Origin of the sequence: Nonomuraea soli, assembly GCF_013761175.1 — a bacterium.
Taxonomy (GTDB): domain Bacteria; phylum Actinomycetota; class Actinomycetes; order Streptosporangiales; family Streptosporangiaceae; genus Nonomuraea; species Nonomuraea soli.
Window position 1 is genome coordinate 839,206 of record NZ_JACDUR010000005.1, and the last position, 55,999, is coordinate 895,204.

General features: G+C 70.8%; 53 protein-coding genes (2 of these 53 running past the window's edge). 20 read left to right on the plus strand and 33 right to left on the minus strand.

Features of this window, described 5'->3' with window-relative positions:
• Positions 1-189 carry the end of a histidine phosphatase family protein gene (locus HNR30_RS27105; RefSeq protein WP_181612818.1) on the plus strand. It extends 378 nt beyond the left edge of the window, so the window shows 189 of its 567 coding nt (coding positions 379-567); the start codon falls outside the window, past its left edge; it ends in the stop codon at positions 187-189.
• On the opposite strand, the gene HNR30_RS27110 is transcribed toward HNR30_RS27105, so the two are convergent.
• Both HNR30_RS27110 and HNR30_RS27115 read right to left on the minus strand, forming a co-directional pair.
• Complete coding sequence (locus HNR30_RS27110; RefSeq protein WP_181612819.1) at positions 173-841, minus strand: hypothetical protein; 669 nt, start codon at positions 839-841, stop codon at positions 173-175. The genes HNR30_RS27105 and HNR30_RS27110 overlap by 17 nt on opposite strands.
• A 35-nt stretch (positions 842-876) precedes the next feature.
• Positions 877-1,530 (minus strand): dihydrofolate reductase family protein, encoded by a 654-nt coding sequence (locus HNR30_RS27115; protein WP_181612820.1) that lies wholly within the window; start codon positions 1,528-1,530, stop codon positions 877-879.
• Positions 1,531-1,610: 80 nt separating this feature from the next.
• On the opposite strand from HNR30_RS27115, the gene HNR30_RS27120 reads away from it, so the two are divergent.
• Positions 1,611-2,522, plus strand: a complete 912-nt coding sequence (locus HNR30_RS27120) for a LysR family transcriptional regulator (RefSeq protein ID WP_181612821.1) — start codon at positions 1,611-1,613, stop codon at positions 2,520-2,522.
• 45 nt (positions 2,523-2,567) lie between these two features.
• Here HNR30_RS27120 and HNR30_RS27125 read toward each other — a convergent pair whose 3' ends face one another.
• From HNR30_RS27125 to HNR30_RS27135, 3 genes are all read right to left on the minus strand, one after another.
• Positions 2,568-3,779, minus strand: coding sequence for an ROK family transcriptional regulator (locus tag HNR30_RS27125; RefSeq protein WP_181612822.1), 1,212 nt, complete (start codon positions 3,777-3,779; stop codon positions 2,568-2,570).
• A gap of 243 nt (positions 3,780-4,022) precedes the next feature.
• Positions 4,023-4,676, minus strand: a complete 654-nt coding sequence (locus tag HNR30_RS27130; protein WP_181612823.1) for a hypothetical protein — start codon at positions 4,674-4,676, stop codon at positions 4,023-4,025.
• Positions 4,677-5,030: 354 nt separating this feature from the next.
• Positions 5,031-5,840, minus strand: coding sequence for a methyltransferase domain-containing protein (locus HNR30_RS27135; protein WP_181612824.1), 810 nt, complete (start codon positions 5,838-5,840; stop codon positions 5,031-5,033).
• Between the two features lie 165 nt (positions 5,841-6,005).
• On the opposite strand from HNR30_RS27135, the gene HNR30_RS50295 reads away from it, so the two are divergent.
• Together HNR30_RS50295 and HNR30_RS27145 are read left to right on the plus strand one after the other, a co-directional pair.
• Entirely contained in the window at positions 6,006-7,406 is a 1,401-nt protein-coding gene (locus HNR30_RS50295) for an ATP-binding protein (protein WP_181612825.1), read from the plus strand.
• Positions 7,407-7,508: 102 nt separating this feature from the next.
• Positions 7,509-7,808, plus strand: a complete 300-nt coding sequence (locus tag HNR30_RS27145) for a hypothetical protein (RefSeq protein ID WP_181612826.1) — start codon at positions 7,509-7,511, stop codon at positions 7,806-7,808.
• A gap of 433 nt (positions 7,809-8,241) precedes the next feature.
• Here HNR30_RS27145 and gatB read toward each other — a convergent pair whose 3' ends face one another.
• Genes gatB through gatC form a run of 3 tightly spaced genes read right to left on the minus strand, consistent with a single transcriptional unit; the run spans position 8,242 to position 11,506 of the window.
• Entirely contained in the window at positions 8,242-9,723 is a 1,482-nt protein-coding gene (gene gatB, locus HNR30_RS27150) for an Asp-tRNA(Asn)/Glu-tRNA(Gln) amidotransferase subunit GatB (RefSeq protein WP_181612827.1), read from the minus strand.
• Positions 9,720-11,210: an Asp-tRNA(Asn)/Glu-tRNA(Gln) amidotransferase subunit GatA gene (gatA, locus tag HNR30_RS27155; protein WP_181612828.1), complete on the minus strand. Its 1,491-nt coding sequence runs from the start codon at positions 11,208-11,210 to the stop codon at positions 9,720-9,722. Before gatA ends, gatB begins: the two co-directional genes overlap by 4 nt.
• A complete protein-coding gene (gene gatC, locus HNR30_RS27160) occupies positions 11,207-11,506 on the minus strand; it encodes an Asp-tRNA(Asn)/Glu-tRNA(Gln) amidotransferase subunit GatC (RefSeq protein WP_181612829.1) in 300 nt (99 codons plus the stop codon). The genes gatA and gatC overlap by 4 nt, the downstream gene beginning before the upstream one ends.
• Before the next feature lie 118 nt (positions 11,507-11,624).
• Here gatC and HNR30_RS27165 point away from each other — a divergent pair, with 118 nt between their 5' ends.
• Positions 11,625-12,089 carry a GNAT family N-acetyltransferase gene (locus tag HNR30_RS27165; protein ID WP_181612830.1) on the plus strand — a complete coding sequence of 155 codons (465 nt, stop codon included), beginning with the start codon at positions 11,625-11,627 and terminating at the stop codon, positions 12,087-12,089.
• On the opposite strand, the gene HNR30_RS27170 is transcribed toward HNR30_RS27165, so the two are convergent.
• Both HNR30_RS27170 and HNR30_RS27175 read right to left on the minus strand, forming a co-directional pair.
• Complete coding sequence (locus tag HNR30_RS27170) at positions 12,065-12,442, minus strand: VOC family protein (protein WP_181612831.1); 378 nt, start codon at positions 12,440-12,442, stop codon at positions 12,065-12,067. The two genes, HNR30_RS27165 and HNR30_RS27170, sit on opposite strands and share 25 nt — an antisense overlap.
• 17 nt (positions 12,443-12,459) lie before the next feature.
• Entirely contained in the window at positions 12,460-14,487 is a 2,028-nt protein-coding gene (locus HNR30_RS27175; RefSeq protein WP_181612832.1) for a putative bifunctional diguanylate cyclase/phosphodiesterase, read from the minus strand.
• Positions 14,488-14,634: 147 nt separating this feature from the next.
• On the opposite strand from HNR30_RS27175, the gene HNR30_RS27180 reads away from it, so the two are divergent.
• From HNR30_RS27180 to HNR30_RS27200, 5 genes are all read left to right on the plus strand, one after another.
• A complete protein-coding gene (locus HNR30_RS27180) occupies positions 14,635-15,498 on the plus strand; it encodes a DUF4097 family beta strand repeat-containing protein (RefSeq protein WP_181612833.1) in 864 nt (287 codons plus the stop codon).
• Entirely contained in the window at positions 15,491-16,432 is a 942-nt protein-coding gene (locus HNR30_RS27185) for an ATP-binding cassette domain-containing protein (protein ID WP_181612834.1), read from the plus strand. The genes HNR30_RS27180 and HNR30_RS27185 overlap by 8 nt, the downstream gene beginning before the upstream one ends.
• The gene (locus HNR30_RS27190; protein WP_181612835.1) at positions 16,429-17,220 is read left to right on the plus strand and encodes an ABC transporter permease; all 792 of its coding nucleotides are present in this window, start codon (positions 16,429-16,431) and stop codon (positions 17,218-17,220) included. Before HNR30_RS27185 ends, HNR30_RS27190 begins: the two co-directional genes overlap by 4 nt.
• Before the next feature lie 78 nt (positions 17,221-17,298).
• Positions 17,299-18,093, plus strand: a complete 795-nt coding sequence (locus HNR30_RS27195; protein ID WP_181612836.1) for an intradiol ring-cleavage dioxygenase — start codon at positions 17,299-17,301, stop codon at positions 18,091-18,093.
• Positions 18,094-18,106: 13 nt separating this feature from the next.
• Positions 18,107-18,565 (plus strand): GNAT family N-acetyltransferase, encoded by a 459-nt coding sequence (locus HNR30_RS27200; RefSeq protein ID WP_312894662.1) that lies wholly within the window; start codon positions 18,107-18,109, stop codon positions 18,563-18,565.
• Here the strand turns inward: HNR30_RS27200 and HNR30_RS27205 are convergent.
• From HNR30_RS27205 to HNR30_RS48225, 4 genes are read right to left on the minus strand one after another with little or no spacing between them, the layout of a single operon-like run.
• Positions 18,526-18,732, minus strand: a complete 207-nt coding sequence (locus HNR30_RS27205) for an EF-hand domain-containing protein (RefSeq protein ID WP_246379200.1) — start codon at positions 18,730-18,732, stop codon at positions 18,526-18,528. The two genes, HNR30_RS27200 and HNR30_RS27205, sit on opposite strands and share 40 nt — an antisense overlap.
• 2 nt (positions 18,733-18,734) lie before the next feature.
• The gene (ligA, locus tag HNR30_RS27210) at positions 18,735-20,909 is read right to left on the minus strand and encodes an NAD-dependent DNA ligase LigA (protein ID WP_181612837.1); all 2,175 of its coding nucleotides are present in this window, start codon (positions 20,907-20,909) and stop codon (positions 18,735-18,737) included.
• A 52-nt stretch (positions 20,910-20,961) separates the two neighbouring features.
• Positions 20,962-21,927 (minus strand): methionine synthase, encoded by a 966-nt coding sequence (locus tag HNR30_RS27215; protein WP_181612838.1) that lies wholly within the window; start codon positions 21,925-21,927, stop codon positions 20,962-20,964.
• Positions 21,928-21,937: 10 nt separating this feature from the next.
• Positions 21,938-24,652 carry a sensor histidine kinase gene (locus HNR30_RS48225; RefSeq protein ID WP_246379201.1) on the minus strand — a complete coding sequence of 905 codons (2,715 nt, stop codon included), beginning with the start codon at positions 24,650-24,652 and terminating at the stop codon, positions 21,938-21,940.
• A gap of 25 nt (positions 24,653-24,677) precedes the next feature.
• On the opposite strand from HNR30_RS48225, the gene HNR30_RS27225 reads away from it, so the two are divergent.
• A complete protein-coding gene (locus HNR30_RS27225) occupies positions 24,678-25,295 on the plus strand; it encodes an MBL fold metallo-hydrolase (protein WP_181612839.1) in 618 nt (205 codons plus the stop codon).
• Here HNR30_RS27225 and HNR30_RS27230 read toward each other — a convergent pair.
• The 7 genes from HNR30_RS27230 to HNR30_RS27260 form a co-directional block, all read right to left on the minus strand.
• Positions 25,282-26,424, minus strand: coding sequence for a hypothetical protein (locus tag HNR30_RS27230; RefSeq protein ID WP_181612840.1), 1,143 nt, complete (start codon positions 26,422-26,424; stop codon positions 25,282-25,284). The two genes, HNR30_RS27225 and HNR30_RS27230, sit on opposite strands and share 14 nt — an antisense overlap.
• A 12-nt stretch (positions 26,425-26,436) precedes the next feature.
• A complete protein-coding gene (locus HNR30_RS27235; RefSeq protein WP_220134004.1) occupies positions 26,437-27,450 on the minus strand; it encodes a LacI family DNA-binding transcriptional regulator in 1,014 nt (337 codons plus the stop codon).
• 2 nt (positions 27,451-27,452) lie between these two features.
• Positions 27,453-29,168 (minus strand): glycoside hydrolase family 36 protein, encoded by a 1,716-nt coding sequence (locus HNR30_RS27240; RefSeq protein WP_181612841.1) that lies wholly within the window; start codon positions 29,166-29,168, stop codon positions 27,453-27,455.
• A gap of 2 nt (positions 29,169-29,170) precedes the next feature.
• A complete protein-coding gene (locus HNR30_RS27245) occupies positions 29,171-29,992 on the minus strand; it encodes a carbohydrate ABC transporter permease (RefSeq protein ID WP_181612842.1) in 822 nt (273 codons plus the stop codon).
• Positions 29,989-30,846, minus strand: a complete 858-nt coding sequence (locus HNR30_RS27250) for a carbohydrate ABC transporter permease (protein WP_181612843.1) — start codon at positions 30,844-30,846, stop codon at positions 29,989-29,991. The genes HNR30_RS27245 and HNR30_RS27250 overlap by 4 nt, the downstream gene beginning before the upstream one ends.
• The gene (locus HNR30_RS27255; RefSeq protein WP_181612844.1) at positions 30,843-32,147 is read right to left on the minus strand and encodes an ABC transporter substrate-binding protein; all 1,305 of its coding nucleotides are present in this window, start codon (positions 32,145-32,147) and stop codon (positions 30,843-30,845) included. Before HNR30_RS27255 ends, HNR30_RS27250 begins: the two co-directional genes overlap by 4 nt.
• A gap of 98 nt (positions 32,148-32,245) precedes the next feature.
• Entirely contained in the window at positions 32,246-33,160 is a 915-nt protein-coding gene (locus HNR30_RS27260) for a hypothetical protein (protein ID WP_181612845.1), read from the minus strand.
• 186 nt (positions 33,161-33,346) lie between these two features.
• Between HNR30_RS27260 and HNR30_RS27265 the strand changes: the two genes are divergently transcribed.
• Together HNR30_RS27265 and HNR30_RS27270 are read left to right on the plus strand one after the other, a co-directional pair.
• Positions 33,347-34,816 carry an aldehyde dehydrogenase family protein gene (locus HNR30_RS27265; RefSeq protein ID WP_181612846.1) on the plus strand — a complete coding sequence of 490 codons (1,470 nt, stop codon included), beginning with the start codon at positions 33,347-33,349 and terminating at the stop codon, positions 34,814-34,816.
• A gap of 28 nt (positions 34,817-34,844) precedes the next feature.
• Complete coding sequence (locus tag HNR30_RS27270) at positions 34,845-35,408, plus strand: TetR/AcrR family transcriptional regulator (protein ID WP_181612847.1); 564 nt, start codon at positions 34,845-34,847, stop codon at positions 35,406-35,408.
• A 269-nt stretch (positions 35,409-35,677) separates the two neighbouring features.
• On the opposite strand, the gene mnmA is transcribed toward HNR30_RS27270, so the two are convergent.
• Entirely contained in the window at positions 35,678-36,736 is a 1,059-nt protein-coding gene (mnmA, locus tag HNR30_RS27275) for a tRNA 2-thiouridine(34) synthase MnmA (protein ID WP_181612848.1), read from the minus strand.
• Positions 36,737-36,775: 39 nt separating this feature from the next.
• On the opposite strand from mnmA, the gene HNR30_RS27280 reads away from it, so the two are divergent.
• Entirely contained in the window at positions 36,776-37,825 is a 1,050-nt protein-coding gene (locus HNR30_RS27280) for a DUF695 domain-containing protein (protein WP_181612849.1), read from the plus strand.
• Here HNR30_RS27280 and HNR30_RS27285 read toward each other — a convergent pair.
• Positions 37,818-38,972, minus strand: a complete 1,155-nt coding sequence (locus HNR30_RS27285) for a cysteine desulfurase family protein (protein WP_181612850.1) — start codon at positions 38,970-38,972, stop codon at positions 37,818-37,820. The two genes, HNR30_RS27280 and HNR30_RS27285, sit on opposite strands and share 8 nt — an antisense overlap.
• Positions 38,973-39,025: 53 nt before the next feature.
• On the opposite strand from HNR30_RS27285, the gene HNR30_RS27290 reads away from it, so the two are divergent.
• The 5 genes from HNR30_RS27290 to HNR30_RS27305 are packed head-to-tail and all read left to right on the plus strand — an operon-like array spanning position 39,026 to position 42,178.
• Complete coding sequence (locus HNR30_RS27290; RefSeq protein ID WP_181612851.1) at positions 39,026-39,526, plus strand: TetR/AcrR family transcriptional regulator; 501 nt, start codon at positions 39,026-39,028, stop codon at positions 39,524-39,526.
• A 36-nt stretch (positions 39,527-39,562) separates the two neighbouring features.
• The gene (locus HNR30_RS27295; protein WP_181612852.1) at positions 39,563-40,750 is read left to right on the plus strand and encodes an MFS transporter; all 1,188 of its coding nucleotides are present in this window, start codon (positions 39,563-39,565) and stop codon (positions 40,748-40,750) included.
• 44 nt (positions 40,751-40,794) lie between these two features.
• Positions 40,795-41,058: a hypothetical protein gene (locus tag HNR30_RS27300; RefSeq protein WP_220134005.1), complete on the plus strand. Its 264-nt coding sequence runs from the start codon at positions 40,795-40,797 to the stop codon at positions 41,056-41,058.
• Positions 41,059-41,078: 20 nt separating this feature from the next.
• Positions 41,079-41,153, plus strand: coding sequence for a hypothetical protein (locus HNR30_RS50800; protein WP_512699302.1), 75 nt, complete (start codon positions 41,079-41,081; stop codon positions 41,151-41,153).
• Positions 41,154-41,197: 44 nt separating this feature from the next.
• The gene (locus HNR30_RS27305; protein ID WP_181612853.1) at positions 41,198-42,178 is read left to right on the plus strand and encodes a serine hydrolase domain-containing protein; all 981 of its coding nucleotides are present in this window, start codon (positions 41,198-41,200) and stop codon (positions 42,176-42,178) included.
• A 72-nt stretch (positions 42,179-42,250) separates the two neighbouring features.
• On the opposite strand, the gene HNR30_RS27310 is transcribed toward HNR30_RS27305, so the two are convergent.
• The 10 genes from HNR30_RS27310 to HNR30_RS27355 all read right to left on the minus strand — a co-directional run bounded on the left by HNR30_RS27310 (position 42,251) and on the right by HNR30_RS27355 (position 54,398).
• Entirely contained in the window at positions 42,251-43,204 is a 954-nt protein-coding gene (locus HNR30_RS27310; protein WP_181612854.1) for an electron transfer flavoprotein subunit alpha/FixB family protein, read from the minus strand.
• Positions 43,205-43,217: 13 nt separating this feature from the next.
• The gene (locus HNR30_RS27315; protein WP_181612855.1) at positions 43,218-43,997 is read right to left on the minus strand and encodes an electron transfer flavoprotein subunit beta/FixA family protein; all 780 of its coding nucleotides are present in this window, start codon (positions 43,995-43,997) and stop codon (positions 43,218-43,220) included.
• A gap of 181 nt (positions 43,998-44,178) precedes the next feature.
• A complete protein-coding gene (locus tag HNR30_RS27320; RefSeq protein ID WP_181612856.1) occupies positions 44,179-45,462 on the minus strand; it encodes a serine/threonine-protein kinase in 1,284 nt (427 codons plus the stop codon).
• Positions 45,463-45,479: 17 nt separating this feature from the next.
• Positions 45,480-47,279, minus strand: coding sequence for a serine/threonine-protein kinase (locus HNR30_RS27325; RefSeq protein ID WP_181612857.1), 1,800 nt, complete (start codon positions 47,277-47,279; stop codon positions 45,480-45,482).
• Positions 47,276-49,528: a serine/threonine-protein kinase gene (locus HNR30_RS48230; RefSeq protein ID WP_246379204.1), complete on the minus strand. Its 2,253-nt coding sequence runs from the start codon at positions 49,526-49,528 to the stop codon at positions 47,276-47,278. The genes HNR30_RS27325 and HNR30_RS48230 overlap by 4 nt, the downstream gene beginning before the upstream one ends.
• A gap of 176 nt (positions 49,529-49,704) precedes the next feature.
• On the minus strand, positions 49,705-51,261 hold the full coding sequence (locus HNR30_RS27335; protein WP_181612858.1) for a flavin monoamine oxidase family protein: 1,557 nt from the start codon (positions 51,259-51,261) through the stop codon (positions 49,705-49,707).
• Complete coding sequence (locus HNR30_RS27340) at positions 51,254-52,099, minus strand: M55 family metallopeptidase (protein ID WP_181612859.1); 846 nt, start codon at positions 52,097-52,099, stop codon at positions 51,254-51,256. Before HNR30_RS27340 ends, HNR30_RS27335 begins: the two co-directional genes overlap by 8 nt.
• Entirely contained in the window at positions 52,096-53,301 is a 1,206-nt protein-coding gene (locus tag HNR30_RS27345; protein WP_181612860.1) for a DUF6395 domain-containing protein, read from the minus strand. The genes HNR30_RS27340 and HNR30_RS27345 overlap by 4 nt, the downstream gene beginning before the upstream one ends.
• A complete protein-coding gene (locus HNR30_RS27350) occupies positions 53,298-53,534 on the minus strand; it encodes a hypothetical protein (RefSeq protein WP_181612861.1) in 237 nt (78 codons plus the stop codon). Before HNR30_RS27350 ends, HNR30_RS27345 begins: the two co-directional genes overlap by 4 nt.
• Positions 53,535-53,624: 90 nt before the next feature.
• Complete coding sequence (locus tag HNR30_RS27355; RefSeq protein WP_181612862.1) at positions 53,625-54,398, minus strand: enoyl-CoA hydratase/isomerase family protein; 774 nt, start codon at positions 54,396-54,398, stop codon at positions 53,625-53,627.
• 164 nt (positions 54,399-54,562) lie between these two features.
• Between HNR30_RS27355 and HNR30_RS27360 the strand changes: the two genes are divergently transcribed.
• Positions 54,563-55,999 carry the 5' portion of an N-acetylmuramoyl-L-alanine amidase gene (locus tag HNR30_RS27360; protein ID WP_181612863.1) on the plus strand. Its footprint extends 465 nt past the window's final position, so the window shows 1,437 of its 1,902 coding nt (coding positions 1-1,437); it begins with the start codon at positions 54,563-54,565; the stop codon falls past the right edge of the window.

Genomic DNA, 55,999 nt, shown 5'->3' on the forward strand with positions numbered 1-55,999 from the left:
CTCGTGGGCTGGCTCGTCCGGCACGCGCTCGGCGCGCCCGGCTGGCGCTGGCTGACCGTCAACGCCTGCAACGCCGCGCTCACCGTCATCCTCTACGCGCCGGACCGCCCGCCGTCGCTGATGCTGTTCAACGACATGAGCCACCTGCCGGCCGAGCTGCGGTGGACCGGGTTCAGCGTGCGTCCGTGACCAGGTTCGTACGGCCCGCGTACTTCTCCGCCACGACCGCGATCTCCTCCGCGCCGAGATCCAGCGGGGCGACCAGGATCGCCAGCGGCGAGCCGTAGGCGTTCCTGGCCGTCACCGCGGCCAGGCGGGTCAGGCCGCGCATCCGCCGGGTGACCGCCTGGGTGTCCCTCGGCAGGAAGGCGACCACGCTCTCGTCGCCGTTCAGCGCCCGCTGGTGCCTGGCCACCTCCACGAGGCGCACCTCCTTCACCTGGCCCCAGGTCAGGCTCACGCCATGCCGGGGGAAGACGACGCCCGCGGAGTTCATCACCAGGACCGGGCCGGGCGACACCTTGCGGGCCGTGCCGTACCCGAGCCCGAGCAGGACCAGCACGTCGAACGGCAGTCTGCCCCAGGTGGCCGTCCTGGCGTCCTGGAAGACGATCAGGACGGTCACCACCAGGAGCATCAGCAGCGGCAGCCAGACGAAGGCGGCCTTCACCGGCTTGTTGACCACCTCCACCTCGGTGCCCTCGACGTCGACCTCCGCCATGGACTGCCGCAGCAGCGGCAGGTCCTCCCATGACCTGTGGCGCCGCAGCTCGGTGGTCATGCGCAGGAGCAGCGACGCGGCGAGGAGGCCGACCGCGGCAACCGGGATCACATCGCTCATGAGGCGGCATGATGCGCGGTGCCGCTTTCAATCGCTTATCGAACGCCCTCCTGCCCGTCCTCGACCACGAACTCCCCGACTCCCGTGGAGCCGAACCCGGCCTGGCGCAGGGTGAGGGAGATCGCGCCCGATCCCCCCGCCAGCACCTGGGACTCGGTGATCCGGTAGGTGGCCGGCACCGCGCCCTCGGCGAACAGCCGCTTGCCCTCGCCCACGACGACGGGCACCTGGATCAACCGGTAGACGTCGACGAGCCCGGCGTCGTGCAGGCTGCGCACGAGCCGCCAGCTTCCGTGCACCTGCAGCTCGCCGCCCGGCTGCTCCTTGAGCTTGCGCACCTGCTCGATGGCGTCGCCGCGGAGCACCGTCGTGTCGCCCCAGGCCGCGTCGGCGTCGGCCAGGCTGTCGCTGACGACGTACTTCTTCCACGTGTTGAGTGCCGTGGCCACGATGTTGTCCGGGTCGGTGACCTGCGACCAGTAGCCGCGCATCATCTCGAAGGTGGTGCGCCCCAGGAGGATGGCCTCGGCGCGGCCGAACCACTCGCCGATCGGGTCGAGCTGCCCCTCCATGCTGTGCGGCACGAGCCAGCCACCCCGGTCGAACCCGTTGCTGCGGTCCTCCTCGAGTCCCCCCGGACCCTGCATGACCCCGTCAAGGCTGACGAACGTGTGAACACTGATTTCCATGGGGTTCACGCTGCCAGGCAGACTGGAGGAGAAAAACAGCAAAAGTCGCAACAGTGACCACTTCTGGAGTTAACAGTCCATTGGAGCAGCGGGACATCGAGATCTTCCTCGCGGTCGCCGAGGAACTGCACTTCGGGCGGGCCGCCGAGCGCCTGAGGGTGTCCACGGCTCGGGTCAGCCAGACGATCAAGAAGCTGGAGCGCCTCATCGGCACCGCGCTGTTCGAGCGCACCACGCGGCGGGTGCGCCTGACCGCCGTGGGCGAGCAGCTCCACGCCGGCCTGCGCCCCGCCTACGACCTCACCAGGCAGGTGATCGCCGAGGCCGTCGCCGCGGGCCGCGACAGCGAGAGCGTCCTGCGTGTCGGCATGCTGCCCAGCAACTCCTACGATTTGCGCCCGTACTGGGAGGCCTTCCGTTCACGTCACCCGCGATGGCGGCTGCAGATCCGGCACAACCCGTTCATCGACGCCTTCGCCGCCCTGCGCGCAGGCGAGATCGACGTCCTGGTCGCCTGGCTGCCCGTGGAGGAGCCCGACCTCACCGTCGGGCCGGTCCTGTTCGCCGAACCCCGCGTGATCCTGGCCTCCCCCGACCACGAACTCACCCGCCGCGGCGGCCCGGTCTCCATGGAGGTACTGGGGGACTTTCCCGTGCTCGACGGGCGGCTGGACGGCCGGCGCAACATCCCGGCCTACTGGGAGGACTCGCTCACGCCGTTCTACACGCCCCGTGGCAGGGCCGTGGAGCGCAGCGTCTCCACCGTCGCGACGCTGGAGGACATCTTCACGCTGGTGGGCACGGGTCAGGCCGTCCAGCCGCTCACCGCGCACGCCGCGCGTTTCCACTCCCGGCCGGACATCGCCTACCTGCCGGTCTCCGACCCGTCGGTGGTGCGGTGGGGGCTCGTCTGGCGCAGCGCCGCCGAGTCGGCGGCCATCCGCGCCCTGGCCCGCGTGGTCAGGGACCTCGGGCCGCTGGGCGAGGTCTGAGCCGTGCGGTTCTCTGTGGGTCAGCGCCGGGCGGTTTTCTGTGGGTCAGCGCCGGGCGGCCATGTGGTCGAGTGGGTTGGCCAGCAGCTCGGCGAAAGCCAGCTCGGCCGCGCCCGCGAGCGTCGTGTCGTCGCCCAGCCCCGATACGGCCAGCATCACCCTCTCCCGCGCCACGGGCAGCACGTGGGCGTCGATCCTGGCCTGCACCTGCGGCGCCACCCCCGGATACAGATCACGCAACATACCGCCGAAGATCACCAGCGCGGGGTTGAAGAGGTTGATCAGGTTGACCACGCCCACCCCCAGCCAGTCCCCGATCCGCGCCAGAGCGGCCCGGGCCGGCTCGTCACCGGCCCCCGCCAGGGCGACCACCGCCCTGATGCCGTCGCGCCCGACCAGCTCCCCGGCGCGGCCCGCGTAGTCGAGCAGCGCCTCCTCCCCCACCTCGGCCTCCAGGCAGCCGCGCGAGCCGCACAGGCACGGCCGCCCCCGCACCGGGTTGACGACCATGTGGCCCAGCTCGCAGCCGTACCCGCCGTCGCCGTCGAGCAGCTTGCCGCCCGCGATGATGCCGCCGCCCACGCCGACGTCGCCGTGCAGGTAGATGAGGTTGTCGACCGTCGCACCCGCGCCCCTGACGTGCTCGGCGACCGCTCCCAGATGCGCCTCGTTGCCCACCGACACGGTCAGGCCCAGGCCCAGCTCGGCTGCCAGCTCGGAGCCGAAGGCCTGGTCGACCCAGCCCAGCTGCGGGCCGTACCTGACCATGCCGTCTGCCCGCCTGATCAGGCCGCAGTAGGAGGCGCCCACGCCGACGCACGTCGTGCCGGAACCGGCCTCGGCGACCAGCTCGCGGCCGAACGCGGCCAGCACGCCGACCACGTCCTGGAGGTCCACGCCCGCCCTGGTCCGCACGGACTCACGCCGGGCCAGGATCGTCCCGCCCAGGCCCACCCTGGCCGCCACCAGGCGGTCGACAGCCACATCGAACGCCAAGCCGTACAACTTCTCCGGCTCGGGCATCACCATGATCGACGGGCGGCCGGCGCGCCCCCAGTCGGTGGGCACCGCCTCACGCACCAGGCCCGCCGAGACGAGCTCGGCGGTCAGGTCCATGATCGTGCTGCGGTTGAGCCCCATGCGGGTGCTCAGCGCGGCGCGGGACAGCGGGCCGCCTTCGTGCACCCTGCGCAGCACCTCGCCGAGGTTGCGCCGCCGTAGTTGCTCCTGGGTGCGTGTGGCTCCGCCCGTCCTCACGCGTCCACGGTATGCCAGTCACGCGCCAGGACGCGAGGCGGCTTTGCCGTAGGGGGTACTCAGGCAGGGCCGCCCGAGGGCCCGCCGCTCATCGCCCTCGGCTACAAGCATCTCCAGAACAGACACAGCGGCATGTGCCTGGGGTGAGCATGGGCAGCGCGGCCGACCGCGCGTGGGCCGTCGTCGACCTGCGGAACGGCTATGCCCGGCTCATCGTGAAGCACAGCGGGCAGTGCCTGGAGGTCAACCCTGCCACTTCGAGAGCACGTGCCTGACCCACTCCGAGTCATCGACCTGCAGAACGCCGGGTATGTCAGCGCCCGGCTGACTGTAGACGTCGGAGGTGAAGTACGCCGTACCGGGGTTCCGCAGCTTCACCTTCGCGTTCATCGGCGGCCCGATGGCCTCGGCCCCACGGTAGGCCGCGTAGTCCGGCCAGGCGAACTTGGAGACCTTCAGCTTGAGGGTGTCCAGGTACTTCTCGGTATCCGGGTCCAGGTTGCCCAGCTTGAAGGCGACGGTGAGCGTCTTCTCCGGGCCGACGGTGACCCGCTTTTCCGCCGAGCTGTGCTGGCCCTGGCGGTCGCGCCTTGACGACAGCCCACACAACTCGATGTACACCTCCTTCAGATGCGGCCCCCAGGTGTCCAGCTCGTCCGGCTCCTGTGGCACGAGGTATCGGTATCCGGCATCGACGAACATGTCCACTAGCAGGCTGAGCATGGTCTCGCGGTCGCCGGCGCGGCCGAAGCTCGCGAACACCTGGGCGACAGAGCCGACCGTGCGCCACCAGGCCAAGGAGCCTTTCCCCTCGATCTCGCGAAACGACACCCTGAACTCGGTCCATGGCCCGCTGTTCCCCATCGCGGTTTGCTCCGGCCCGAGCAGCTTGGTCACCTGTTTGTACGAGTGCACGATCGGCGGTGCCTCCGGCTCGGGTGACGGACCCGGCCGGGATAACGCGGCCGTGCTCAGTGCCGCGGTCGGGGTGGCGTCCTGATGGAGGACTCCCCTCTGGGTGTCCGACAGAACGCTGTCGATGTCGCCCCAGTCGTCGTCCTTGTGGCCGAGTCCTTGTCTGTACGGCGAGCCCCCAAGGGCACGATAACCGCCGCTCCGCAGGAATTCGACGCGCCGACCGAACCTTGCCAGGGAACGCCCCCGCCCAGGATCAGGACGCTCCACACGTCGTCGGGAGTGGTCTCCGTCCCCCCGGCCGGCAGGGCCTGTGCCGCCCGTCGCGAGGCGACGTCAGGTCAGCCTGGCCCACGCGCCGACGAGCGTCGGGAAGACGGTGACGGCGTCGACCTCGCGCATGGCGGCCTCGATGCGGCCCGGCAGCGTGTCCAGGTCCACCTCGGCGGCCGAGGCCACGCCCGTCTTCTCGATCAACGGCATCAGCGCCGAGACGATCCCGGCGAGCGATCGCGCGCCGTCCTCGGGCGAGACGTAGACCTGCAGGCCCAGGATCTCGGGGTCGAGCCCGGCCTTCCGCAGCACCCTGTCGAGGCGGGTGCCCAGCGCCGGGTCCATGCCTCCGCGACGGAACGCCTCCACCATCCAGGCCAGTGCCGTACCCACCAGCGGGATGGCCGGCTCCGCGCGGGCGGCCACCATGTCGTACTCCATGGCGACGTAGATCCCACCGGGCGCCAGCGCCCGCAGGTGGTGCTCGATGACGGCGGGCGCGTCCGCGCAGTACAGGAGGATGAGCCTGCCGACCACCGCGTCGAACCGCCCGCCGCTCCACTCGCGCACGTCGCCCCGCTCGAACGTCGTGTTGCCGAGCCCCCGCTCGGCCGCCCTGCGCCTGGCCAGCGCCAGCGCCCTGTCCTCCAGGTCCACGCCCACGACCTGGCCGCTCTCGCCGACGATCTCGGCGGCGGTCAGCGCCACGTCGCCCGCGCCCGTGCCGAGGTCGAGCACCCGCATACCGGGCCGCAACCCGGCCAGGCCGAGGATGGCCCCGGTGGCGGGGGCGAGCATGCGCGCCTGGTGTTCCAGGCGGTCGAGCTCGGGGTCGTCGTGGCCCAGGACGTAGGCCCGCTTGCTTGTCGTCATTTCCCTGCCTCCTCTGGGCCCCTCGGCCGGAGCCGACGGTAGGCGGGGAGGCGGTCGGGTTCCACGTATTCCTACGCACAGCGCGGTTTGCGGGGCCCGACTGCCGGGAGCATAGACTTCCAAGCGAGATAGTATCGCTGTTGGAACTATCTCAAGGGAGCCCAAGTGAGCGACTTCGTCGGTAGAGCACACGAGCTCAGCGCCCTCACCGGCCTCCTTGAACGAGTGGCGGCCGGCATCGGCACGGCCCGCCCCGGACGTTGCCTGCTCATGCGCGGCCGCCGCCGCATCGGCAAGTCCGCCCTCGCCGAGGAATTCATCAGACGAAGCGGCGTCCCGTCGCTCTTCTACACCTCCGCACGCGAGTCGCCGGAAGCGGAACTGTCACAGCTGCTGGAGGCCGTGGCCGCCTCCGACCTGCCGGAGCGCGAGGCGTTCACGCAGGTCGCCCCCGCCAGCTGGTCCGGGGCCCTCCAGCACCTCGCGTCGGCGCTGCCCGACGACAGGCCCTCCATCGTGGTCATGGACGAGATCCCGTACCTGATGGAACGCGTCGACGCCTTCGAAGGGGTGCTCCAGCGAGCCTGGGACCGGGCGCTGTCACGCAAGCCCGTCCTGCTCCTGCTGATCGGCTCGGACCTGTCCATGATGGAGGCGCTGAACAGCTACGAACGCCCCTTCCACCAGCGGGGCACGCAGATGGTGGTGGGACCGCTCAACCCGGCCGAGATCCAGCACATGCTCGGCCTGGGAGCAGCGGAGGCATTCGACGCCGCCCTGGTGACGGGTGGCCTACCGCTGATCTGCGGCGAATGGCGCAGAGGTCAGGGCCTGTGGGAGTTCCTCCACGACTCGCTGACGGACCCCATCTCCGCCCTCCGGGTCTCCGCCGAACTGTCACTGTCGGCGGAGTTCCCACCGGAGGCGCAGGCACGGGAGGTGCTGCACGCGATCGGCGCGGGAGAACGATCCTTCGTCAACATCGCCAGAGCGTCCGGAGGAATCGCTCACAGCACCCTCACCCGCGCGACCGCCGTACTGACCGCCAAGGGCATCGTCTCAGCGGACCTCCCCGTCTCCCTGCGGCCCTCCAAAGAACGCCGTTACCGGATCACCGATGCCTACCTGCGCTTCTGGCTGCACTTCCTCCGGCCGCACCTGGCCGAGATCGAGCGCCGACGCGGAGACCTGACGCTCCGGCGCATCGCCTCCCAGTGGAGCAGTTGGCGTGGCCGAGCGGTCGAACCGTTGATCAGGGAGGCCGTGGCGCGCCTGGCTCCCGATGCCGGTGTCGTCGGCTCGTACTGGACGCGGAGCAACGAGGTGGAGATCGACATCGTGGGCGCCGATCGCGGGCCCATCGCGAAGGAGCTGACGTTCGTCGGGTCGATCAAGTGGCTGGAGAGCGCCTTCGACCGCCATGACTTCGCCGCACTCGCGGCACATCGGGCGGCGTTGACCGATCAGGCGGTGCCTCTCATGGGAGTGTCGCGTGGGGGGTTCTCCTGTGACGGCCTGGACGTCGTCTACGGAGCCGAGGAACTGCTGCGGGCGTGGGAGCGCTAGGTTGCGCTGTTGCGCTCCCAGGCACCTTCCGCCCTGGGACGGCGCTGCCGTCTCGTTGCCTAAACTGCTGGCTCGTTCCCCGTTCGACCAAAGGACTGAGCCGTGCCTGATCGACCTGAGATCGTCTGCATCTGCGGCTCTACCCGATTCGTGGACGAGATGCGTGCGGCGAACCGTGATCTGACCTTCGCCGGAGTCATCGTCGTCGCGCCGGGCGAAGCGGACGAGCCGATCACCAGCGAGCAGAAGGCCGCGCTGGATGCCCTCCACCTGCGCAAGATCGACCTGGCTGACCGGGTCCTGGTCGTCAACCCCGGCGGGTATGTCGGCGAGTCCACGAGCAGGGAGATCGCATACGCCCGCGCCACGGGCAAGCCGATCTCGTTCACCGATCCCGTCTGACCGGTAGACGCTTCGAAGCGTGCGTTGGAGGGGCCCTCGGAGTCGGCGGCGCAGCTCCGTGAGATTGGGCTTGGGGCCAGCCTGCACCCATCGCGCCTACTTCCCAACCGGGCCAACCACCCCTCGACGGACGGGCCCGCACGCCCGAGCACCCCGGACGGGTTGTCGATGGCCCCCAGGCCATCGACCTCGGGGGTGTGGGGGTGGGCCGTAGGACCACCCCCACTGGACACTGCCCGAGCCCGACGCGCCGAAGGCGCCCGACCGGCGAGGCCCAAGCCGTGGAAGGGGGCAGCCTCGGGAACCACGAGCGGGGTGTCGATGGCCCCCAGGCCATCGACCTCGGGGGTGTGGGGGTGGGCCGAAGGACCACCCCCACTGGACACAGCCCGAGCCCGACGCGCCGAAGGCGCCCGACCGGCGAGGCCCAAGCCTAGGAGAGCTTCTCCAGGATGATCTCCCGAGCCCGCCCGGCGTCGGCCTTGCCCCGGGAGGCCTTCATCACCGCGCCCACGAGCGCCCCGACCGCCGCGACCTTCCCGCTGCGCACCTTCTCGGCCGCGTCGGTGTTGTCGGCGAGCACCTGGTCGATGATCGCCAGCAGTTCCCCTTCGTCGGCGATCTGCAGCCCGCGCTTGGCGATGACCTCGTCCGCCGAGCCCTCGCCGGCGAGGATGCCTTCGAGGGCGGCCCGGGCCAGCTTGTCGTTCAGCGATCCGGAGGCGACCAGCTCGGAGACGCGTGCCACGTCGCCCGGGGTGATGGGCAGGTCGGCGAGTGCGGTGCCCGACTCGTTGGCGCGGCGGGCCAGCTCGCCCATCCACCACTTGCGCGCGTCGGCGGCCGGGGCGCCGGCGGCGATGGTCGCCTCGACGAGGTCGATGGCGCCCGCGTTGTACATGGACTCCATGTCGTGGTCGCTGACGCTCCACTCCGACTGCAGGCGCTTGCGCTTGACGCTCGGCAGCTCGGGCAGGGTGTCGCGGAGGGTGGCGACCCAGGTGGGGTCGGGGGCGATGGGCACCAGGTCGGGGTCGGGGAAGTAGCGGTAGTCCTGCGCTTCTTCCTTGGAGCGGCCGGAGGTGGTGGTGCCGGTGTCCTCGTGGAAGTGCCTGGTCTCCTGGATGATCTTCTCGCCGGAGGTCAGCAGGAAGGCCTGGCGCTCGATCTCGCCGCGTACGGAGCGCTCGACCGAGCGGAAGGAGTTGACGTTCTTGGTCTCGGTGCGGGTGCCCCAGGGCGCGCCGGGCTCGTTGAGCGAGACGTTGACGTCGAAGCGCATCGAGCCCTGGTCCATGCGCACGTCGGAGACGCCGAGCGAGCGCATGATCTCGCGAAGTTCGACGCCGTAGGCGCGGGCGACCTCGGGGGCCATCGCGCCGGTGCCGGTGATGGGCTTGGTGACGATCTCGACCAGCGGGATGCCCGCGCGGTTGTAGTCGACGATGGAGTAGTCGGCGCCGTGGATGCGGCCGGTGGCGCCGCCCACGTGGGTGGACTTGCCGGTGTCCTCTTCGAGGTGCACGCGCTCGATCTCGACGCGGTAGGTCTGGCCGCCCACTTCGACGTCGAGGTAGCCGTCGAAGCACAGCGGCTCGTCGTACTGCGAGATCTGGTAGTTCTTCGGCATGTCCGGATAGAAGTAGTTCTTCCGGGCGAAGCGGCACCATTCGGCGATGGAGCAGTTCAGCGCCAGGCCGATGCGGATGGTCGCCTCGATGGCGGCCTCGTTGGCCACCGGCAGCGAGCCGGGGAAGGCCAGGCAGGTCGGGCAGACCTGGGTGTTGGGCTCGGCGCCGAAGCCGGTCGCGCAGCCGCAGAACATCTTCGACGCGGTGCCGAGCTCGACGTGGGTCTCCAGGCCCAGGACGGGCTCGAAGCGCTCAAGCGCCTTGTCAAAAGCGATCACGCTCATAGCGCGGGAGCCTCCTTGAGCAGCGGGCCGCCCCAGCGGGCCTCGAAAGCCTTCTCCAGCACGGCGCCGACGCGGTAGCAGCGGTCGTCACCGAGCACCGGAGCCATGATCTGCAGGCCGACCGGCAGGTTGTCCTCGTCGGCCAGGCCGCACGGGATGGAGATCGCCGCGTTGCCCGCCAGGTTGGACGGAATGGTGCACAGGTCGGCGAGGTACATCGCCATCGGGTCGTCGGCGCGCTCGCCGATCGGGAAGGCGGTGGTCGGCGTGGTCGGCGAGATGAGCACGTCGACCTGGCCGAAGGCGGCCTCGAAGTCGCGCGCGATGAGGGTGCGGACCTTCTGGGCCTGGCCGTAGTAGGCGTCGTAGTAGCCCGACGACAGCGCGTAGGTGCCGAGCATGATGCGCCGCTTGACCTCGGGCCCGAAGCCGGCGGCGCGGGTGAGCGCCATGACCTCCTCGGCGCTGTGGGTGCCGTCGTCGCCGACGCGCAGGCCGTAGCGCATGGCGTCGAACCTGGCCAGGTTCGAGGAGCACTCGGACGGCGCGATCAGGTAGTAGGCCGGGAGCGCGGTGTCGAAGGACGGGCAGGAGACCTCGACGATCTCGGCGCCCAGCGACTCGAGCATCTTGACGGCGTCGTTGAAGCGGGCGATCACGCCGGGCTGGTAGCCGTCGCCGGCGAACTCGCGCACGATGCCGACCCGCATGCCCGAGATGTCGCCGGCCTGGGCCGCGGCGACCACGGAGGGCACGGGGGCGTCGATGGAGGTGGAGTCCATCGGGTCGTAGCCGGAGAAGGCCTCGTGGAGCAGCGCGGCGTCGTGGACGTTGCGGGCGAAGGGCCCGGGGGTGTCGAGCGAGGAGGCGAAGGCGATGAGGCCGTAGCGCGAGGAGCCGCCGTAGGTCGGCTTCATGCCCACGATGCCGGTGACGGCGGCGGGCTGGCGGATCGAGCCGCCCGTGTCGGTGCCGGTCGACAGCGGCGCCTGGTAGCCGGAGACCGCGGCGGAGGAGCCGCCGGAGGAACCGCCGGGGATGCGCGACAGGTCCCACGGGTTGCGCGTGACGCCGTACGCGGAGTTCTCCGTGGAGGAGCCCATGGCGAACTCGTCGAGGTTCGTCTTGCCCAGGATGACCAGGCCGGCCGCGCGCAGGCGCGCGGTGACGGTGGCGTCGTACGGCGGGCGCCAGCCTTCGAGGATCTTCGAGGCGGCGGTGGTGGGCATGTCGCGCGTGGCGAAGATGTCCTTGTGCGCGATCGGCACGCCGGCCAGCGGCCCGAGCTGCTCGCCCGAGGCGATGCGCGAGTCGACCTCGCGGGCCTGCGACAGCGTCACCTCACGGTCGACGTGCAGGAAGGCGTGGAGCTTGGGCTCGGTGGCCTCGATGCGGTCGAGGTGGGCGGTGGCGACCTCGACGGCGGAGACCTCGCCGGAGGCGACCAGCGCGCCCAGCTCGGCGGCGGTCTTGTGGATCAAGCTCATGCCTCCTCCCCGAGGATGCGCGGCACCCGGAAGCGGTCGTCCTCGACGGCGGGCGCGCCGGAGAGCGCCTGCTGGGGCGTGAGGGACTGTCGCACCTCGTCGGCGCGGAAGACGTTGGTCAGGGGCAGCGCGTGCGACGACGGCGGCACATCCTCGGCGGCGATCTCGGCGACCTTCGCGACCGACCCGATGATCACATCGAGCTGGGTGGCGAAATGGCCGAGTTCGTCGTCCGTGAGCGCCAATCTGGACAGCTTGGCCAGGTGGGCGACCTCGTCGCGGGTTATGGCGGACATGAGTCGGTGAACCCGTTTCGTGGTTGGGCGGGGCTTGTTTGTGACCTCGACAAGCTCGGTCACACGGTCACCTGTCATCCTAGAGGGCATGACGGAGAGCGACCGAACCGTTAACACGGTGGAAATCCGCGACGAGCTCCTGGAGGACCGCGAGGCGGTCTGGCAGGTGGAGGCCGAGGCCTTCGAGCGTCCGGACGAGGCCGACCTGCTCGCCAGGCTGGACCCGGACAAGGCCTTCTCGCTGGTCGCGACCGTCGACGGGGAGATCGTGGGCCACGTGCTGTTCACCTGGCTGCCGGTCGGCGAGCACCGGGCGCTCGCCCTGGCTCCGCTGGCCGTACGGCCGGGCGTGCAGGGCAAGGGCGTCGGCGGGGAGCTGGTACGGCAGGGCCTGGCCAGGGCCCGCGCGCTGGGAGCGCCCGCCGTGGTGGTGCTGGGCGATCCCGCCTACTACGGGCGTTTCGGGTTCGCCCCCGATCCCAAGATCACCCAAAGCTACGGATGGCCGGAGGAGGCCTTCCAGGTCGTAAAATTTCGAGAGATCGTGGGTGAGGCGAGCTATCCCCAGGCGTTCTTCCTGTAGAGCAGGCAGAACTCGTTGCCCTCGGGGTCGGCCATGACCACGAAGCCCTCGTCACCCGTCTGCCCGACGTCGGCCCGCGTGGCCCCGAGCGCGATCAGCCGCTCGACCTCGGCCTCCACATCACCGCCGTCGAGCACGTAGAGGTCGGGATGGCTGCGGTTCTTGCCGCGTTTGGACTCGTGGGTGGGCTGGAGCCAGACCGTGGGCGTCTCCGGCGGCGCGTCGTCGGGCGGCCACAGGTGCGGCCCCTCACCACCGTGTTCGATCCGGTAGCCGAGTGCGGCCGACGAGAAGGCGGCCATCTTCCCGCTGTCGGCGACGTCGAGGGTCCACTGCGCGATACGGCTCGTCATGGCCGGTCCGCTACCCGTCAGACGAACACGGAATCGGCGTGCGAGCGCAACCACACGGTGGCGTCGGCCGCCGACATGGGTTGTGAGAACAGCCAGCCCTGCCCCATGTCACACCCCATGGCGATGAGGCGCTTGGCGACGTCGTCGGACTCGACTCCCTCGGCGACGGAGCGCAGCCCGAGCGAGCGCACCAGGTCGACGATGGAGCGCACGATGCGCTCGTCGTCCTGGGAGTCGACGATGCGGCTGACGAACGACGCGTCGATCTTGACCTCGGAGACGGCCAGCCGCTGCAGCCTGATCAGGGAGGAGTACCCGGTGCCGAAGTCGTCGAGCGAGAGCGGAACGCCGAGCGCGGCCAGCGCCTTGATGGTGTCGTGCGCCTGCTCGCCGGTCAGCACGCGCTCGGTGACCTCCAGCTGGATGGCGTCGGGCGGCAGCCGGTAGCGGGCCAGCCCCACGTCGAGCTGGTCGGGCAGCGCGGAGTCGAGCAGGTCGCGCGCGGAGACGTTGACGGCGATCTGCACGCGCAGCCCGGTGTGCCACCAGCGTGCGGCCTGCTCCAGCGCTCCCTCGATGACGTATTCGGTCAGCTGCCGCATCAGGTACGACTGCTCGGCCAGCGGGATGAACTCCGAGGGCGCGACCTGCCCGCGCACGGGGTGGCGCCATCGCAGCAGCACCTCCATGCCGCGCACCCGCCCGTCTTCGAGGTCGACCTTGGGCTGGTAGTGCAGGCGCAGCTGGCGGTTCTCCAGCGCCCTGCGCAGGTCGCCGAAGAGCGAGAGCCGTTCGGGCGAGTTGCGGTCCTTGTCGGCCTGGTAGAACTCGACGCCGGTGCGTGCCTGCTTGGCCTGGTACATGGCGACGTCGGAGCGCTGCAGCAGCAGCTCGAAGTCGGGCGCGTGGTCGGGGTAGAGGGCGATGCCCACGGAGCCGTCGAGGTCGAACGACATGCCCTCCAGCCGGATCGGCTCGGTCAGGGCGACCCTCAGCCTGGCGGCCACCTCGCGGGCGGCCTGGATGTCGCGCACCTTGGGCAGCAGCACCGCGAACTCGTCGCCGCCGAGCCGGGCGACCACGTCGCCGGGCCGTACGGTGTGGGTCAGCCGGTGGGCGATGGTCTGCAGCAGCCGGTCGCCGACGGGGTGGCCGAGCGTGTCGTTGATCTGCTTGAGCCCGTGGGTGTCCATGAGGAAGAAGCCGACCTTCTCCCCTTCGCGCGCCTCGGCCAGGGCCTCCTCGGTGGCGACGGCGAGCAGCTTGCGGTTGGGCAGGCCGGTGAGCTCGTCGTGCATGGCCTGGTGGTCGCGGCGCATGGAGAGCGTGGCGGTGAAGTAGACGGCGACGAGGGGCGCCACGAACAGCGGCACGAGCGTGGGCGACGACTCCATGACGACGACGACCAGGGGCGCCAGTCCCAGGAGCCCGGAGTAGACGAGTGCCTGCGGTCCGATGGAGGCGCGCAGCACCCGCACGATCGATCGCCGTTCGTGCAGCGCGACGGCGCCGCTGACGAGCAGGCCGCGGGTGGTGAAGTAGGCGGTTCCCGCCACCGCGATGGCCACCAGCGACGAGCCGCCGGGCACCCAGGGGTCGTCCGGGGTGGGCACGATGCCGAACAGGCCGAGCACCACCGCGGCGGCGGTCAGGGCGAGCGTGGACTGGGCGGTGTTGAAGGTCACGCGGTGCCAGGCCTTGCGGGTGGCCATCCCGTTGACGATCACCGCCACGGCCTGCATGAGCGCGGCCACCGGCAGTCCGAAGTGGAGCAGGACGGCGAAGGTGAACATGGTGGAGGGGTAGGTGCCGCCGACCATCGTCTGCGACGACAGCATGACCGGGCGCAGTTCGCCCAGGACGACCAGGACGCCGAGCACCCAGAACAGCGGTGAGCGCGCCAGCTCCGCCAGCTCGGCGGAGCCCAGGCGCACCTGGCCCACCGCGAGCGCGGTGAGACCGATCACGGTCACCGCGGCCAGGTAGCCCCACAGGGGCGTGCCTGCGCGTGGTCCCGTGTCGCGGGTGTCATTCGGGTCGGTCATCGAAAACTTCAACCCCCATGAGTTCTCTAAGGGAGAGTACGGCCTTTGCTCCACTTCGCGAAACCAGTCGGGTACGTTCCGTCACTTCTTGCCAGTTGGCACCAATGTGGAGTTGACATGGCACCATTGTGACTCCATAGTGGAGCCATGCCCGCTTACGAGACTCCGGATCCGATCCACGTGATCGTCGAGCTCGCGCTGGGAGACCTGAGAGTCCGCGCGAGCGACCGCACCGACACCGTGGTGCGACTGCAACCGAAGAACCCCGGCAGCACGATCGACCGCGACGCGGCCGCGGGGGCCCGCGTCGAGTTCGCCGGTGGCACGCTCGGCGTCAAGACCTTCACGCCGGGTCTCATCGACTCCCTGTTCGGCAGGATCGGCACCGTCGACGTGCTGGTCGAACTGCCGGCCGGCTCCAGCGTCGACGCCGTCATCCACGGCCTGCTGCGCTGCGAGGGCAGGCTCGGCGACTGCCGCCTGGAATCCGGTTACGGCGACATCGCCGCCGACGAGACCGGGCGGCTGTGCGCCCGCGCCGGCTACGGCGACATCGCCGTCGGCCGGATCTCCGGCAAGGCCGACCTCGACGCCGGCTATGGCACCATCCACGCCGGCTCGATCGCCGGACCGGCTGTGATCAAGAACACCAGCGGCGAGACCGCGGTCGACCTCGTCGAGGACGACCTGCGGGTCAACACCGCCAGCGGCGGCATCACCATCGGACGGGCGCTCAGCAACGTCACCGTCAAGACCGCCAACGGCCACGTGCGCGTCGACGAGGTCGTCAGCGGCGTGGTCCAGCTGGAGACGGCCAACGGCTCCATCGACGTCGGGGTGCGGCAGGGCAGCGCCACCTGGCTCGACATCGACTCCACCTACGGAGCCGTGCGCATGGAGATGGACCCCCGCACCCTCACGCAGGCAGAAGACGCCGTCGAGGTGCGCGCCCGCACCGGCTACGGCGACATCCACATCCACCGTTCCACCAAGGAGCTCCCCCATGGCTAACGCCATCGAAGCGACCGGCCTGGTCAAGACCTACGGCAAGCACACCGCGCTCGACGGCATGGACCTGGTCGTGCCGGAGGGCACCGTGCTGGGCCTGCTCGGACCCAACGGCGCGGGCAAGACCACCACCGTCCGCATCCTGACGACCCTGATCAGACCGGACTCCGGCCAGGCCAGGGTCGCCGGATACGACGTCGTGCGCGAGGCCCCCAAGCTGCGCAAGGTCATCGGCGCCTCCGGGCAGTACGCCGCGGTCGACGACCACCTGACCGGCGCCGAGAACCTGGAGATGGTCGGCAGGCTCTACCACCTGGGCGCCAGGCGCAGCAGGCAACGGGCCAGGGAGCTCCTGGACCGCTTCGACCTGGCCGAGGCGGGCGACCGTCCGGTCAAGGGCTACTCGGGAGGCATGCGCAGGCGCCTGGACCTGGCCGCCACGCTGGTCGCCCAGCCGCCGGTGCTCTTCCTCGACGAGCCCACCACCGGCCTCGACCCCCGCGCCCGCATCGCCCTCTGGGACGTCATCGCCGAGCTGGTGCGCGGTGGCACCACCCTGCTGCTCACCACGCAGTACCTGGAGGAGGCCGACCGGCTGGCCGACTCCATCGCCGTGGTCGACCACGGCAAGGTCATCGCCCGGGGCACCGCCGACCAGCTCAAGGACCAGGTGGGCGGCGACCGCATCGAGCTCTCGGTGACCAGCGGGAGCGACTTCGAGCAGGCCCTGCGCCTCCTGGCTCCGCTCTCGGCGGGCGAGCCCAGCCTCGACCGCGAGGCCCTTCGCATGACCATGCCCGTCACGCAGGGCGCCGCCTCGCTGACGACCGCTCTCGGCAAGCTCGCCGCCGACGGCATCGCCGTACGGGACGCCGGTCTGCGCCGCCCCACCCTCGACGACGTCTTCCTCACCCTGACTGGAGAAGTGACCACGTGAGCACCGCCCTGGCCGACGGCCTGACCATCGCCAAGCGCAACGTCATCAAGATCAAGCGCACCCCCGACCTGCTCGGCAGCGTGGTGACCTTCCCGATCGTGTTCGTGCTGATGCTCGTCTACGTCTTCGGCGCCATGATCGAGATTCCCGGCATGTCCTACGCGGAGTACATGATCCCCGGCATCTTCGTGCAGACGGTGGTCATGAGCTCCCAGATCACCGGTTACACGCTCGTGCTCGATCTGCAGAAGGGCATCTTCGACAGGTTCCGCACCCTGCCGATGGCGCCGTCGGCGGTGCTGACCGGGCAGACCCTGGGCGACGTGCTGATGAACGCCGCCAGCATCCTCGTCATGTCGCTGATGGGCCTGCTGGTCGGCTGGCGCATCAACGGCTCGCCACTGGAGGCGATCACCGCCTTCGCCGTCCTGCTGTTCTTCGCCTACGCCTTCTCGTGGGTGACCGCCACCGTGGCGCTGGCGCTGCGCACCCCCGAGGTGTTCAACAACATCGCCACCATCGTGACGTTCCCGATCATGTTCCTGTCGAACATCTTCATCGACAGCAGCCGCCTGGCCGGTCCCCTGCAGGCCATCGCCGAGTGGAACCCGGTCTCCGCGGTCACCCAGGCGCTGCGGGAGCTGTTCGGCAACACCAGCTCGGCGCTGCCCGTGCCGGACGTCTGGCCGCTGCAGAACCCGCTCCTTGCCACGCTGGGCTGGTCGGTCGTGCTCCTGCTGGTGTTCGTGCCCCTGGCCACGCGCCTTTACAAGCGCTCGGTCAGCTAGACGATTCTCAGGAAGGCCACAGCTGCGCGAGCTGTGGCCTTCACCCGTTTCTCAGCCGCGGTTCCTAGCCTCGAAGGCATGACAGCCGACCATCACGAAGGCCAGCGCGTCAGCCGCAGGCGCATCATCGCCGGCATCGGCTCGATCGGCCTGGGCGCGATCCTGACCGCCTGCTCCGGCGAGGCGGGCACGCCCTCGGCCGTGGCGACCACCGAGGGCACCGCCTCCATCACCCCGCAGACGGCGCCGGCCACCGGCCTTGACGCCCTGTTCGCCCGGGCGGGCACCTGCACGCTCACGGAGGCCACCACGCAGGGCCCCTACTACTTCGACGCCGACAAGGTGCGCAGCGACATCCGCGAGGACCGCCAGGGGGTACGGCTGGCGGTCGCGATCAAGGTCCAGGACGGCGAGGCGTGCACGCCGATCCCCGACGCGGTGGTCGAGATCTGGCACTGCGACGCGGCGGGGCTCTACTCGGGCGCGGAGGCGATGTCGCGCGGCGAAGGCGGCGGCGGCATGGGAGGCGGCGACCTGGAGCCTCAGGACGACAAGCGCTACCTGCGCGGCGCCCAGGTCACCGACAAGGAGGGCATCGTCCGGTTCACGACGATCTGGCCCGGTTGGTACCGAGGCCGCACGGTCCACATCCACGCCATGGTCCACGTCGGCGGCCGGCGCACGCTCACCACCCAGGTGATCTTCCCCGAGGACCTCAACACCGAGGTGTTCAAGCAGCAGCCCTATGCCGCGCAGGGCGAGCGCGACACGTTCAACGACGACGACGGCATCGCCGGCGAGAGCACGATGACGGTCGTGGCCGAGGACGGCGACGGCTACCAGGCCGTGGCGATTTTCGGCGTCAGCCCTTGAAATAATCGGTCAGGTGACCTGGAACCTCCGCAAAGCCCACCAAACCGATGTCGACTTCCTGGCCGAGCTGCGCGCCGAGGTCCTCCGCCCCGACCTGGAACGCCTGGGCAGATACGACGGCCAGAGGGTACGGCGGCGCATGCACGACACGTTCTCGCCCGAGCACACCTCGATCATCGTCGTCGACGGCGAGCCCGCGGGCTCCGTCACCCTGCGCCCCGGTGAGGACGGCTGGTGGCTGGAGCACTTCTACCTCTCCCCCGCCCTGCAGGGCAGGGGCATCGGCTCCGCCGTACTCGACAGCCTGCTCGCGCGGCTGGACGGGCACCGGATCCGGCTCAACGTGCTGCAGGGCAGTGCCGCTCGCCGGTTGTACGAGCGGCACGGCTTCGTCGTCGACTCCCAGGACCCGGTCGACGTCTACATGAGCCTTCAGCCCAGCAGCCGGACGAACTCCTCGAAGGAGATCTGACCGTCGCCGTCGGCGTCGGCGGAACCCGACAGCGCGGCCAGTCCTTCCGGGCCGATCTGCGGGAACTTCCGCAGGAACTCCGCCTGGCTGATCTGCCCGTCGCCGCTCTGGTCGATCTCCTCGAAGAGCTGCTTCAGCTCAGCCAGGCGCTCCGCCGTCACTTCCATGGTCAGGCCTCTTCCTTGATCGCGACTTCGGCGGCAGCCTCCGGTCCCTGCTCCAGCAGGACGCCGAACCCCGCCTCATCGAGGATCGGCACGCCCAGGGAGACCGCCTTGTCATACTTCGACCCGGCATTCTCCCCCATCACGAGGAACGAGGTCTTCTTCGACACCGAACCGGAGACCTTCCCGCCCCGGCTCGTCAGCGCGTCGGCGGCGGAGTCGCGGGTGTAGCCCTCCAGCGACCCCGTGACGACGAAGGTCAGGCCTTCGAGCGTCTGCGGGCCCTTGACGGGGGCGGGACCGTCGTCCTCCATGCGCACCCCCGAGGCCCGCCACCGCTCGACGATCTCGCGGTGCCAGTCGACCTCGAACCACTCCTTGACGGTGGCGGCGACGCGCGGCCCGATGCCCTCGACCGCCGCCAGCTCCTCCTCCGAAGCGTTCATGATGGCGTCGACGGAGCGGAAGTGGCCGGCCAGGTCGACGGCGGTGGGCGGACCGACGTGCCGGATCGAGAACGCGACCAGCACCCGCCACAACTCCTTGTCCTTGGCCTTCTCCAGCTCGTCGATCAGGCGCAGGGCGCCCTGCGACGGCTCACCGTTGAGGTTGGAGAACAGCGAGACCACCTTCACCTCACCCGTCTTGGGGTCGGGCTTGGGCAGGCCGGTCTCCTGGTCGCGGACGATGGAGCGGATCGGGACGAGCTTGTCGAGCGTGAGCTCGAACAGGTCGGCTTCGGTGCGCACGACCGGCTCCTGACCCTCGACGGGCTGGGTCAGCGCGGTCGCCGCGACATAACCCAGGCCCTCGATGTCGAGAGCCTTGCGCGCGGCGGCGAAGAAGACCCGCTCGCGCAGCTGCGCGGGGCAGCTGCGGGCGTTGGGGCAGCGCAGGTCGGCGTCGCCCTCCCGCTCGTAGGCCAGGGTCGTGCCGCAGGCCGGGCACTCGGTCGGCATCACGAACGCCCGCTCCGAGCCGTTGCGCAGCTCCGCGACCGGCCCCACGATCTCGGGGATCACATCGCCCGCCTTGCGCAGCACGACCGTGTCGCCGATCAGCACGCCCTTCTTCTCGACGATCGCCGCGTTGTGCAGCGTCGCCCGCTCGACCGTCGATCCGGCGACCACGATCGGCTCCATCACCGCGAACGGCGTCACCCGGCCGGTGCGCCCGACGCCCACCTGGATGTCGAGGAGCTTGGTGTTGACCTCCTCCGGCGGGTACTTGAACGCGATCGCCCAGCGCGGCGCCCGCGAGGTCGAGCCCAGCTCGCGCTGCACGCGGAACCGGTCGGCCTTGACCACCACGCCGTCGATCTCGTAGGCCGGGTCGTGGCGATGCTCGGCGTAGTAGTCGATGTAGGAGACGATCTCCGTCAGCCCCGGGACGACCTTGTACAGGTCGCTCACCGGCAGGCCCCACTCGCGCAGCCTGTCGTAGATCGCCGACTGCGACTGCGGCGGCTGCCCGCCGTCCTCCCAGACGCCGATGCCGTGGACCAGCATGGCCAGCGGCCGCTGGGCGGTGACGCGCGGGTCCTTCTGGCGCAGCGTGCCCGCCGCGGCGTTGCGCGGGTTGGCGAAGGGCGGCTTGCCCTCGGCGACGAGCTGCTCGTTGAGCCTCCTGAAATCGTCGACCGGGATGTAGACCTCGCCGCGGATCTCCACCAGCGACGGCACGCCGTCGCCCTTGAGGCGGTGCGGGATGCCCTTGATCGTGCGCACGTTGGCGGTCACGTCGTCGCCGACCCGCCCGTCGCCGCGCGTGGCGCCGCGCTCCAGCCTGCCGTCGCGGTAGACGAGCGCGACGGCCAGGCCGTCGATCTTCAGCTCGCAGAGGTACGGCCCGGCGTCGCCCTCCGCCAGCCGCTCCGCCCTGGTCAGCCAGGCGCCCATGTCGTCGGCGCTGAAGGCGTTGTCGAGGCTCTCCATCTTCTGGAGGTGCTCGACCTTGGCGAAGTCCGTCGAGACCGGCGCGACCTTCTGGGTCGGGGAGTCGGGGGTCTGGAGGGAGGGGTGGTCCTCCTCCAGCTTCACCAGCTCGCGGTACCACGTGTCGAACGTCGCGTCCGTCACGACGGGGGCGTCGAGCACGAAGTACTTCCAGCGCGCGTCGTCGATCAGCTCGCTCAGCTCGGCGTGGCGCTTCCTCGCCTCGATGGGGACCTCACTCGTCATGAGGCCAAACTATCTCGGCGCACCGACACGTACAGCGTGCTCGACCTCGGCTTTAATCGCGGTCCGCGAGGACCTCCGCCGCCTTGCGCACCGCGATCAGCGCCTGCCTGGCATATCCCGGCGTGGCGCCCGCCAGCCCGCACGAGGGCGTCAGCACGACCTGCTCGGCCAGCCGTACCGGATCGAAGGCCAGCCGGTCCCACAGGCGCAACGCCGGCTCTGCCACCTTGGCGGGCTTGGGCAGCACGGTGTCGACGCCCGGCACCACGCCCAGGAAGAACAGCACCCCCGCCTCGACCGCCTCGCCGATCGCGTCCTCGTCGCGCCTGCTCATGACGAAGGTGTCCATCGAGATGCCGCGCACCCCCGCCACACGAAGCGCCCTGATCGGCACGTTCGGCGCGCAGCAGTGCACCACGGGCCGGTCGAATCCCTTGAGGGACTCGACCACCACGTGCTCCTCGATCGCCCGAAGCCGCCCGAAGCCGGAGGCCGTCGGCACGGTGCCGCGCAGCGCCGCCGGCAACGACGGCTCGTCGAGCTGCAGGACCACCTCGGTCACCCCGGGCAGGCGCCGGCGCACCGCGGCCACGTGGTCGGCCACGCCCTGGGCCAGCGACGCGGTCATGTCTCGCACGGCGCCCGGGTCGGACAGCACCTTGTCGCCGTGGGGCAGCTCGATCGAGGCCGCCAGGGTCCATGGCCCGGCCACCTGGAGCTTCAGCGGCCCCTGGTAGGCGTGGCCGATCTCCTCCAGCCCGTCGAGGTCACGCGAGAGGTGGTCGAGCGCCCGCCGGTGGTCGCGCCCCGGCCGCCCGGTCAGCCGCCACCCGGACGGCTGCACCTCGACCGGCAGCTCCACCAGCAGGCCCGCGGTCCGCCCGATCATGTCAGCGCCCACGCCCCGGGCGGGCAGCTCGGGAAGGTACGGCAGGCCGGGGACCTCGCCGAAGACGACACGCAGCGCTTCGAGGTGATCTTCGCCGGGATGCGACCCGATGCCGGTGGAGGAGAACATGGCCCCCAGCCTAGAGCGGCAGCCGGGCCTCCACGGACGTGCCTCCGCCCGGCCGCGGCTCCACCGCGCACGAGCCGCCCACCTCCGTGGCACGCTCCAGCATCGAGGTGAGGCCGACGCCCGGCACCGCCGACGAGGGCAGGCCGGCGCCGTCGTCGTCGACGCGGACGCGCAGCACGCCGTCCTCGCCGCTGAGCCGTACGACAGCGCGGGTGGCACCGGCGTGGCGCCGCACGTTGGTCAGAGCCTCCAGCACGATCCGGTAGGCGGCCAGCTCCACCTCCGGCGGCAGCTCGCCCGCCGAGACCACGAGATCCACCTCCACTCCGGGGACGTCCGCCGCCTCACGCAGCGCGCACTCCAGCCCCAGATCGTCCAGGACGGGCGGGCGCAGCCCCGCCACCAGCGACCGCACCGACACCACCGTCGCGCGCAGCTCGTCCTGGGTACGTTCCAGCAGGGCCGGGTCGGGCGCCCGGCGTGCCGCGTCGAGCATCATGACCACCCCGGTCAGCGCCGGGCCCAGGCCGTCGTGCAGTTCCCTGGCCAGGCGGCGCCGCTCCTGGTCGCGGGTGGCCCTGATGCGTTCACGCGAACGCCGTAGATCCTCCGCCAGCCGTACGGCGTGAGCCAGCTCGGCCAGGTGCTTGGCCATCACCGTGAGCTGCTCCCTGCCGGTCCCGACGCCGCCGGACACCAGCAGCGTGCCCGCCGACTCGCCCTGCCACGACAGCGGCAGGCTGCGCGGCCGGGCGCCCAGGCGGCCGTCGGAGTAGCGCTCCTCCCCCGCCTCGACGGCCACGCCACGGGCGTTGGTGGACCAGCGCAGCAGCCTGATCGCGCTGGCCAGCGCCTCGGCCGGGCTCTCGGCCTGCTGGCTGGTACGGCTCAGCCGGTCGGCCGCCCTGTAGGGGTCACGCTCGACACCGAAGGCCCGGTCGACCATCCCCTCCAGCCGTACACGCAGCGGATGCGACACCGCGCCCACCGCCAGCGTGGCCGCCAGGCCGGCGACGGGCCCGTAACCGCCCGCCAGCCGGTCGCCCGCCCAGATCATGATGGTGTAGGCGCCCGCCAGCAGGGCGGCGAGCGCCACGTAGACCAGGGTTCTGTTGAGGGCGACGCGGATGCCGTAGAACCCGTGCCGCACCACCGACGCGACGATCGAGATCGGCGCCCCGGCGAGCAGCAGCAACTGGATGGCGACCAGCACCACGTCGCCCGAGTCGTCGGCGAACACCACCCTGGCCACCCAGAACGCCATGTAGGCCGCCATCGTCCCGACGAACCAGACGATCCGGCCGCGGACCTCCCGGCCCGCCGCCCGGTAGCGGAAGGCCAGGGAGAGCACCGCGAGCGAGTACAGCGGCACCATGACCCAGCCGATGTGCGTCTCCACCAGCCACGGCAGCCCGCCCAGCGCCTCGACGCCGACGGGGTTGTCGAGCGGCAGCTTGATCTCCAGCTCCGGGTTGGGCATCAGCGCCATGAGCGTCGAGTGGCCGGCGCACAGGACGACGAGGCCCCACCACACCGGCCGCCATCGGGCGGAGGGCAGCCGCCCGTCGGGGAACAGCATCGGCAGGAAACCGCTGAAGGTGGTGACCGGGAACACCCAGGCCCAGACCGAGAACCACGCGAGCGGGACGTAGGCCGGGTTGCCCTGATCGGCCAGGTGCATCCAGTGGGAGGCGCACAACGCCAGGGAGTACAACGCCCAGACCAGGCCGCCGCTCCACATGAGCCACGCGACGACCAGGCGCGGGCGGTAGGTGATGAGGAAGGCGCCGGCCGGCGGGAACAGGGTGCCGATGGGATCGATGGGCTGCATGAGGACCGCCCAGTCGGTGCGCCAGGCGAACCAGGCCGCCGCCGCGACCGCCAGGTTGGAGCAGAGCGCTCCCGCCCAGGCCGTGACGACGACCGCGCGGCGACGGGGCGACCAGGAGGACTCGGCGTCGTGGACTCTCGCCGCCGCCTGCTGGCCGGGGCGCCGGGGCGCGGGCGGCCGGGGGTCGGGCAGATGCATGCCGTAGACCAGGTCGCGCACGCGCTCGACGGCATCGGCCAGCCTGGTCCGCGCGGTCAGCAGCAGCTCACCGGCATCGGCACTGCCCCGTGCCCGGCCGAGCAGATCGACCAGGCCCGTGAGCGTCACCCCCAGCCCGTCCTGCAGGACGCGCAACAACCGCCCGCGCTCCTCCTCACGGGCGGCCAGCAACCGCTCGTGGGCGCCCCGCAGGTCCTCGGTGAGCCGGACGGCGTGCGCCACCTCGGCCAGGTGCCTGGCCAGGCTGTCGACCAGCGCGGGATCCGGACGCTCGCCCACGACGGTCAGGCGTCCGACCGCGAGCCCGTGCCAGACCAGCTTCGTCTCGTGCGCCTCCCCCTCCAGGGAGCCGTCGGCGACAGCCGCCGACCCGTCGACCTCGACGAGCACGCCGGCGGCGCCCAGCGTCTGCCTGATCGCCACCGCGCCGGAGGCCAGCGCCTCCCCCGGCCCGCTCGCCGCCTGAACGCTGCGCGAGAGCCGATCGGCCAGCCGGTAGGGATCCCGCTCGACGCCGAACAGAGGCCGCAGGCGCTGCCGTACCGGATGGAACAGGGCCCCGGCCGCCAGAGCGGCCACCAGCCCGTCCACGGAGACGGCGAGCAGCCCGAAATAGACGGCCGCGACCACACCAGCCACCATCCCGTAGACGGCCGCCCGTCGTAACCCGCGCATGAGGTCGGAGACTATCGTCAGCAGGATGAAGCTCACCAAATACGGTCACGCCTGCTGGCGGGTGGAGAAAGACGGCAAGGTCCTCGTCATCGACCCCGGTGTGTTCACCCCCGAGCCGGAGGCTCTGGCCGGAGCCGACGCCGTGCTGATCACGCACGCCCACTTCGACCACGTCGACGTCGACAGGCTCTCCGGTCTCGACATCCCCATCTGGACCTGCGCGGGGGTGATCGACGAGGGCGTCAAGGGCCAGGCCGTACGGCACGGCGACACCTTCGAGGCCGCCGGGTTCGGCGTCAGGGTGTTCGGCGAGTGGCACGCCGCCAACCACCCCGACCAGCCCGTCATCGACAACGTCGGCTTCCTGGTCGACGACGAGCTGTTCTACCCCGGCGACGCGCTCACCGTCCCGGACGCCTCCGTCGGCACCCTGCTGGTGCCGACGGGCGCGCCGTGGATGAAGCTGGCCGAGATGGTGGAGTATCTGCGCACGGTCAGGCCCGCCCGCGCCTACTCCACCCATGACGCCCTCTACAGCGAGGCCGGCCTGGGGCTGGTCGACCGGTGGCTGCAGCTGGAGGCCGACAAGCAGGGCGCCGACATGCGCAGGATCAAGCCCGGGGAGTCGGTCACGCTGAGCTGACCTTGCTCACGGTGATCTCCTTGCCGCCGACCGGGATGCCCGAGACCTCCAGCCAGTCGATCCCCTCGGGCAGGCCTGACCGTACGGTGCCGTCGGGTCTGAGGCCGAGCAGGCCCTCCACGACCTGGCTGACCAGGGTGAACGAGACCTCCGGGTAGTCGCCGTTGCGCCCGCCGGCCACGTGCGGCAGGTCGCGCACGGCGAAGATCTCCCGCATCCAGGCCCAGCCCTGGTCGAGGCGCCCGTGGCGGAAGAAGGTGTCGGGCAGGTAGGTGAGCGCCTCGACGTTCGCCGGCCGTCCCGGTCCCCATGCCTGCTCGTCGATGTAGTCGAGGTAGGCATGGGGCTCGGCCATGATGCCCTTGAGCGGCATGAACCAGCTGTTCTCCCGCCCCCAGCCGGTCACCGGCCGCCCGTCGGGGGTGAAGCCCCTGATCTGGCTCGCCCCGCTGCCGGTCCATTCGCGGGCGAAGCGCTCGCGCAACGCCAGGGCGCGCTCGACCCGGCCGGTGGCCAGGCAGGCGGCGTACTCCGACGCGATCATGTCACCCGCCTCGGCCAGCACCTCGCCGGGCAGCTCGTTGTAGGAGGCCACGCCGTCGAAGATGCTCGCGCCGCCGACCCGTGGCTTCGTCTCCATGGCGTCGCGGTAGAAGCCGCGCAGCACCGGGTCGTCGAGGAAGGCGCGCTCGCCGCTCCACCGGTAGGCGAGCACGCCCGCCTCGACCAGCTCGTAGACGGCGGGCGCCTCCCGCACGAAGGCGTCGGGCCCGCGGTAGTCGATGGCCAGGTAGGAGCCGTCGAAGTTGAAGGCCCAGACCGGGTGGTGGCCGTGCTCCTCGGTGGCCGAGGCGGCGAAGCAGCGCAGCATGGCCAGGTTGGCCTCCTGCAGGCCGAGCAGGTGCGCGCCGACCAGCTGGTGGGCGAAGTCGCGTGCGTAGAAGCCGCTGCGGTGGGCGTATCCGGCCCAGTAGGAGGCCAGGTAGACGCCGGTGCCGCGGCCCTCCGGGTGGTGCTCGTCGGCGTCGACGACACCGATGCGGCCGGCGGGGTGGGCCCAGCGCAGGGCGCGCTCACAGGCCCATTCGAACAGTTCCACGACCTCGTGAGAGGACGAGGCGATGCGCATGGGATGGTCCAATCACGGCAGGCTGGCCCGCACGACGATCTCTCCGGGCAGCAGGAGACCGGTTTCTGGGGTCACGCCGTCGTCGATGATGGTCAGCAGGCGGCCGACCAGAGCGTCGGCTATGCGGCGCAGCGGCAGCCGCAAGGTGGTCAGCGGCGGCTGGAGCAGCGCCGCGTAGGGCATGTCGTTGAAGCCCGCCACGGCCAGATCGGCGCCCACGACCAGGCCCTCGGCCTGGGCGGCGGCGTAGGCGGCCGGAGCCAGCCAGTCGTCGATCACGACCAGGGCTGTCGGGGCGGGCCGCCCGCCCAGCAGCTCGCGGCCGGCGGCCACGGCGCTCTCGGGGTCGTCGGCGGTCGCCTCGACGCAGGTCAGGCCGTGGCCGCGCACCCCGGCGCGGAAACCCTCGGCGCGGTGGCGCAGCCAGGGCTGGTCCAGGCTCATGGTCAGCAGCCCCACGTGGCGGTGCCCGCGCCCGGCCAGCAGCCCGACCAGGTCGGCCATGGCCCGCGCGGAGTCGAGGTCGACCCACGACTGCGGCAGGCCCGCCCCGGTGCGGCCGAAGACCGCGAACGGGAAGCCCCCGGCCGCCAGGTGCTCGACGCGGGTGTCGCCGTCGAGCACGTCCGACAGCAGGAAGGCGTCGGCGCCTCCCCCGGCGATCACCTCGTCGATCGCCTTCTCCTGCGGCTGGCCCGGACGCGGGCGCACCAGCAGGATCCGGTAGCCCACCTCCCCCGAAGCCGCGACCAGCGCTTCCAGGAAGCCGCTCATCAGGGCGTTGGGGTTGGCCGGGTCGGTCTCGGGAGTGGTGTAGGCGATGATGCGGCGGGTGCCGGAACGCAGGCTGCGCGCCGACTGGTCGGGGCTGTAGCCCATCTCCCTGATCAGCTCCGTGACCCGGTCGAGGGTCTCGGGCCGCAGGCGCTGCGGGGCGTTGATCGCGTTGGAGACGGTCTGCCGGGAGACACCGGCCGCGCGGGCGACGTCCTCGATGCTGACCCCGCGGGCCCGGCGTGCCGGCATGCTCAGCTTCCTCCCCCAACGCGGCGCAGCCGCAGCAGGCCGCCCATCGGCACCGACACCGTGGCGGGCAGGCTCACCTTCGCCTCCTGGACCACCCGGCCCCGGCAGTCGTGGACGACCGCCTCGGCCTCGGCCTCGCCGTACACCGTGACCCTGGGGTCGGTGTCGGCGTTGGCCACCAGCACCTCGCTCCAGTCTCCTGACGGCAGGTCGACGGGCAGCGCGGCGTAGCGCGCGACGACCACGGTGTGCTCATCGTAGGCCCGCACCAGGGGGTAGCCGTGCTCGGGCTGCTCGGGCCGGAAGGCGCCCAGTTGCAGGGTGCGCAGGTGCTCGCGGCTGATCCCGAGCCAGAAGCCGACCGCGTCGAGCTGGTCCTGGCGCTGCGTGGTCAGGTCGACCGAGATCTGCGGCACCGAGAAGAGCGCGTTGATCAGGTGCACCGCGACCTGCTCGGCGCTCTCGTCCGGATGCCACATGATCATGTCGGCGTGCACGGCCTGAGGACCGGCGATCAGGCGCAGGTCGACCGTGCGCTGCCGGTTCTCCTGCGAGCTCAGCGGGCAGTCGGCCGCGCGGACCATGTTCCCGAAGCGCCACAACCCCGGGCTGGTGTACGGCTGGCGGTACTCGATGAGCAGCTCCGGCTGGGCCCCGCGCAGCCGTACGTCGAGCTCGTCGAGCAGCAGCCGCACGCCCTCGTCGACGCTCGCGCAGTCGGCGCCCTCGGAAGGCGCCGGGTCGCCGCCCGGCGTCGCGAAGCGGTCCACGAAGTCGACCTTCAGCCCGTCCATGCCCCACTCCTCGACCGCGCGGGCCAGCCGGTCGGTCAGGAAGGCGCGCACGTCGGGGTGGCGCGGGTCGAGCACCGCGGCGTCCATCAGATCGAGGTAGCGCAGCGTCTTGCCCGCGAACCGTTCGAAGGCCTCGTTGTCCTTGCCGACGAACGGGATGGCGTACCACAACATGTAGGCCAGGCCGAGCTCGTGCACGCGGGCGACGTGCGCCGCCGGGTCGGGGAAGGCGACCGGGTTGGGCGCCCAGTCGCCGCAGAAGGCGTAGCCGCGCGCCCGGTCGGCGGTCTGCCAGCCGTCGTCGACGATGATCGTGGCGCAGCCCAGCCCGGCCGCCAGCCTCGCCTGCCGCTCCACACCTTCCTCGTCGAGCTCCTGGTGCATGCTGTACCAGGTCGAATAGACCGGCAGCCTGGCCCGGTACGGCGTGGCGGGCGGCTCCTGCGCCGCGGCCCACCAACCCGCCACGTCGTCCAGCACCTCGGCGAAGTGGCGGCCCGACAGGTCCAGCAGGATGGTCAGGCCCTCGCCCTGCGCGGTGAAGGCGAACTCCCCGGTCTCCTCCACCAGCCCGCCGGTGATGCCGGTCGGGCCGTGCACGTCGGCGAGCGCCACCGTGCAGACGTTGGCGCCCTTCGCGCCGACCAGCGAGGCGACGGGCGAGCCCGAGGTCAGCCGGGAGGCGCGCGGGCCGGTCCAGATGGGCGGGATCCAGCGGGTGCCGCTGTTCGGGGTCCAGTAGGCGGCGGCCGAGACGCAGGGGACGCGCCACTGGGCCGCCCCCGCGCCGGGGGCCTCCACCAGCCAGACGTCCCCGCCCAGCGGGGTCACCATGGCCGCCGTGCCGTTGTCGAGCGAGAGCGCCACGTCGCCGACAGGCACCGTGACCACCTCGGGCAGGGCATGGGGCTGCCAGATCTGCATGTCTATCCTTTCGTGGCCCCGGCCAGCAGGCCGGAGATGAACTGCTTCTGCAGGATGAGGAAGAGGGCCATCATCGGCAGCGCGGAAAGGGCGGTGCCGACCATGACCTGACCGAAGTCGGTCCTGGTCGTGGCCTGGAGGGAGGCCAGGGCGACGGGCAGGGTGTGCATCTCGGGGGTGCGCAGGGCGATCAGCGGCCACAGGAAGTCGTTCCAGGCGCCCAGGAAGAGGAAGACCGCCAGCGCGGCCAGCACCGGGCGCATGACCGGCACCACGACCTGCACCAGCACCCGCAGCTCGCCGGCGCCGTCGACGCGTGCCGCGTCGAGCAGGTCGTCGGGTACGGCCAGCAGCGACTGACGCATGAGGAAGATGCCGAACGGCACCGACAGGCTGGGCAGGATCAGCGCGGGAAAGCTGTCGATCAGCCCGATGTCGTTCATCATCTCGAAGATGGGGATGATGGTGACGCCGCCCGGGATGACCAGCGTCGACAGCAGCAGGACGAAGAAGGCGTCACGGCCCTTGAAGGTGAACTTGGCGAAGGCGTAGCCGGCCAGCAGTGACACGACCAGGGCGCCCGCCGTCTGCACGACGGCCACGAACAGCGTGTTGCCCAGGACGTTCAGCAGGCCGATCGACTCCTCCAGCTTCCTGGTGTTCTCCAGCAGCTGGTCACCGGGGTAGAACTTGGGCGGGTAGGAGAAGATCTCGGAGTTGGCGTGGGTGGCCGCCATGGCCAGCCAGTAGAAGGGGCCCACGGACAGCCCGAAGACCGCCGCCAGCACGATCGTCAGCGGCCAGCCCCTGATCAGCCTGGTCATTTGCGACCTCCGGTGAGCTTGATCTGCAGCAGCCCGAATCCCGCGACGATGAGGGTCAGCGCGTAGGCGATGGCCGCCGCGTAGCCGAAGTCGAAGTAGCGGAAGCCGTTCTGGTACAGGTAGAGCGAGATCGTCAGCGTGGTGTTGTCGGGCCCGCCGCCGGTGAGCACGAACGGCTCGTCGAACAGCTGGAGCGTGCCGATCGTCGACAACACGATCGTGAGCAGCAGGATCGGGCGCAGTTGCGGCACGGTGATCGACCAGAAGCGGCGGATCGACCCCGCGCCGTCGACCATCGACGCCTCGTAGAGCTCCTTGGGGATGCTCTGCAGTCCTGCCAGGTAGATGACGGCGTTGTAGCCGGTGTAGTGCCAGGTCAGGGCGATCACGATGGCGATGCGGGCCCAGAAGGGGCTGCCCAGCCAGTCGATAGGGTCGACTCCGAGGAAGCCGAGCATCCAGTTGAGCAGCCCGGACTCCTTGCTGAGGATCACCGAGAACATCACGCCGTAGGCGACCAGGCCGGTCAGCGAAGGCATGAACACGCCGAGCCGCCAGGTGGCGCGCAGCCGTACGAACGGCGAGTTGAGGCCCAGCGCCAGCACCAGTGCGAGCAGGAGCATGATCGGCACCTGGACCACGAGGATCAGCCCGGTGTTCCACAACGAGGTCCAGAAGAGCGGATCGTTGACCAGGCGCACGTAGTTGTCCAGGCCCACGAAGCTCCTGGCCGCCCCCGCGCCGGTGGTGAGGCTGATGTAGGCGGCGGCCAGGATCGGGTAGGCCTTGAAGACGAGGAAGCCCGCGAGCGCCGGCAGGATCAGTACATAGGGGACGTTGCGCCGGGTGATCATCCGGAGGCGAGCTTCCGGTTGGTCTGCTGGGCCAGCAGCTCGGCGGCCTGGGTCAGCGCGGCGGCGGGGTCGGCGCCCTTGGTGAGCACCTGCGTCTGGGCGTCGCTGGCGATCTTCAGGGCGCGGGCGTAGTCGCTGGAGTAGTAGGTGGCGTCGGCGCCCTCGGCCAGGGAGTCGGTGAAGGTCTTCAGCGCGGGCTGGCCGCCGTAGTAGTCGTCGGGCCGGTCGAAGATCGGGTCGGTGTAGGCGGCCGACAGCGCGGGGAAGACGCCGCCCTCCTTGAAGATCTTGTTGATCACCTCGGGGCGGGTCAGCGCGTACTCCACGAACGCGTAGGCCTCCTTGCGGTGAGGGCTGTTGCCCGAGACCGACAGGTAGGTGGAGTTGACGATCGCGGCGCGCTTGCCCCCCGAGCTGATCGCGGGCGGCTGCATGGAGCGCCACAGGCCCTTCTGCTCGGGGCGCATCTCGGGGATGTAGCTGACCGCCCAGGCCGGCCAGGGCAGGACGGCGAGCTTGCCGTTGCTGACGAGCTGCTTGAAGGTGCCCTCGCCGGAGATGTCGGCCAGGATGCCGGCGTCGTTCATGCGCTTGAGCAGGGTCATCGCCCGCACCGCCGCGTCGCCGCCGAGGGTGACCTCGCCCTGCTGGTTGAAGTAGAAGGCGCCCTGCTGCTGCAGGAGCATCTGGTAGAAGTCCATGTCGGCGCCCCCGGCGGCCGGCTTGTTGACCCCGACCAGGTAGGCGCCGGTCGCCTCCTTGATCTTCTTGCCCGCCTCGATCGCCTCGTCCCAGGTGGTGACCGTGGCGGGGTCGACGCCGGCCTTCTCGAAGAGGTCCTGGCGGTAGAAGACGCCCGCCGGGTTGACCTCCCACGGCAGCGCGTAGACGCCGCCGTCCTTGCCGAGGACCGTGGGCCACAGGCCCTTGGCGAAGGCGTCCTTGTGCTTGTCGGCGCCGAATTCGCGCAGGTCTGCCAGGCCGCCGGGGAACTTCTCGGTGTAGCCGGGCAGGTAGTCGACGCCGATGTGCAGCACGTCGCCCAGGCCCTTGCCGCCCGCGGCCATGCCGATGGTGATCTTCTCCCAGATGGCCGGGTTGCCGACCGCCTGCACGTCGACCTTGATGCTGGGGTTGGCCTTCTCGAAGTCCCTGGCCACAGCGGCCAGACCTGCCGACGCGGGCTTCCAGGTCCATACGGTGATCTTCACCGGACCGGCCTGCGCCTCGGGCTGGGCGCCGCCGCAGGCGGTGATCGGGAGGAGGAGCAGCAGGGCGAGCGCCCCACGACGGTTGATCATGGCCGACTCCTTGACGGGGGGTTTGAACGTTCAAACGTTCATTTGAACGTTCATATTGGCGGCCAGTAACATGTCACACAAGACACGGTTGGATAACGTCAGGCGGTGAACCCGTCGTAGAGGGACCTGGGGGTGTCGCTGGCGGCGTTGTGGCGCCTGACCCACTCCCAGGACTCGTGCGTCAGACCCACCTCCCAGGCCTCGGGGATGCGATGCGACGATCTGGCCGCCGCCCCGGACTCGGCGCCATGCGGGAGGCACCGGGCATCCAGCCGGGCGAACCCGCGCTGCACGTCGAGCTCCGACCGCAACCGCGCGTTGGCCTCGTCGGCGGACCTCAGCCTGCTCTCCAGCAGCCGCATCCGCCCTTCGGCCTCCGCCGCACGCGCCTCCGCCTCGGCCAGCCGTTCGCCCATCCCGAGAGAGGCCGCACGTACGGCTGCCGCCTCCCGCGCCCGCCTTCTCAGCGAGGCCAGTTCCGCCTCCAGCTCGGCCACCCACTCCCGGCAACCCGCCCTGGCCGCCTGGACCCGCTCCATCTGGCACCGCACGTCGCGGACTCCGGCCTCGGCTCGCTCCATCTGACCTCGTACGTCGCCGACCCCCGCCTCGGACCCCTCCGCCTCACCCGCCCGCGCCTGGTCCTCCACACCGCCCCCTACGGCGAGCAACTCGCGCTTGACCAGGTCGTCGTGCAACAGATCGAGCTGCGCCTGGAGGGCCGCCAGTCGACCCTCCGCCGCCCTGAGCCGGTCGGCGGCGACCAGGACCGCGTAGGCATGCCTGTCACGTGCCTGCAGGGCCTGACGATGCAGGGGACGCAGATCGCGACCGTCGGGGAGGCAGTCGAGAAACTCCTCCGGTGGGTGCCGCTCGCCGTTGAGATAGCGGGAGATCAGCGTCTCGTCCCAGTGGGTCTGCGCGTGGGGGTGCCGGCGGTTGAATCGGGCGCGTATCGCCACGACGAAGGCGGCGACGCGCGGATCGAAATCATCGGGAAGCTCTTGAGCCACTTTCAGTCCTCTCCGTTGAGGCCTTAGGGACATGGTGGCTCATGAGAGGCGCCTGCGGGTTGCCGAACGGGCGCAACCTCATTGCGAGGCGCTCCCCGAGAGACAGGACCGAGTTGACTAACCGGGTGGTTATCCATAGTTTTTGGCGCATCGGATATTTGGATAACCAGTTAGTTAGGACCTGTGATGGCCGACCGTTTGTTCATCGACGACCAGTGGGTGCCGGCCCAGGAGACGATGCCCGTCATCAACCCCGCGACCGGCCGGCCCTTCGACACCGCCCCGTCAGCCTCACGGAGCGACGCAGCAAGAGCGGTGGCCGCCGCTCGCCAGGCCTTCGACCATGGCTCGTGGGCGCACACCACTCCCCGCCACCGCGCGGATCTGCTTCGCCGCCTGGGCCAGGCCATGCACAAGCGCCGGGAGGAACTGGTCGAGCTGGTCGTGCGCGAAAGCGGCTTCCCACGGCCCCTGGCCGAGGCCGTCCACGTGCAGAGCGCGATCGACTTCCTGTACGACGTGGCCGACCGGCTGTTGCCCTCGATGGCCTTCACCACGCCACTCAACCCGCACGCGGCCCCATCGATGACCGGGCAGATGCAGACCACTCAGGGCGTGGTAACCAGGGAGGCGGCCGGAGTGGCGGCGCTGCTCACGCCGTTCAACGCCGCGATCCCGTTGACCGTGCACAAACTCGCCTCGGCGCTGGCCGCCGGATGCACCACCGTGATCAAGCCGTCCCCGCACACGAGCCTGCAGGTTCTGCTGCTCGCCGAACTCGTCCAGGAGGCCGGATTCCCGCCCGGCGTGGTCAACATCATTACCGGCGACGTGGCCGCAGGGGTGGAGCTGACCAGCAACCCCGGCGTCGACATCGTCAGCTTCACCGGCTCCGACGCGGTCGGCCGCACCATCGCGGCGCAAGCCTCGGCCACCTTCAAGAAGGTGATCCTGGAACTCGGCGGCAAGTCCGCAAACATCATCTTCGCCGACGCCGACCTGGACCGGGCGGCGCTGGAGGTAGTGGGTAACACCGTCACCAACGCGGGACAGGGCTGCCTGCTGCTGACGCGGACCCTGGTGGACGCACGCGTGCACGACGAACTGGTCGCGAAGGTGATCCCGATGCTGGCCGCCGTCACCATCGGTGACCCGGCGGACCCGGCGACGGCGATGGGTCCGCTCATCAGCGCCGCCGAGCGCGACCGTGTCGAGGCGATGATCCGCCGAGGCCAGGCCGAAGGCGCCGTCCTCGCCCATGGCGGCAACCGCCCGCACGGCCTCGGCCCGGGCTTCTACCTGGAGCCGACCCTGTTCACCGGTGTCAAGAACTCCATGTCCATCGCCCAGCGGGAGTTCTTCGGCCCCGTCAACGTGGTCATTCCCTTCTCCGGCGAAGACGAGGCCATACAGATCGCCAACGACAGCGACTACGGCCTCAACGCCGGCGTCTTCACCCGCGACTTCGCGCGCGCCCACGCCGTCGCCCGCCGGATTCGCAGCGGCACCGTCAACATCAACGCCTCCTGGGGAATCAACCCCGACGCGCCCTTCGGCGGGCTCAAGCACAGTGGCCTCGGCCGCGAAGGCGGCGCCTACGGCATCGCCGAGTTCCTGGAGCACAAGTACATCTCCTGGCCGGTCGGCGTCATCTAACCGGTTAGTCACTGTCACACTAGAGGCCATGTCACGCGCCGAAGCCACCAAGAGCCGCATCCTCCAGGCCGCCACGGCGGAGTTCGCCGCCTACGGCTTCGCCGGTGCCCGGGTGGACCGCATCGCCAAGGCGGCTTCGGTGAACAAGAACCTCATCTACGTCTACTTCACGAGCAAGGACACCCTGTTCGAGACGGTCTTCGACGCCGAGGTCGCCAGAGGCCTGGATGCCGTCCCGTTCACGGTCGATGACCTGCCCGGCTACGCCAGGCGTGTCCACGAGCACTGCCGTCGGCACCCCTCGGTCATCCGGCTGGTCGCCTGGCACCGGCTGGAACGAGCAGACCGGCCCGACCTCACCGCGGCCTCGCCCTCCCACGCCGCCAAGCTGAGCGCGATCGAGACCGCCCAGCGCGAAGGACGCCTCAGCGACACCTTCAGCCCGGACATCCTCCTGGCACTCATCGTCGCCCTGGCCACCTCCGACGGCCCCGTCGCAGCCGCCCCCCTTCCCCACCGCCCCGGCCACACCGAGGAGATCAGCGAGGCGATCGCCGAGGCGGTACGCAAACTCACCACCGGCCACCCGTGACGCCAGAACTCCGTCCGAACATGGCAGGAGTGGGGCCTGTTGTGGTCCGTTGACAGGTGACGCGCCAGAAGCAAGGTGATCCGGCCCCAGGTCTCGGCGACGGTCACCGCCGACCCGCACCGCCTATCGCACCCGGGCGCGGAGGGGACGCGCAGCAAGGCCCAGCGCGCCACCGATCGCCGGAGCAGTCGTTCACCGACAGGACATGCCTGCGCCCGGAGAGCCTCTGGCCTCTCGGACTCCGCACGCAGGGAGGAGCCGCTGAGCCGTCAGGAGGCGCCCGCGATGGTGGCGGACCCGATGACGGTGTCGCCGGAGTACAGCACCGCCGCCTGACCGGCCGCCACGCCCTTGGCCGGGGCGTCGAGCTCGATCACGATCGAGTCGCCCCCGTCCACGATGCGGCAGCCGTACACCTCGCCGTGCGCCCTGAGCTGCACGGTAAGCCCGGAACGGTCGGCGGGGCCGTTCCAGACGGGCCGGGTGGCGGTGATCGTGGTGACTTCAAGCGACGAGCGCGGCCCCACGGTCACGGTGTTGGACACCGGCTCGATCGACAGCACGTAGCGGGGCTTGCCGTCGGCGGAGGGCCGGTCGAGGTGGAGGCCCTTGCGCTGGCCGACGGTGTAGGCGTAGGCACCCGAGTGGGAGCCGAGCACGGTGCCGTCCTCGTCGCGGATCTCGCCCTGAGCGGTGCCGAGGCGCTTGGCCAGGAAGCCGCGTGTGTCGCCGTCGGCGATGAAGCAGATGTCGTGGCTGTCGGGCTTGTCGGCGACGGTGAGCCCGCGGCGGGCGGCCTCCTCGCGGACCTCGGCCTTCGTCGAGTCGCCGAGCGGGAACATGGCGTGGCTGAGCTGCTCGCGGGTGAGCACGCCCAGGACGTAGGACTGGTCCTTGGCCGGGTCGGGACTGCGGCTGAGGACGCCGTCGGCGAGGCGGGCGTGGTGGCCGGTGGCGACGGCGTCGAAGCCGAGCGCCAGCGCCCGGTCGAGCACCGCCTCGAACTTGATCTTCTCGTTGCAGCGCAGGCACGGGTTGGGGGTGCGCCCGGCGGCGTATTCGGCGACGAAGTCCTCGATGACGTCGCGCTGGAAGCGCTCGGCCATGTCCCAGATGTAGAAGGGGATGCCGATGACGTCGGCGGCGCGGCGGGCGTCGCGCGAGTCTTCGATCGTGCAGCAGCCCCGGGCGCCCGTGCGGTGCGATTGCGGGTTGGCCGACAGTGCGAGGTGCACGCCGGTGACGTCGTGGCCCTGCTCGGCGATGCGAGCAGCGGCTACGGCGGAGTCGACGCCGCCCGACATGGCGGCAAGTACGCGAAGTCCCATGACCCTTCCAGGGTATCGGGTCTGAGATGATGAAGGATTATGCGACTGTTCGGGCGCAAGGACGAAGAAACAGAAGAACAGCCGGGCGACCACATCGCCGAGTTCTGGGCGTGGTGGGAGGAGACCAGGCCCCGGCTCGACTCCCTGGTGGCCGCAGGCGAGGCCGAAGGGCTGTCGGAGGTGCTCGCGCCCGCCGTGGCGGCGATCGACCCGGGCCTCGTGTACGAGATCGCGCCCGGCCGTAGTGCCGCGCACGCCCTGGTGGTGACCGCGGCCGGCGATGCCGAGCTGCGCTCGCTGGCCCACCGGTGGGCCAAGGCGGCGCCGCCCTCCGATTTCCTGTGGGAGTTCTTCCCGTCGCGGCAGGCCAACCCCAGGGCGCTGGAGACGACGCTCGACGTGGGCGGGCAGGAGTTCGGGTTCGACAAGCTGATGTTCGGGCTGCGGGTGCCGCGTGGCGCATCGCGGGTCGACATCGCCGCCTACCATCCGCTCTTCGCCGAGCTCGACGAGGAGAGCCGGATGGACACCGCACTGCTGGCCCTCGACTGGATCCTGGGCGAGGACGAGGTGGCGCGCTGGGTGGGCGACATCACTCCGGCGACCTTCCAGCCGATCGACGCGGTGCCCGCCGTCCACCTGCCCGCGGTCGTGAACGATGTGGCCTCGGAGTGGTCGGAGGAGCAGTGGGCGCTGCTTGAAGGCCAGGCCGCGAGCGGCGCGCCGCTGATCGCGACGACGCGCTATCCGCTGCGGCCGGTCGACTATCCGCTCTTCGACCAGCACATCGAGATCACGCTGCCGTACTCCCACCGCGACGAGAACGGCCTGCCGGTCGGCGACTCGCTGGAGGCGCTGCGCGACTTCGAGGAGCGCCTGGCGACCCGGCTGACGAAGGCGCACGCCGACGCGGTGCTGGCGGTCCACGTGAGCGCCGAGGGGCATCGGGTGATCCACCTGTACGCCGACCCGACGGGCGACGCGGCGATCCACGCCAAGGAGCTCATCGTGAGCTGGGAGGAGGGCGAGCCGCGCGTCGAGGTGGCGGCCGACCCCGGCTGGATCTCGGTCTCGCCGTTCCTCAGCTGACCCCCGCGCGACGGGCGCGCTCCACCACCGCGGGCAGCACCTCGACGAGCCGGTCGATGTCGTCCTTCGTCGAGGTGTGGCCCAGGGTGAACCTCAGCGAGCCGCGGGCGCGCAGCGAGTCGGCGCCCATGGCGAGCAGCACGTGGGAGGGCTGGGCCACCCCGGCGGAGCAGGCCGAGCCGGTGGAGCACTCCACGCCCTTGGCGTCGAGGAGCATGAGCAGCGCGTCGCCCTCGCATCCGGGGAAGGAGAAGTGCGCGTTGCCCGGCAGCCGGTCGGCGGGGTCGCCGTTGAGTATCACATCGGGTACGGCCAGCCGTACTCTCTCGATCAGCTCGTCGCGCAGCTTCGTGAGGTGCTCGCGCTGCTCCTCCTGATCGCGGACGGCCACCTGGACCGCGGCGGCCAGCCCGGCGATGGCCGGGGTGTCGAGGGTGCCGGAGCGCACGTCACGTTCCTGGCCCCCGCCGTGGAGCACCGGCGCCGGGGTCATGCTGCGTCCGAGGAGCAGCGCCCCCACGCCCATCGGGCCGCCGATCTTGTGGCCGCTGACGGTGAGCGCGTCGGCTCCGGAGGCGGCGAAGGAGACGGGCACCTGGCCGAGCGCCTGGACGGCGTCGGTGTGGAAGGGGATGCCGTGGTCGTGGGCGATCGCCGCGAGCACGCGGACCGGCTGGATCGTGCCGACCTCGTTGTTGGCCCACATCACGCTGACCATCGCCACGCTGTCGGGGTCGCGCTCGATGGCGGCGCGCAACGTGTCGGGGTGCAGCTTGCCGTGCTCGTCGACGGCGAGCAGCTCCAGCTCGGCGCCCTGCCGGTCGGCCAGCCACTGGGCGGGGTCGAGGGCGGCGTGGTGCTCGACGGAGCTGAGCAGCAGGCGGCGGCGCGGCGCGCGTGACCAGTACAGGCCCTTGACGGCGAGGTTGTCGGCCTCGGTGCCGCCGCTGGTGAAGACCACCTCGCTCGGGCGGGCGCCGAGGGCCTCGGCGATGCTCTCGCGGGACTCCTCGACGACGCGGCGGGCATGGCGGCCCGCCGCGTGCAGGGACGAGGCGTTGCCGACCTGCCCGAGCTGCTCGGTCATCGCGGCGATCGCCTCGGGGAGCATCGGCGTCGTCGCCGCGTGATCAAGGTACGCGCTCACCGAATCAGGTTATCTTGTTTGCCACTGTACCGTCCGGACGGTACAGTGGAGATATGCGTAGAGACGAGTTGCTGGATGCCGCCGAGCAGTTGCTCTGCGACCAGGGCTCTGACGCGCTGACCCTGGCGGCCGTCGCCGACCGCGCCGGTGTGAGCAAGGGCGGGCTGCTCTACCACTTCAACACCAAAGAAGCCCTCATCAAAGGCATGGCCGAACGGCTGATCGACGACTTCGACCAGCTCATGGCCGAGCAGGGCGAGACCACCTACACCAGGCGCTACCTGGCCGCCACCATGGCCGCCATCCGCAGCGGACGCCTGCGACGCTGGGCCGTCGTGACGGGCGCCTCGGGCAACATGTTCCTGCTCGGCCCGCTTCGCGAGGCCATGACCCGCTGGCACACCTCGGAGCTCGAGAACGAGCCCGACCCGGTGGCCGCCCAGATCGTCCGGCTGGCCTGCGAGGGACTGTGGGACGTCGCGTCCCACGACCCCGGCCTCTACCCGGACGACGAGCTCGACGCCCTCGAGCGTCGCCTCATCTCCCTTCTCTGATCCACCCTTCCTTTCACGTCCTTTCAGGAGTTCGCGATGACCCGCGCCCTGAGGACGGCCCGTTACGGCGCCATCCTCACTTTCGTCCTTGCCGGCCTCATGGTGGGCACCATGACCGTCCGCATCCCCGCGATGACCGACAAGCTCGGCTTGTCCGACTCCGCCGTGGGCACGATCCTGCTCGCCTGGGGCCTGGGCGCCCTGGTCACCATGCAGGCGATGCGCGGCGTCATGGCCCGCATGGGCAGCAAGGCGGTGCTGCGCATCGGCGGCCCCCTGACCGCGGTGTCGATGCTCGGCATCGCCTACGCGCCCACCCTGCCGTGGCTGCTGGCCGCCGCCGCGCTGTTCGGCATGTCGTTCGGCATCGTCGACGTCGCCATGAACGCCCAGGGCTCCACCGTCGAGCGGGCCGCCGGCCGTCCCCTCATGAACGGCATGCACGCCGGCTGGTGCGTCGGCGCCATGAGCGCCGGCCTGTTCGGCTCGCTGTCCATCGCGCTCGGCCTGTCCATGACCGCCAACCTGACGATCATGGCCGTGATCTGCCTCCCGCTGATCGTGCTCATCGGGCGCACCTACCTGCCGGACGCACCCGCCTCGGCGTCGGCCGAGACCCGCGTACGGCACCGCATGCCGCCGATCGTCTACCTGCTCGGCGCCATCATGTTCCTGGCCTTCATGGTCGAGGGTGTCGTGGCCGACTGGAACGGCCTGTTCATGCGTGACACGCTCGGCGCTCCCGAGGCCGTGGCCGCGCTCGGCTACCCGGTGTTCGAGCTGGGCATGCTGCTCGCCCGCGTGACCGGTGACCGGCTGCGCGCCCGCTTCGGGGTCAAGGGCATGATGACCGCGTCAGGGCTGGCCACGGCCGGGTTCTTCCTGGTCGTGCTCACCGCCCCGACGCCCGTGGTCGCCCTGGCCGCCATGTTCTTCGTGGGCATGGGCGTGGCGACGATCGCCCCGATGACCATGTCGCTCGCGGGCACCTCCACCGCGCAGTCGGGCCCGGCCATCGCCCAGGCGGGCGCCATGGGGTACGCCGGGCTGCTGCTCGGACCCGTGGTGATCGGCTTCCTGTCGGACGCCACCTCGCTGCACACGGCGCTCGGGCTGGCCGTGGTGCTCGGCGCGATGATCGCGCTGCTGGCCCGGTTCCTGCCGCGGCCCCGCGCGTTCGGCGCCTCCCGCGAGGAGGAGCGGGAGCTGGCCCACGCGGCCTGATCCACCGCTGGCCGAAGGGCATGTCGGATGGGATCCTGTCCGGCATGCCCCCCATCGTCTCCACCGTCGCGGCCTGGCTCGGCCTGCTGGCCCACCTCGGCACGCTGATGTTCTACCTGTCCAGCGGCCTGGTCGCCCCGCTGTGGGCGATCATCGCGCTGCTGATGCTGTGGGCGACCCTGCTGCTCCTGGCGGTTCTCGCGGTACGGCGAAGGCAGGCGTGGGGCCTGCTGGTGCCGATCGTCGCGGTCGCCCTGTGGCTGGGCGCGATCTCGGCCGGTGAGGCGATCCTGGGCTGGCAGGCCTAGGGCCTTGTCTCCAGATATGGCTGGTCACCGCGCTCATGACCTGGGTCGTGATGCCCCGGCTGACCAGGCTGCCGTGGCCCTGGCTCGTGCGCTGAAAAACGGGTACGGCATCGGCCGGAGACTGGGTTAGTCTGCGCCAATGCCTCACGCGGACATCGACAAGATCGCCGAAGAGACCGGCTTCTCCGGCGTGGTCTCGATCGACCGCGCCGGACAGGTCGAGTTCGCCCAGGCGTACGGCCTGGCCAACCGCACCTACCGCGTGCCCAACACGGTCGGCACCAGGTTCGGCATCGCCAGCGGCAGCAAGGGCTTCACCGCCCTGGCCGTGCTCTCACTGGTCCAGGACGGCCTGATCACGCTCGACACCACCGCCAGGTCGCTGCTCGGCGACGACCTGCCGCTGATCGCCGACGACGTCACCGTCGAGCACCTGCTCACCCACACCTCGGGCATCGGCGACTACCTCGACGAGGAGGGCGACTTCTCCGTCACCGACTACCTCATCGGCGCCGCCCACGAACTGACCACCACCGAGGCGTTCCTGCCCCTGCTCGACGGGCACCCCGCCAAGTTCCGCGCCGGCGAACGCTTCGCCTACTGCAACGGCGGATTCGTCGTCCTCGCCCTGCTCGCCGAGCGGGCAAGCGGCGCCGGCTACCACGACCTGGTGCGCGAGCGCGTGCTCCGCCCGGCCGGGATGACCGGGACCGACTTCCTGCGTTCCGACGAACTGCCCGCCGACGCCGCCGTGGGCTACCTGCCGCTGGAGGGGGTCGACCGGTCCAACGTCTTCCACCTGCCCGTGCTCGCCACCGGCGACGGCGGCATCCACACGACCGCCGCCGACATGTCGGCCTTCTGGCGCGCCCTGTACGCCGGGCAGATCGTGACGTCGCCGGAGGAGGCGGTGCGGCCCCGTCGCGACGTGCCGGAGGAGGGCATGCGCTACGGGCGCGGGTTCTGGCTGCACGCGAGCAGCGACGCGGCGATCCTGGTGGGGTACGACGCGGGGGCCTCGTTCAAGTCGAGCCACGACCCGGGCACGGGCGTGACGCGCACGGTGCTGTCGAACACGTCACCGGGAGCGTGGCCACTGGCACGGGCACTGGAGATCTGAGCTTCAAGACAAGAAAAGCGCCGGGAAGGGCCCGATGGCTCTTCCCGGCGCCTGAATCTCACGCGGGAACCGCTACTTGCGCTTGGTGACCTCGTCCGTCAGCTGCGGCACGACCTGGTGGAGGTCGCCCACCACGCCGTAGTCCGCCAGCTCGAAGATCGGCGCCTCGGGGTCCTTGTTGACCGCCACGATCGTCTTGGCCGTCTGCATGCCCGCCCGGTGCTGGATGGCTCCCGAGATGCCGGCCGCGATGTACAGCTGCGGCGACACGGTCTTGCCCGTCTGTCCCACCTGGAACTGGTGCGGGTACCAGCCGGCGTCGGTGGCCGCGCGGGAGGCGCCGACGGCGGCGCCGAGCGAGTCGGCCAGGCCCTCGATGACCGAGAAGTTCTCGGCCGATCCCACGCCGCGACCGCCGGAGACGACGATGGCCGCCTCGGTGAGTTCGGGGCGGGCGCCCTTCTCCTGCTTGACGCGGTCGACGATCTTCGCGGCGCGAGCGGCGTCGGACAGCGAGACGGAGACCTGCTCCTCCGTGCCGGCGCCGGCGGAGGCGACGGGGGCGGTGGAGTTGGGGCGGACAGCGACGATCGGGGTGCCCTTGGTCACGCGCGAGTGCACGTTGACGCCGCCGCCGAAGATGGACTGGTCGGCGATGAAACCCTCGCCGAGGCCGACGGCGTCGGTGATGACGCCGGAGTCGGTCTTGACGGCCAGGCGACCGGCGATCTCCTTGCCCTCGGCGGTCGCGGCGACCAGCACGGCGGCGGGAGAGGCCGACGACACGAGCTGGGCGAGCAGTTCGGCCTTGGGGGCGACGACGTAGTCGACGATGTCGGCGGAGTCGGCGACGTAGATCTTGTCGGCGCCGTACTCGGCCAGCTTCGCGGAGGCGGCCGCGGAGTGCCCGGGACCGGCCCAGACGGCGGCGGGGGTGCCGAGCGAGCGGGCCAGGGTCAGCAGCTCGAGGGTGACCTTCTTGACCTCGCCGTCGACGTGCTCAACGAGTACGAGAATCTCAGACATTCTCTCAAGCTCCTCAGATGAACTTCTTCGACGCGAGGAAGTCGGCCAGCTTGGCGCCGCCGTCCCCCTCGTCCTTGACGATGGTGCCCGCGGCGCGCGGCGGCGCGGCGGCGAAGTCGACGACCTCGGTCCACGCGGCGCCGAGGCCGACCTGGGCGCCGTCGATCTCGGCGTCGCCGATGGCGAGCGTCTCGACGGGCTTCTTCTTGGCCGCCATGATGCCCTTGAAGGACGGGTAGCGCGGCTCGTTGATCTTCTCGACGACGGAGACGACGGCGGGCAGCGTGGCCTCCACCTTGTCGAAGCCGTAGTCGGTGATGCGCTGCACGGCGATCGAGGAGCCGGAGACGTCGACCTTGTTGGCCAGCGTCAGCTGCGGCACGCCGAGGCGCTCGGCCAGCATCGCGGCCAGCACACCTGTGCGGGCGTCGGTGGACTCCGCGCCGAGGACGACCAGGTCGAACCCGATCTTCTTCAGCGTCTGGGCCATCGCGTAGGAGGTGGACAGCGCGTCGGAGCCGTGCAGGGCGTCGTCGGACAGGTGCACGGCCTTGTCGGCGCCCATGGCCAGGGCCTTGCGGATGGTGTCGGTGGCCTTGCCCGGGCCCATGGTGAGGACGGTCACCTCACCGCCGTGTGCCTCTTTGAGCTTGAGCGCCTCCTCGACGGCGTACTCACATAGCTCGTTGACCACGCCGTCGGCGGCGTCGCGGTCGAGCGTCTTGTCATCCGACCGGAGCTTGCGCTCGGTCGCCGTGTCGGGGACCTGCTTCACGCAGACGACGATGTTCATGGCCGGTAGCCGACCTCCCGTTATCGCATGCTCGGATTCATTGCTGTCCAGACTGCCAGGCGACCCGGATGATCCATAACTCCGGGGCCCCTCGCGGTCATGTTACCCGCGGGTAGCTTTCACGCAAACCCGCACCCCCCACCATACCGAACTTTATTCCGGAGCCCGCTCGCGGCCCCGCTCACGCGCTGAGCAGGAAGACCACCCCGACCACCAGAGCCGTGATCGCGAACAGCGCCAGCGTCCACGGCTCGAAGATGGCACTCATGATCAGCCCGAGCGCCGCCGTACCGAACACCGCCGCCAGATCGACCGCGATGCGCGGCCGTTTGAGCGGCGCCCGCGAGACCACCGCGACCGCGGCGTCGGCGAGCACGGCCAGCGAGTAGCCCGCGAACAGGAAGAGCGCGACCTCGCGCAGCGGGGTCCACGCCGCCGCCGCCATCAGCGAGATGAACAGGCCCGAGCCGATCACCCAGATCCTGCGCACCTTCTCGCGGTGCCGCAGCCGCGCGTCGCCCAGGCTCCTGCCCAGCCGCCGGCGCGAGCTGGCCTGCGTGGGTTCGTGCTGCACCGGCCCGCCTTCGTGCAAGGCGTACGGCACAGCGGGCCCCACAGCGGTCGCCGAGATGCCGGACGCGTCATCGGCGAAGCCCGCCGCGTGGGGTCCGGACGTGGCCTCGGCCGGCGACCCCGCGCTCAACGGGACGCCCAGCCGCAGGCACAACTCCGCCGCCGTGGGCCTGGTCGCAGGGTCGCGGCGCAGGCACTCCAGCACCAGCGGCTCCAGCCATCCCGGCACCCCGTCGAGATCGGGCTCCTGGTGCACGACCCGGTAGGCGACGGCCGACAGCGGCCCGTCGCCGAAGGGCTGACGCCCGGTCGCCGCGTACGCCAGCGTCGCCCCGAACGAGAAGACGTCGGCCGCCGCCGCGGCGGGACGCCCCTCGATGACCTCGGGCGCGAGGTAGCCGGGCGTGCCGATCACCGCGCCGGGAGCGGTGGCCGACAGCGAGTCGAAGGCACGCGCGATGCCGAAGTCGATGACGACCGGATCCCCGTCGGAGATCATCACGTTGGCCGGCTTGAGGTCGCGGTGCACCACCCCGGCCTGGTGCATCGCCAGCAGCGCCGCCGCCAGCCCGCGCGCGAGCCTGGCCAGGTCGGGCACCGGCTTGGGGGCGGCCGACAGCGGCTTGCCCTGCACGTACCGGGTCACCAGGTACGGCCTGGCGCCGTCGAGCGAGACGTCGAGCACCTCGGCGATGTACGGCCCGCGCACCAGCCGCATGGTCTCGACCTCGCGCGCCAGCCTGGCCAGCGCGCTGGCGTCGGCGGCCACCTGCGGATGCAGGAGCTTGACCGCCACGGTGTGGCCCTCGGGATCGAGAGCCAGATGGACCTGGCCGAAACCGCCCGCCCCCAGCTCCGACAGTAACCGGTAGGGGCCCAGAGTCTGACTCACGTCCTCCTCCTGCCCCGTCAGGACCAGGGCGAAAGGAAACCGAGGCCGAGATTCTTCATGAGATCGTCGACCAGCCCCGTGAAGAGCCCGACGGTGCTGTCGCGCGCGCTGCGGGTGAGCTCACGGATCACCTGGTCAGGCGCTCGCCACGGCTCCCAGGAGGGCTCCTGGCCGAGCGCGAACATGATGGCCAGCAGCGCCGCCGTACCCGCGATCAGGGTGGCCACCAGGGCGGCTCCCGGACTGCGCAGCGCCGAGCTGAGCGTGCGGGTGACGGCCTGGCGCGGCGCCTTGGCCCCGGGCAGGATGAACAGCCCGGCCGCGAAGGCCCCGGCGGCGAAGGCGATCGAGTGGTTGGTGTCGAAGCCGCCGCCCCATCGGGCCACGCCGTACGCGCACGCCCCGAACAGGACGGCGAGCAAGGCGTGCAGGCCGGTCACCAGCACCGCCTTGACCAGCGCCCACGGCGCGCCCACCACGACCAGCAGCGGGTCGGCGGCGCTGCCGCCACCGCGCATCTGGCGCCGCTTGACCAGGTCGCCGAAGAGGTATTCGCCCATGCGCAGCACCAGCGCCAGCGACGCCGCCACGATGCTGAAGACCACCGGCAGCATGACGGTCAGCCCGACCAGGGTCGCCAGCAGCAACGCGCCCACCAGCTGGCTGCCGACGATCTGCTTCTTGCGCTCGCGCGGCGGCGTGTAGGGAGGCGGGCGGAACTGCGGCTGCGGCGCGGGATAACCCGCCACGCGCTGGTCGGCGTAGGGCGCCGGAGCCGGACGCGCGTTCATCGGCGCGACGACGCCGGGACGGCCCTGCACGGGGGCGGGCACGTAGGGCGGCGGCTTCTCCTGGTGCTGGGGCTTGTCCTGCCGCGGCTTCTTCTGGCGCGGCGGCGGCGCGGGCGCCTTGCTGTACTCCACCGGCGGCAGCACGTCGGAGTAGGTGCCCTTGCCCGGCAGCACCTTGGTGCCGCCGCGCGCGGGAGGGGTCTCGTTGAAGGTGGTCACCCTCGGGTCGAGCTGGCGAGCCATGCGCAGCAGCTCCTGCGAGGAGAGCCGGTCGGCCACGTCGACCGCCAGCGCCCTGCTGAGCCAGCCGCGCAGCCACACCGGCGCCTTGTCGAGCTGCGGCCGCCCTTCCATGATGTTGTAGCAGACCGTCTCGAAGGCGCCCGTGCCGAAAGGCGGCACGCCCGTCGCGGCGAAGAACACCGTCGAGGCCAGCGCGTGCACGTCGGCCTTCTGGGTGATCTCGTCGTCGCGGATGATCTCCGGGGCGAGGTAGCCGGGAGTGCCGACGAACATGCCTGTCTGGGTCAGCCTCGTCGCGTTGACCAGGTGCGCGATGCCGAAGTCGATGACCAGCGGCTCGCCGTTGACCAGCATCACGTTCGAGGGCTTGAAGTCGCGGTGGATGACGTCGGCCGCGTGGATCGACACCAGCGCCTGGCACAGGCCCTGGGCCAGGCGGATGAGGTCGCGGCCCTCCAGCGGCCCTTCGGCCAGGACCGTCTCCTCCAGCGTGCGGCCGGGCGCGAAGCGGGTGACCACGTACGGCTGGCCGCCGACGAGTTCGGCGTCGAGCACCGAGGCGACGAACGGGCTGCGCACCCGCCTCATCGTCTCGACCTCGCGGATCAGCCGGTCACGAGCCTTCAGATCGGCGGCCACATGGGGGTGCAGGACCTTGATGGCGACCTCGCGGCCTACCTCGTCAAGACCGAGGTGGACAACTCCCATGCCACCTTCGCCGATCTTCCTGACCAACCGGTACGGGCCGAGTCGTTCGGGTGCTTGGGTGCTGCCTGCGCTCATTTACCTGCCGTCCCCCCTTGCAGTTCCTTGAGCTTGCCTTCGACGAATCCCACATCGACGGGCGTCCAGTTGGCCTCCGTCGGGTCGGTGCGGCCCGCTGTGCCGTACGCCACCCACAACGAGCCGGCGGCGACGACGGCCAGGACGCCCGCGAGCGTCATGGCTACTGTCTTAGAGGGTACGAGCGACGAAAGAGTTCTGCGCATCTGTCGGCTGGGTCCCTCGACACCGGGTCCGGCGCAGACGGTCCACAAGGCCACCGCCGCACCCCAGGCCAGGGCATTCCCGGCGTCCATCTTCACGATGACGGTCAGCAGCAGGGTGACGGGCAGGCCCAGAATGGCGGCGTAGAGCACCAGCGCGAGCGTGACGCCCACCGACTTGGCCAGCGCCTTGGGGTAGGTGACGACCCACAGCCAGTCGAAGGCGGCCGGGCCGGGACGGCGGCCGGTGAGCTGCGGCTGGGCCAGGTCGGCCGCGCGCAGCAGGATCGCGAAGGGGATCGCGACCACGGCTACGAGCACCGGCGCGAGCGCCGCCGCCACGATCATGATGACCAGCAGCATCGCGCCGGCCACGCCGTAGGCCTTGGAACGCTTGAGCGGGTTGCCCAGGGCCGCGCCGGGGAAGTCGGGCGCCCTCCTCGTGGGAGGGTCGGGCGGGTAGTGCTGCTGGACCGCCGGGTTGGCCTGCGAGCCTGCCGGCGGCACGTACGGGGGCGGCTGGTGGCCGCCGCTCGCGCGCAGCTGCTCGGCCACGGCCGGGGGGACCCTGCGCGTGGCCACGTCGGCCTCACGACGGCCGGGCTGCCAGGACTGCGCCTCCTCGCGCATGCGGCGCAGCTCCTCCGGGCTGACCCGGCGGGTGGGCGAGTTGTCGGCGGGCGCGCCTGCCTGCTGGGGACCGGAGCCGTAGCCCTGCTGGGAGCCGGGGTAGCCGGGGGCCTGCTGCGGGCCCGAGCCGTAGCCGGCGGCCTGCTGGGGACCGGAGCCGTGACCGGGTGCCTGCTGGGGGCCGGAGCCGTAGCCGGACGGATAGCCGGAGCCCTGGTGGGAACCGGAGCCCTGGTGGGCCTGGTGGGAACCGGAGCCCTGGTGGGACCCGGAGCCCTGGTGCGCGCCCGAGCCGAAGCCCGGCGCCTGCTGGATGTCGGACCCGAAGCCCGGCTGGATGTCGGAGCCGAAACCCTGCTGGACCCCCGAGCCGAAGCCCGGACGGTCGGCGGTGGGCTGGCGGTCGGGACGCCTGGGGACCGTGCTCGGCTCGTGCCCGGCAGGAGTGCCGCCCTGGCCGCCCTGGCCGCCCGTCTGCGACACCGGCTGGCTGCCGGTGCCGCTGGACGGCTGATGCGGCAGCAGCGAGACGAAGGGCCCGGACGGCGGGGGCGTGGGGTCGGGCCGCTCGTTGCGGTCGGCCCGCGGCACGGTCGAGATCTCGTCGGGCACCCGCCCTGCCGCCTTGGGCAGCATGCGCGCGGTCTGCTCGGCGAGCTCGGCCGCCTTCGGCCGCTTGCTCGGGTTGCGCTGGAAGGCCGCCTTGAGGAACGGCTGCAGCTGCCCGGGAGCCGCCGAGATGTCGGCCTTGCCCGCGGTGATGTTGTAGAAGATCATCTCCAGCGTGCCCTTGCCGAAGGGCGGCTGGCCGGTGGCGCCGTAGAGCAGCGTGCCCGCCCAGGCGTGCACGTCGACCTCGGGACCCGCCTCGTGGCCCTCGATGATCTCGGGCGCGAGGTACTGGGGCGTGCCGATGAACATGCCGGTCTGGGTGAGCCGCGTGGCGTCGACCGCCTGGGCGATGCCGAAGTCGATGAGCACGGGCTCGCCGTCGAGGATGAGCACGTTGCCCGGCTTGAGGTCGCGGTGGATCACGCCGACGGAGTGCACGGCCGCGAGCGCGGCGGCCACGCCGTGGGCGACGCGGATGAGGGCCGGCAGGTCGAGCGGGCCGTCTTCCTTGACGATCTCGTCGAGCGGGCGTCCTGGAACGTAGCGGGTCACGATGTACGGCCGGTGCCCGGTCACGTCGGCGTCGAGCACCTCGGCGATGTACTGGCTGCGCACCCGCTGCATGGTCTCGACCTCGCGCGAAAGCCGCCGCCTGGCGACGTCGTCGCCCGCGACCTCGGAGCGCAGGACCTTCACCGCCACCTGGCGCCCGGCGGAGTCGACGGCCAGGTGAACCACACCCATGCCGCCCTCGCCGAGCCGCCTGAGCAGGCGGTACGGCCCTAGTCGATCGTCCTGATTCATGGCATGAAGCACCATACCGGCTTAAACCTCACCCAAAGATGAACCATGAGGCCACATTCCCACTTGCTTAACGTTCGATTCGGTCTCGTCGGTTTCCCAAACGACGGTCTCACATTGGTCTCGATATAGGCAGCCAGGTCAGTCTGACCCACGCCACCGACATTTGATGCATGCGCTCAGGGAGACTTCATCACTCTCTGATGCAGCTGGGTCACCACGTGCCTGGCCGACTCCATCGCGCCCGCCTGCCACGCGGTCAGCCGGGTCAGCCAGTCACCGGCGAAGTAAACCCTTCCGGCAGGGCCTTGCAGAAGAGTGAAGGAAGAATCAATGACGGGCCAGCGTGCCCAGCCGCCCTTGATGTGGTCCTGGCGCTCCCAGGCGATCGAGGCGCTGGACAGCACGTTCTGGCGGAACTTCTCTCCGTGGATCTTCTTGCCCTGGGTGAGGGCCCGGCGCTTGCGGTCCTCGTGGCTGAGCGCCCCGTAGAGCTCGGCGTCCTTGTCGGTGTTGTAGTAGGCGACGACCAGGCCGGTCTGCGCGTGGTAGCCGTGGGAGGGGTACCAGATGTGGGTGATGTCGAGGTCGGTCTCGGTGATGCCGCCGTAGATCCGGTCCTCCAGCTCCCACCAGCGCCTGCCGTACTCCAGACCGAGCTTGCCCGCGGGCACCGGCGTCGGTTTGGCCAGGGCGGTGCTGACGTCGGGGCCGAGATTGTGCGGGATGCGGGCCAGGATGTGCGGGGGCAGCGCGGCGATGCAGTAGTCGGCCTTCTGCTTGCCGCCCTGCCATTCGACCTCGACGCCGTCGCCCAGGCTGGTGATCTTGGTGACCTGGACGCCGGTCCTGATGCGGTCCTCGCCGACCCGCTCGACCAGGGCGGTCACGATGCGGTCCATGCCGCCGACCGGCTGGAACATCGGCGCGGCCATGTCGTAGGAGAAGTCGGCGGTGATCGCGCGGCCGGTGCCGGCGGACAGGATCTCGCTGAGCGTGCCGGGCGGCGGGTCGAGCTCCAGGCCGGCGAGGATGCCGGGGTTGCGCGCCATGCCGCGGCGCGGCGAGCCGCTGTACGACAGAGCCTCGCCCAGGTCGCCGAAGCGGGTCAGGAAGTCGAGCAGGCGCTCGCGGTCCTCGGCGGTCAGCCTGCGGTTGAGCCGGCCCTCGTCGGTGGCCTTGGCCAGGAGCTCGGCGATGTAGCCGTAGGTGTCGGCGCGGGCGGTGCGGGCGCGCACGGTCTGGCCGTTGGTGTGCACGTAGGCGGCGCCGTTGTTGTTGACGAAGGTCTCGATGGGGATGCCCAGCTCGCGGCAGTAGTCGAGGGTGAGCATCCAGGGCGCGATGCGCGCGGGCCCGGCGTTGAAGTAGACGCCCTCGCCGAAGCCGACCTCCTGCGTGGAGCCGGTCTCGGTGAGGCGGTCGCCGCCGCGCAGGGTCAGGTTGCGCCCGCCCGCGCGCTGGCGCGCCTCCAGGAGGGTGCAGTCGTAGCCGGCCTTGCCCAGCTCGTAGGCGGCCGTGAGCCCCGCCACGCCGGCGCCCAGGATGAGCACGCTCGCGCTTCCGCGGCCCGTGAGCGTGAAGTCGCCCTTCCGCGGGGCCTGGAACTCCTTGTCCTGCCCGGTGGGGGCCAGGCCGAGCGCTCCCATCGCGGCGAACATCGCTCCGGCGCCGCCTGCCGCGCCGATGCCGACGAGCAGGCCGCGGCGGGTCAGCCGGGCGGTGCCCTCAGCCATAGGGGCCGCTGCCGCACGAGATCTGGCCGCCGATGGTGGCGAACAGCCCGAACAGGGCCATGATCTGGGTGAAGTCGTCGGTGGTGAACTCGATGTGCCGCGGACCGGCGGCCTTCACGCCGGGGATCAGCCCGACGGCCGCGGCGATGGCGGTGGAGTTCCACTCCACGGCGAGCGTGTACGGCGCGGCCGGCGTGTAGGGCGTGAAATCGCTCAACCGGTTCAACGCCCGGGTGGTCGCCTCACGGATGCGCGCCTGCGCCACGGAGGGCGGCAGCAGCTCGGCCGAGAACTTGTCGATGCCCTTCTTGACCGCCACGGTCTCCACGTCGCCCAGCAGCTCGCGGGCCTCTTCGCCGACCGCCTCGTCGCCGGTGACGAGCACGACGGGCACGCCGTGGAAGCCGGCGCAGGCGGCCACCAGCCGGGTCTCGCCGCAGATCTCGCCGTTGAGCCAGACGTTCTGGATCTCTTTGCCCATCCACGTGTGGTTGAGCACGCCGTGGGTGACGCCCGCCCGCGCGTGGTAGCCGACGAAGCAGGCGGCGTCGAAGGAGCCGTCGAGTCCCTGGGCCATGCGCTGCGACTTGCCGGGGCCGCGGATCAGGCTGGCGCGCTCGTCGAGCAGGTCGATGCGCAGGTTCTTGGTCGATCCGTGAGCGTCGTTGACCAGCACGGCGTGCACGCCCGAGGCGTCGAAGGCTCCCGCCACGCAGGCGTTGGCGTCGGCTGTCATGAGCTCGCAGCCGCGCTCGTAGCCGCGCTTGCCCGCGTGCATCTCCTCCGGGTCGGTGAGCCCGGTGACGCCCTCCATGTCGACCGACAGGTAGACCTTCACGCGCCCCACTCCTCCACCCGCCGGGCCTGCGCGGGCGTCATCAGCCCGACGTTGTCGATCATGAACTTCTCCACGGTGTCACGCCACGGCGACGGGATCTCCGCCAGCGCCGGAGGGTAGCAGCGGTCCAGCCAGGCGGTGGACTCCTCGGTGGCCCGCAGGTGGCCGGCGGCCTTGCCGAAGACGCCCTCCTCGATGCCGGGCACGCGCGCGCAGCCGTACTCGATCATCTCCTGGCCGCCGTAGGGCGGCGGCTCCTGCCACTTGCGGGCCACCGGCCGCTTGACGGTGATCGGGGTGTCCAGCGGCCGCCGCTCGACGGCGGCCTGGATGAGCTCCTTGTACAGGCACTTGCCGCATGTACGGCACGGCCCGTCGACGCCGCGCAGGCACCAGCGCACGACGTCCTTCAGCGGCGACTCCAGGGCCAGCCGCATGGTGACCGCCTCGCTCACGCCGCCCACCGGCAGCACGATGTGCACCCCGGCGGCGGCGAACAGCCGTCCCCACGCGCCGTGCGGCGCCCACATCGGGTTGTCGGGGGTGTAGCGCAGCAGGTAGCGGTCGCCGCCGAGCCAGCGCGAGCCCAGCTCGTAGCCGAAGGCGAGGCCGCCCAGGTCCATCCGGTCGGCCAGCAGCAACGCCCCCGCTGCCACGGCGTGGTGCTCGGGGTAGCCGGGGCGCGGCTCGGCGAGCGTGAACTCCAGGTCGGAGTCGACGACGGTCAGCTCGCGGCCGGTCCGCCCGGCCAGCTTGGCGAGCACGTCGGAACGGTAGTGCGTCCAGCGGTTGGGCACGCGGGGGTGCGGCACCCGGCGGAAGTGCACGAAAGGCGCGTCGGGGTGGATCGTCGCGGCGGCCACGGAGTCCGCGCCCCCGCTGTAGGAGATCGCCAGGACCGAGCCGGTACGGCGGGGCGTCCCCGAGACGGGTCCGGCCTCGACGCCCCAGCCTTCGTGCAGCGCGGCGGCCAGTTCGGCGGAGATCGCCCGGTCGAACACGATCCGCCGCCGCGTCCACGGCGCCACGATGCTCCACGCGGCGACCGCGAACAGGTCGGGGTGCGCGTCGGCGGGCACGCCGTGCACGGTGCACGAGTTGGTGCGCAGCTTCACCGGGTAGCCGTCGGCGGCCTGCCCGGTGATCTCGTCCTCGGCGTCGAGCCTGAAGGTGAGCGTGCCGCCGTTCCAGGTGACCCTCATGCCCGGTCGACCGCCTGCCAGAGCAGCACCTCGTTCTGCAGCACGGAGTCGAGCGCCTCGGCGGTCCTGGTGGCCAGCGCACAGGGCTCCTGCGGGGCCGCGGCCAGCCGCTTGACCTCCTGCTGTAGTGCAGCGACGGTGGCCCGCAACGCCTCGATCTCCTGCCGCGCCTCGGCCAGCTCCTGGCTGGCCGCGTAGCGCTCGTCCATCCAAGCTTTGGGGGCGCGCATCATGAGAGGCAACCATAGGAGATGACCCGGATTTGAGGCGACTCTGTGCGACAAATCGGTGCATAGCCGTCGCCCGGTGAATCCGGCCTCCTCCTAGCGGCCGGTGAACTTGGGCTTGGCCTTCTCCGCGAAGGCCCGCATGCCGATCTTGGCGTCGTCGGTGGCGAACAGCCCGGAGAACTGCAGGCGCTCGATCTCGAGCCCCGTGTCGAGGTCGACCTCGAGGCCTTGGTCGACCGCCTGCTTGGCAGCGCGCAACGCCACCGACGGGCCGCCGACGAAGGTCGCCGCCCACTCCAGGGCCGCGGTGTACACCTGGTCGTCGGGAACGACCCGGTCGACCAGGCCGATCTCCTTCGCCTCCGCGGCGGTGACGTGGCGCCCCGAGAAGATCAGGTCCTTCGCGCGCGACGGCCCGATGAGCCTGGGCAGCCGCTGGGTGCCGCCCGCGCCGGGGATGATGCCGAGGTTGATCTCGGGCTGGCCCAGCTTGGCCGACTCGCCCGCCACCCGGAAGTCGGCGCACAGGGCCAGCTCGCAGCCGCCGCCGAGCGCGTAGCCGGTGATCGCCGCGATGACCGGCTTGCCGATGCGGGCGACCGCGGTGAAGCAGTCCTGGAGGGTGCCGGAATGCGCCGCCATCTCCGCGTAGGACATGTCGGCCATCTCCTTGATGTCCGCCCCGGCGGCGAACACCCGCTCCCCGCCGTAGATCACCACGGCGGCGACGCTCGTGTCGTCGGAGACCTGGCGGGCACTCTCGCCGATCTCTCGCTGGACCTGTCCGTTGAGCGCGTTCATCTTGGGCCGGTCGAGCCTGATCGTCGCGATCTGGCCGGCCACTTCGACGCGTGCAAACTCACCCATGTGACGACCCTATCCGGGGACGATCAGGCCGGGGCGGGCGTAGGCGGCGGGCTCCCGGCATCCTCCCGTTAAATGCTGAAAAAAACTTTCGCAATGCCCTCGACTGCTGAAGGAAATCATGGTCAGACTGTCCCTGACGCACACCCCCAGCCAAGGAGCGCTTGATGCGTAGAGCGTTGATCGCTGTCATCGCCTTACCGCTGATCTTGACCCCCACCGTGTCCGCGTCGGCCGAGGAGCCGGGTGACCGGCAGGCGGCGTTCACCGCCGCGGCCGAGGAGTTCCAGGTGCCGGAGAGCGTCCTGCTGGGCGTCTCCTACCTGCAGTCACGCTGGGACGCCCATGCCGGCCAGCCGAGCACGGACGCCGGTTTCGGCCCCATGCACCTGACCGACGCCGCCGCCTACGCGGGGACGAACCACCACGAACACGGCGAAGAGGACGCTCGCGGCGACGACAGCCGCCCGCAGGAGGCCGCCGAGGCCGCCCCCGCCCCCATCGAGATCCCGGCGTCGCTGCGCACGATGGAGAAGGCCGCCGAGCTGACCGGCGAGACCCACGAGAAGTTGCGCACCGACCCCGCCGCCAACATCCGGGGCGGCGCGGCGCTGCTGGCCGCCTACCAGAAGGAGCTGGGCGCGCCGCTGTCCGCCGACCCGGCGCAGTGGTACGGCGCGGTCGCCAGGTACTCAGGCGCCCAGGAGCAGGAGGCCGCCCAGTTCTTCGCCGACGAGGTCTACTCGACGATCAAGCAGGGCGCGAGCCGTACGACCGACGACGGCCACCAGGTCGCGCTGCAGCCCAACCCTTCGCTCGAGGCGATCAAGAACTGGCTGGAGAAGCTCGGGCTCACGCCGCCGAGGCGTGACGGCGTGGAGTGCCCGCCGACCATCTCGTGCGCGTGGGTCCCGGCCACCCAGGGCACCCGGCCCAACGGCAGCTACGGCAACTTCGACACCGGGAACCGGCCGGTGAGCCAGAAGGTCGACTTCATCATCATCCACGACATGGAGGGCTACTTCGACGCCTCCGTGCGGCTGGGCACCAGCTACACCTACACCGCGTCGTGGCACTACTCGCTGCGGTCGAGCGACGGCCACATCGCCCAGCACCTGAAGACCAAGGACGTCGGCTGGCAGGCCGGCAACTGGTACATCAACGCCAAGTCGATCGGCCTGGAGCACGAGGGCTTCCTCGCCGAGGGCGCGGCCTGGTACACCGAGGCGAACTACCGCACCTCGGCCAAGCTGGTGCGCTACCTGGCCATGAAGCACCTGGTCCCGCTGGACCGGCAGCACATCCTGGGCCACGACAACGTGCCGGGCACCCTGCCGACCACCGTCCGCGGCATGCACGAGGACCCGGGCCCGTTCTGGGACTGGGCGCACTACTTCGAGCTGCTCGGCAAGCCGCTGCACCCCTTCGGCGGCCCGAACTCCGGCACGGTCATGATCAAGCCGGACTTCGCCACCAACAAGCCGTACTTCTACGGCTGCAACCGCCAGCAGCCCGCGCTGGCCTGCCCGCCCACCAGCGCCTCGACCGTGTGGCTGCGCAAGGAGCCGCGGGCCGACGCCCCGCTCATCGGCGACCCCGGCAAG

Coding starts and splice junctions, on each gene's coding strand:
- HNR30_RS27110 (WP_181612819.1), bottom strand. CDS start 841: ATGAGCGATGTGATCCCGGTTGCCGCGGTCGGCCTCCTCGCCGCGTCG.
- HNR30_RS27115 (WP_181612820.1), bottom strand. CDS start 1,530: ATGGAAATCAGTGTTCACACGTTCGTCAGCCTTGACGGGGTCATGCAG.
- HNR30_RS27135 (WP_181612824.1), bottom strand. CDS start 5,840: ATGACGACAAGCAAGCGGGCCTACGTCCTGGGCCACGACGACCCCGAG.
- gatB (WP_181612827.1), bottom strand. CDS start 9,723: ATGAGCGTGATCGCTTTTGACAAGGCGCTTGAGCGCTTCGAGCCCGTC.
- gatA (WP_181612828.1), bottom strand. CDS start 11,210: ATGAGCTTGATCCACAAGACCGCCGCCGAGCTGGGCGCGCTGGTCGCC.
- gatC (WP_181612829.1), bottom strand. CDS start 11,506: ATGTCCGCCATAACCCGCGACGAGGTCGCCCACCTGGCCAAGCTGTCC.
- HNR30_RS27170 (WP_181612831.1), bottom strand. CDS start 12,442: ATGACGAGCCGTATCGCGCAGTGGACCCTCGACGTCGCCGACAGCGGG.
- HNR30_RS27175 (WP_181612832.1), bottom strand. CDS start 14,487: ATGACCGACCCGAATGACACCCGCGACACGGGACCACGCGCAGGCACG.
- HNR30_RS27180 (WP_181612833.1), top strand. CDS start 14,635: ATGCCCGCTTACGAGACTCCGGATCCGATCCACGTGATCGTCGAGCTC.
- HNR30_RS27185 (WP_181612834.1), top strand. CDS start 15,491: ATGGCTAACGCCATCGAAGCGACCGGCCTGGTCAAGACCTACGGCAAG.
- HNR30_RS27195 (WP_181612836.1), top strand. CDS start 17,299: ATGACAGCCGACCATCACGAAGGCCAGCGCGTCAGCCGCAGGCGCATC.
- HNR30_RS27205 (WP_246379200.1), bottom strand. CDS start 18,732: ATGGAAGTGACGGCGGAGCGCCTGGCTGAGCTGAAGCAGCTCTTCGAG.
- ligA (WP_181612837.1), bottom strand. CDS start 20,909: ATGACGAGTGAGGTCCCCATCGAGGCGAGGAAGCGCCACGCCGAGCTG.
- HNR30_RS27215 (WP_181612838.1), bottom strand. CDS start 21,927: ATGTTCTCCTCCACCGGCATCGGGTCGCATCCCGGCGAAGATCACCTC.
- HNR30_RS48225 (WP_246379201.1), bottom strand. CDS start 24,652: ATGCGCGGGTTACGACGGGCGGCCGTCTACGGGATGGTGGCTGGTGTG.
- HNR30_RS27225 (WP_181612839.1), top strand. CDS start 24,678: ATGAAGCTCACCAAATACGGTCACGCCTGCTGGCGGGTGGAGAAAGAC.
- HNR30_RS27230 (WP_181612840.1), bottom strand. CDS start 26,424: ATGCGCATCGCCTCGTCCTCTCACGAGGTCGTGGAACTGTTCGAATGG.
- HNR30_RS27235 (WP_220134004.1), bottom strand. CDS start 27,450: ATGCCGGCACGCCGGGCCCGCGGGGTCAGCATCGAGGACGTCGCCCGC.
- HNR30_RS27240 (WP_181612841.1), bottom strand. CDS start 29,168: ATGCAGATCTGGCAGCCCCATGCCCTGCCCGAGGTGGTCACGGTGCCT.
- HNR30_RS27245 (WP_181612842.1), bottom strand. CDS start 29,992: ATGACCAGGCTGATCAGGGGCTGGCCGCTGACGATCGTGCTGGCGGCG.
- HNR30_RS27250 (WP_181612843.1), bottom strand. CDS start 30,846: ATGATCACCCGGCGCAACGTCCCCTATGTACTGATCCTGCCGGCGCTC.
- HNR30_RS27255 (WP_181612844.1), bottom strand. CDS start 32,147: ATGATCAACCGTCGTGGGGCGCTCGCCCTGCTGCTCCTCCTCCCGATC.
- HNR30_RS27265 (WP_181612846.1), top strand. CDS start 33,347: ATGGCCGACCGTTTGTTCATCGACGACCAGTGGGTGCCGGCCCAGGAG.
- HNR30_RS27270 (WP_181612847.1), top strand. CDS start 34,845: ATGTCACGCGCCGAAGCCACCAAGAGCCGCATCCTCCAGGCCGCCACG.
- mnmA (WP_181612848.1), bottom strand. CDS start 36,736: ATGGGACTTCGCGTACTTGCCGCCATGTCGGGCGGCGTCGACTCCGCC.
- HNR30_RS27280 (WP_181612849.1), top strand. CDS start 36,776: ATGCGACTGTTCGGGCGCAAGGACGAAGAAACAGAAGAACAGCCGGGC.
- HNR30_RS27290 (WP_181612851.1), top strand. CDS start 39,026: ATGCGTAGAGACGAGTTGCTGGATGCCGCCGAGCAGTTGCTCTGCGAC.
- HNR30_RS27295 (WP_181612852.1), top strand. CDS start 39,563: ATGACCCGCGCCCTGAGGACGGCCCGTTACGGCGCCATCCTCACTTTC.
- HNR30_RS27300 (WP_220134005.1), top strand. CDS start 40,795: ATGCCCCCCATCGTCTCCACCGTCGCGGCCTGGCTCGGCCTGCTGGCC.
- HNR30_RS27305 (WP_181612853.1), top strand. CDS start 41,198: ATGCCTCACGCGGACATCGACAAGATCGCCGAAGAGACCGGCTTCTCC.
- HNR30_RS27310 (WP_181612854.1), bottom strand. CDS start 43,204: ATGTCTGAGATTCTCGTACTCGTTGAGCACGTCGACGGCGAGGTCAAG.
- HNR30_RS27315 (WP_181612855.1), bottom strand. CDS start 43,997: ATGAACATCGTCGTCTGCGTGAAGCAGGTCCCCGACACGGCGACCGAG.
- HNR30_RS27325 (WP_181612857.1), bottom strand. CDS start 47,279: ATGAGCGCAGGCAGCACCCAAGCACCCGAACGACTCGGCCCGTACCGG.
- HNR30_RS48230 (WP_246379204.1), bottom strand. CDS start 49,528: ATGAATCAGGACGATCGACTAGGGCCGTACCGCCTGCTCAGGCGGCTC.
- HNR30_RS27335 (WP_181612858.1), bottom strand. CDS start 51,261: ATGGCTGAGGGCACCGCCCGGCTGACCCGCCGCGGCCTGCTCGTCGGC.
- HNR30_RS27345 (WP_181612860.1), bottom strand. CDS start 53,301: ATGAGGGTCACCTGGAACGGCGGCACGCTCACCTTCAGGCTCGACGCC.
- HNR30_RS27350 (WP_181612861.1), bottom strand. CDS start 53,534: ATGATGCGCGCCCCCAAAGCTTGGATGGACGAGCGCTACGCGGCCAGC.
- HNR30_RS27355 (WP_181612862.1), bottom strand. CDS start 54,398: ATGGGTGAGTTTGCACGCGTCGAAGTGGCCGGCCAGATCGCGACGATC.